The organism is Pseudomonas sp. OIL-1 (assembly GCF_010669185.1).
Taxonomy (GTDB): domain Bacteria; phylum Pseudomonadota; class Gammaproteobacteria; order Pseudomonadales; family Pseudomonadaceae; genus Halopseudomonas; species Halopseudomonas profundi.
In genome coordinates this window covers 2,523,945-2,580,008 of record NZ_CP048629.1, presented here as the reverse complement: position 1 = coordinate 2,580,008, position 56,064 = coordinate 2,523,945, and the positions used below count along the sequence as shown (strand labels likewise).

Below are 56,064 nucleotides of genomic sequence, written 5' to 3'. Positions count from 1 at the left end.
CCACAGCGCAGCGCGAGTTTGCGCAATATTTCCCGCAGGATGGATGGGTCGAACACGACGGCGAGGAGATCTGGGACAGCACGCTCGAGGTATGCCGCGAGGCGCTGAAGTCAGCACTGCTCGAGGCAAAGGATATTACCGCTATCGGCATCACCAATCAGCGCGAGACCACCCTGCTGTGGGACGCCGAAACGGGTGAACTGCTGCATAACGCCATCGTCTGGCAGGACCGCCGTACCGCGGGCTACTGCGCGAAACTGCAGGCCGCCGGACATGAGCCGACGGTAACCGAACGCACCGGACTGCTTATCGATCCGTATTTTTCTGGCACCAAGCTCAGCTGGATGCTGGACAACGTTCCTGGCGTCCGCGAGCGCGCCGAGCAAGGCAAGCTGCGCTTCGGTACAGTGGATTGCTTTCTGTTATGGCGGCTGACCGGCGGCCAGGTACATCGCACCGATGCCACCAACGCCTCACGTACGCTGTTGTTCAATATCCATACCCAGCAATGGGATCAGCACATGCTCGAACTGCTGAATATACCCGCGAGCCTGCTGCCGGAGATTATGGACAACGCCGCGGACTTTGGCGTGACCGACCCGGATGTGCTCGGCGCAGCCATTCCGGTTGCGGCGATGGCGGGCGATCAGCAGGCTGCCCTGTTCGGGCAGGTGTGCTTTGAGCCAGGCATGGTGAAGAGCACATACGGCACCGGTTGTTTCATGATCATGAATACGGGCGAGACGCCGGTCAGTTCCGACAATCGCTTGCTGACAACCGTCGCCTACCGGCTCGATGGCCAGACCACCTACGCGCTGGAAGGAAGCATCTTTGTCGCGGGCGCGGCAATCCAATGGCTACGTGACGGGCTCAAACTGATTCAGCATGCAGGCGAAACCGAAGCGCTGGCCGAGCAAACCGGCGACCAATGCGGCGTGTATCTGGTGCCGGCCTTTACCGGCCTCGGTGCGCCCTACTGGGACCCCAAGGCACGCGGCGCCATTTTCGGGCTGACCCGCGACACCGGCATTGCCGAAATCGTCACCGCCGGGCTGCAGTCAGTGTGCTTCCAGTCCCGCGACCTGCTCGATGCGATGCTCCGGGACAGCAACCAATCGATCTCCACCCTTCGGGTCGACGGCGGTATGGTGGTGAACAACTGGGTCGTGCAGGCCCTGGCCAACATACTTGGCGTGGCCGTAGACCGCCCGCAAATCACCGAGACCACGGCCCTTGGCGTGGCCTATCTGGCTGGGCTGCACACCGGGGTTTTTCATGACCTGAACGCACTTACCGAACGCTGGAGCTGCGAACGCACCTTCAAGGCCGCCATGCCTGAAGCCAAGCGTGAAGAACTCTATAAAGGATGGCTGGACGCGGTGAGTCGCGTCAGAGGACAAAACTGAGGCGACTGATGGTGTGTCTGGCGGGAGGGGGTCGCTCAGCCAATCCGCAGACCCGGCACTAGCCCACCACCGCGAAGGGCTCTATTACGGTACTTTCAGGGAACCGACAGAGGATGGAGTGTGTCAGTACTGATACATTTCGCCCCTCGGCTTTACTGAAACAGGACGGTAGATGATTGCCTTTATCGCCGCAGTGTCCTTTTTTGTCCTCGCCAGCGAGACCTACCTCAAAAATCACCGGTTCGCTTTGATACCCCATGCAGAGCTGGGAGAGTTGAGACTTGTATGCTCCATCCTGGGTGGATTTCTCGCCCCAGGAGCCGCGCTTGGCATGACCTTCTGGGGCTTCTACCGATTCAGATGGTGGCTGCCGGTCGCCGCGCTACTCTTCGGTTCCTTCCTGTGCACGCTTTTTCACAAGCGCATGACCGCCTCGCCCGTCTGCACCATGTTATGCGCTAGCGGGTCTGGCTCTGCCTGCGCCGGCTATGTTCTGACGTTGCCGCACTGAGGTTCTGCTGAGCGAGAGCGCCAGGCGCACCAGCTACAGATGAAACGCCCGTCAGCTAATGCTGTCATATCCGTTACCCCGCGGGGTTTATCCGCAACGGCAGGCCAGTTCGTCTGGCCCAGCCAAAGCCATACTGCCACGAGGATCCGTCATGAAATCCACTACGCTTCTGGCGACCGCAGTGCTGCTGGTCAGCCCAGCCATTCACGCCAATCAGTCACCCGATTCCTGTGAGAACAACATGCAGGAGCTGGAGGGTATCGAAGCGACCGATCTGAACTATCTGGGCGAAGGGGCTGAAAAACAGATACAGGATCATATCCGCCAGGCCAAAGCTGCCCAGGAGGCGGGTGACATGGACGCCTGCTTCATCCATTCCAGCAAGGCACTGCGCGAAATACGGGGCGTGGGTGAAGAAGAAGGCATGGAGCCCAACACTTCGGGAAACTCCCAAGATCAGTAAACCGGCGCACAAAAAAGCCCTGCTCGGACGAAGCAGGGCTTTTTGATTTGGTCGGAGAGACTGGATTCGAACCAGCGACCTTCTCGTCCCGAACGAGACGCGCTACCAGGCTGCGCTACACTCCGTTAGTGGCCGGCATTTTACCGCATCGCTTTGTTTTGACAAGGCCCTTGCCTACATTTTGTGGCCCTAAACAAGCCCAGGCCGCCGGCACGCGCGGGCGGAACCTTCAACCGTTCCAATCCTTTAACTGGTTTGCATTGAAGAATCGCTGGTCGGCTTCTGGCAGGTGAAATACCTGATGAGAGCGGGCAGCAAGCCAGCGCATCGGGCTACGTACGCCTTCTTCCCAGGCCGCCTGTAACTCAGCCGTAAGGGCGACGGGCACTATCGATACTAACGGCTGCCAGCGGTCACCGGTGCGGGTGATACAGGGCTCGTTCGGTTGAGCCTGCGCCAGTGCAATGAGCTCGCAAAGTAAAGCGGCATTCATTTTCGGGACGTCGCATGGCAATACCAGCAGATGCGTGCCGGAGCAGGCTTTCAGGCCGCTGAGTATGCCCGCTAGCGGGCCCGGAAAGTCGGGTTGAGGATCGCTGACCAGCACGTCAGCCCACTTTCGGTATTGCTCATGATTGCGGTTGCAACTGATGATCAGCTCAGCTGATACCTGACGCAGCAATATTGCCAGATGCTCGGCCACGGGCCGCCCTTGCCAGGCGATCAGTCCCTTGTCGCGTCCATCAACCCGGCTGCCCTGCCCGCCAGCCAATAGTAATGCGCTAAGGTGAAACCCGGTGTGGTCAACCATGTCCAACTCCAGTCATGCGGCTCTGTGTTATAACACTGGCCTGCTTTTTCAGCCAAAGGAACCCAGCCATGGCCCATAACGCCAGCGAATTTCGCCCCCTGAATATTGCCGTCCTCACCGTTAGCGATACGCGTTCAACCGACACTGATACGTCAGGCCAATTGTTGGTGGAAAGTGCGAGCGCAGCCGGCCACTTGATTGCTGATCGCCAATTGCATCCAGACGATATTTACCGCATCCGCGCCGTAGTGTCCGACTGGATTGTGCGCGATGACGTTCAGGTAATCCTGATTACCGGGGGCACCGGCTTTACCGGACGTGACAGTACGCCCGAGGCGGTAGCTCCGTTGCTCGACAAGATAGTCGATGGCTTCGGCGAACTGTTCCGTCATCTGTCATGGGAAGAGATCGGCGCCTCGACGGTGCAATCGCGGGCGCTGGCTGGCCTGGCGAATCGTACGCTGGTGGTTTGCATGCCCGGATCGACCGGCGCTTGCCGTACCGCCTGGGAACGCATTCTCAGGGAACAACTCGACAGCCGCACGCGCCCCTGCAATTTCGTTCAGCACTTAGGTGCCGGCCCGGCTTGTGAGACGCGCGCATGAGTTTGCTGCCAGTCAGGGAGGCGCTGGATAAGCTGCTGAGCGCCGCCGCCTCCGAAGCGACGACCGGAGCCGAACGGGTGCCGCTGCAGCAGGCTCTCGGTCGAGTACTGGCCAACCCGGTGCAGGCCGCCCATGACGTTCCGCCATGGGACAACAGTGCCATGGATGGCTATGCCTTCAATGGCGCTGACACGGCGTTGGCGCAATCCCACGGCCTGGCTATCAGCCAACGCATCACCGCCGGCATGGCTCCGTCACCCCTTGCGTCTGGCACCTGCGCCCGGATTTTTACCGGTGCGCCTATACCGCCCGGTGCGGACACGGTCGAAATGCAGGAGAACATCGAAGAGAAAGATGGCGTTGCGCGCTTGCTCCAGCCCGTGCAACCAGGGAGCAACGTTCGGCCACAGGGCCAGGATATCTCCAAGGGCGCCGTGTTGTTTGATGCCGGACAGGTGTTGCGACCGCAGGATCTGGGAGTGATTGCGTCGGTTGGCATTGCTACGCTTGAGGTAAGGCTCCCCTTGCGCATCGCAGTGCTCTCCACCGGTGACGAACTGGTGGAACCTGGTCAACCGCTTGGAAACGGGCAGATATTCAACAGTAACCGCTTTACCCTGATCGGAGCGCTACAGCGCCTCGGTCAAAACGTCATCGATGCGGGCATATTACCCGACGACCCCGAGCAGACCCGCGTGCGCTTGCGAGAACTGTCACAGCAGGCCGACGTTATCCTGACTTCCGGTGGTGTGTCGGTAGGTGAAGCAGACTGTCTGGGCCAGGTGCTGCGTGAAGCCGGCCGTGTCGAACTCTGGAAACTGGCGATCAAGCCCGGCAAGCCCTTCACTCTGGGTCGTTTCGGCGATACCCCGGTGCTGGGTTTGCCTGGCAACCCGGCCGCCTCGCTGGTGACCTTCCTGTTACTGGTAAAGCCCTACCTGCTGCGCCGCCTGGGATGCAGCGAAACCGAACCGCTCAGTGTCGCGTTAGCCGCAGGGTTCGAGCGCAGCAAATCAGGGGGGCGTGATGAGTATCTGCGCGCCCGACTTGAAAACGGTTGCGTTGTCCCCGCAGGTAATCAGAGCTCCGGTGTGCTCAGCAGCGCCAGTCAGGCAAGTGGTCTCTTATTGATCCCTGCGGGAATAACAGTCAACAAGGGTCAACTTCTTTCGTTTCTACCCTTCGAGGGTTTGCTGGGCTGATATCAGACATAAAAAAGCCCGCATGGATTTTCATCCGTGCGGGCTTTGGCTGATTCAGGTCTCAGGCCGTCTTGGCTGCAGCCGCCTTGACCATATTCTCAAGCTCACCGGATTCGTGCAGCTCAATAATGATGTCGCTACCACCCACCAGCTCGCCATCAACCCAAAGCTGCGGAAAAGTCGGCCAGTTCGCATATTTCGGCAATTCGCTGCGGATGTCGGGGTTCTGCAGGATATCCACGTAGGCGAACTTTTCCCCACAGCTCATGAGCGCCTGAACAGCCCGTGCCGAAAAACCGCACTGGGGAGCATTGGGTGCACCCTTCATATAAATCAGAACAGGGTTTTTGGTGATCTGTTCTTTAATGGTTTCGATAGTGTCCATGACAACTCCTCGTAGCGTGCGCAGGCATGGATGGGGCCCGCAGAAAGACGTTTAGTGTACAGCAAAAGCTGCGGGCTATGCCGCTCCCCTCAGCTCACTCGGCGTCGTCATGGCAGCAATCCGTCCGCTTTTTTGGCGCAGAGAACTGCAATTCATGGGATTCGGGCAGCCTGCCAGGAGGATCGGCAAGATTACCGCCCAACCAACATCCCTCGGCGTTACGGCCGGGGCATTTGCCATTGGACGGATTTTACCGATAAGATCGCTGCTTCTCTTTTTTCGGATATGGCTCTACTGGGCTTAACAGCTACGGTAAGGCCCACTGTTTCCGGTCGATAGCCGACCGAGGTTACCGGGTAGCTCAACATGACAGCACGGCACTTTCTTTCGTTGATGGATTGTTCACAGGCAGAGCTGATCAGCCTGATCAAGCGCGGCATAGAGCTAAAGGCGCTACATCGGCAGGGCGGGATCTACGAGCCACTGAAGAACCGCGTGCTGGGCATGATCTTCGAGAAAGCCTCGACCCGTACTCGCGTTTCGTTTGAAGCCGGTATGATCCAGCTCGGCGGTCAGGCAATTTTCCTTTCTCCGCGTGATACCCAACTGGGTCGGGGTGAGCCGATCGAAGACAGCGCGCGGGTGCTTTCGAGCATGGTAGATGCGGTCATGATCCGCACCTTCGCCCACACTGATATCGAAACCTTCGCACAGCATTCCAGCGTGCCGGTAATCAACGGGCTGACCGATGATCTGCACCCATGCCAACTATTGGCAGACATGCAGACCTATCAGGAGCACCGTGGCTCGATCCAGGGCAAGACTGTCGCCTGGATCGGCGATGGCAACAATATGTGTAACACCTTCATCCAGGCAGCAATCCAGTTTGATTTTCAGCTGCGCATCGCCTGCCCTGAAGGGTACGAGCCCGATCAGCGCTTTCTCGATCAGGCCGGTGACCGTGTGACCGTCACCCGCGATCCGAACGAAGCAGTCGCCGGTGCGCATCTGGTCAATACGGACGTGTGGGCCTCGATGGGTCAGGAAGACGAAGCCGAGGCGCGGATGAAGCGCTTCGCCCCCTATCAGGTATCACCGGCCATGCTTGACCTTGCCAACGAGCATGTCCTGTTCATGCATTGCCTGCCCGCCCACCGCGGGGAAGAAGTGACCACGGAATTGATGGATGACCCGCGCAGCGTGGTCTGGGATCAGGCTGAAAACCGGCTACACGCGCAGAAAGCGTTGGTCGAATTTCTGCTGGTCGATTAGGTTCAGTCGCCATGACCGACTCGCCCGGCATCATTCTGGAACTGAACCAGCTGGCTTGCGGGTACGCCGGCCACAAGGTCGTCGCCGATCTGGATATTCACCTGCGCGCCGGAGACATAGGCTGCCTGCTCGGGCCTTCGGGCTGCGGCAAGACCACAACACTGCGGGCCATCGCAGGGTTCGAACCGATCACCGGCGGCGAGATCAAGCTGGACGGCCAGGTGATCTCCTCTCCCGCGCACCGGGTTCCGCCGGAGCATCGAAGAATAGGGATGGTGTTCCAGGATTATGCGCTGTTTCCGCATTTGACGGTCCGGCAGAACGTCGCCTTCGGTATCGAAAAGCATCCCGAACGGGAGCGCATTGTCGACGAGTTACTCGAGCTGGTGAAACTGTCCCAGCTCGGCCGTCGCTATCCGCATGAACTGTCCGGCGGCCAGCAGCAGCGGGTCGCACTGGCCCGGGCATTGGCGCCGGATCCAAAACTCTTGTTGCTAGACGAGCCCTTCTCCAATCTGGACGGTGAGCTGCGTCGACGCCTGTCCGGTGAGGTTCGTGAGATTCTCAAGCTGCGCGGCACCAGCGCTCTGCTGGTTACCCATGATCAGAACGAAGCCTTTGCTGTTTCGGATCATGTCGGCGTACTGAAGGAAGGTTCGTTGCAACAGTGGGATACACCTTACAACCTCTACCATGAGCCGGTGACGCCCTTCGTGGCGAGCTTTATCGGCCAGGGATATTTCATACGTGGCCAGCTGCTGACGCCTGACACGGTTCAGACCGAGCTCGGCGTGATACGGGGTAACCGGGCCTACCAATTGCCTGCCGGCAGCGCTGTGGACGTGCTGCTGCGTCCGGATGACATTGTCAGCCAGGATGATGCTGGGCTGTACGGCACTATTATCGGCAAGACCTTTCTCGGCGCGACCACCCTGTATCGTTTGCGCTTACCTACCGGCAGTACGCTGGAGGCAATATTTCCCAGCCATGATGACCACTTCATGGGTGAGAAAGTAAGCATACGGGTGGCGGCCGACCACTTGGTCATTTTTGCCGCGCAGGGCAGTGTTAACGTCCACGCCCAGTTGCCGCTTGAACAGGTACTCGATGTAGGCACCTCAGACTCCGCCTGAAGTGCCTCGTCAGATCAAATCTCGTCGCCGTACAGGATTTTCGCGATGGCGCGGTGTACGCCTATTGAATGACGGTAATCGGTGTTCTGCATCATCCCCAGGGTAATGATGCCGTTTGCCGGATCGATCCAGGCCCAGGGTCCCTGCACGCCCCACCACCAGAACGTCCCTTCGGGCAGGACCGCCTCGTCGGCGTCGGTAACGACGGCCACGTTCAGGCCAAACTGATTTCCAGGATAGATCGGGCTGATGGCGTCTACCCCTTCAGGCAACTGGTTGCTGCGCATCGCCTGCACCGTTTCGGGCTTGAGCAGGCGCACTCCATCCAGTTCTCCGTCGTTAAGTAACATGCGCGCGAAACGCAGATAATCGTCCATGCTGGAAATCAAACCGCCTCCGCCATTCAGCATCCTCGGTTTGGTGGAATGCTGCGTATTCGGCAGCGGAACCAGACCACCCTCCTCTTCGGGCTGGTAGGACACTGCAAGCCGTTCTGCTTTGTCCTGCGGAACATAAAAATCGGTGTCATTCATTCCCAGCGGGACAAAGATGCGCTCCTTGAGAAACGTATCAAAACTCATCCCCGATAACACCTCTACCAACCGCGCCTGGACGTCCACCGAAACGCTGTAATGCCACTCCGTACCAGGCTGCTGACGTAGCGGGATTTTTGAGAGCTTGTCGACGGTTTCCGCCAGCGTCGACTCACGGTCAAAGATATTGGCTTGCTTGTACAGATCATCCACCTGGGATTCAGAGAAGAACCCATAGGTAAAACCGGCTGTGTGGGTCATCAGCTCATGGATGGTCACTGGATGATCAGCCGGCTCGGTAATGGGCTGGCCGTTCGGCCCCTCTTCTTTCGCCACTTTCAGGCCCTTCAGTTCCGGCAGGTATTTTTCTACCGGATCATCCAGCTGGAATTTACCCTCTTCATACAGCATGAGCATTGCCGTACCGGTAACAGGCTTGGTCAGTGAAAATATCTTGTACAACGTGTGCTCGGACAACGGCACCTTGTTCTCGACGTCCTGATAACCATGCTGCTTACGATGGATCACTTTGCCGTCCTGATATACCAGCGTGGCGATACCGGCCAGCTTGCCCTTGTCGACCTGCGCCTGGGCGGCTTGAGTCAGCATCTCGAGCCGCTCGGCGCTCACACTGTGAGAGGCGGGCTGATCCGCAAACAATGGCTGGCTGAAAAGAGCGCTGCCGAGTAGGCAACAGGCAAAACGAAGCCGTCTGGCGGCAGACTGCTGGGTCCGAAGCATGGTCACATATCCTTGGTATTGTTTGAAGATGGATACACTAATGGTATTTGTACCGCTTCGCCATCACCACAATGTGGCTTGAATGTTTCGCAATAGCCGTGGCGCAGGGGCCGCTGGCATGGCAATACTGAGCGCAAATCTGGATAATGCGCTCAGTCAAATAGCCCTATCGGAATCGATCCATATATGCAGATTACAAAGAACGCCGTTGTAGAGTTTCACTACAGTCTGTCCGACGCCAATGGCGAAATCGAAAACTCCCGCAAACACGAACCGGTGCTTTATCTTCACGGCCAGCCCGGCCTGATCGACAGCCTGGTTGAAGCCCTCGAAGGACATGAGACCGGTGACCGCTTCACTGTAGAGCTGACCGCGGAGCAGGCCTATGGACCGAAGCGGGAAAATGCGATCCAGAAGGTCCAGGTCAAACACTTGCAGGGCGCCAAGAAATGGAAGCCCGGCATGGTCGCTGTGATCCAGACAGAAGACGGTCCACGTCAGGTCACCATCCTCAAAGTTGGCCTCTCACAGGCCGAAGTCGACTCCAACCACCCGTTGGCTGGCAAGGATCTGACGTTCGACATCGAGATTCTGTCGGTCCGTGAGGCGACCGAAGAAGAACTGGCCCATGGGCATGCGCATGGCGTAGGTGGACACCAGCACTGAACTGATCAACTATCGATCGCCCGCCGGCTGCCAGGGCCGTGCAAGACGCCGTAAACCCGCCCTGGGGGCTTGGTGAAAACATTCCTGTTTTCACCACTTGCTCCACCCCGTCAACCGGCGGGCTTGATCAGGTATCGGTGTGACGATGATAGAAAGCATTTGGGCTTCCGACGTCTCGCGGCAGCTGACCACAAGCTCAGCCAGTCATCCGATTTCGACCAAGCCCATATTAAAAGCGCACTTTATGTCAAGCAAAGTTTGGCAAAAAGGTGTAAGATGGCTGCCCTTTCCTTATACAAGGCAGCCGTCCATGTCCGCGAAGACCACCACCAGCAAGCGCAAGGCAGATGCTGCCATAGCCACCAGCAGCTCTATCGATAGCCAGATAGAGAGTTTCCTGGCCTCCGGCGGCGAAATTCAGAAAATCCCGAATGGCAAGAGCGGCCAGGTATATGGTGCGCCTCGCCCAGGCAAACCTGCCAAATAACCTAGCCTGCCTCAGAAGGCCTGCGCCGCAGGTCGTATCACTATCTCGTTCACGTCTACTTCCGGTGGTTGTTCGATGGCATAGGCCATTGCCCTGGCAATGGTTTCAGCCGGAAGTGCGGTTCGATACATTTCTTCGAGCGTCGCCACCGTCGTTTGATCTGAACTGCCCTTCGGCAATTCTGTCTTGACTCCGCCCGGGGAGATCATTGTGCAGCGAATCGCCCCACCTTCCTGTCTGAGCCCTTCACTGATGGCTCTCACCGCAAATTTGGTTCCGCTATAAACAGCGCCCCCTGGGGCAACCTTGTGGGAAGCAATGGATCCGACATTGATGAAATGTCCGACTTTCTGCTTTTGGAATACCGGGAGTGCAGCCGCGATGCCGTACAGCACGCCCTTGATATTGATATCCACCATGCGCTCCCATTCCTCTACCCGCACTTTATGGATGCTTGCGATAGCCATCAGACCCGCATTGTTTATCAACACATCCACACGGCCATAACGTTCAAGGGCAAGGTCCACCAATGCCTGTACCTGCGTTGCACTGGTGACATCTGTCGCCTGGCAAACCGCTTCGCCGCCGCTGGCCTCTGTACCAGCTGCAGTAATCTCCGCAACAAGAGCCTCCAGACGCTCTATCCGCCGTGCTCCCAATACGACTTTCGCACCTCGCGCCGCCAGCAGCCTCGCTGCCGCCTCGCCTATGCCGCTACTGGCGCCGGTGATGATGATTACTTTGCCTTCGATTGTGCATGCCATGTTCAGCCTCACTTGATTGTTAATTGTCCGGAATCTCCTACGGAAACATACCGTTTAAAGCGACAAACGCGAGCAAACCGACCTTCAGGAATGATCATTCATTATCTGCATGGATAGCTGCGCCGAGCGCAAACGTCTCGCCTCCAGGCAAGGTCACGTTGCAATGACTATGCTGAAGGTGCAGTCAGCCGACCCGCAGCTGCTCCGATTCAAGCGAGGAAATTGCACATGTCTGTACCCGCACGTTTGATATTCCGCTACGCCCTGCTGATGCCTGTCCTTGGCGCCGCCACGCTTGGTTATGCGCAGCCTCCGGCGGTAGAAACAGACTCACCCGGTTATTCAGCCGAGCAGGCGCGTCTGGAAGGATCCCAACTTGAACCCGATCTACACGAGGAAGAAGCCGCCATACGCCGGCTGTACACGGAATACAGCGCATACGTCGAGCCTGTCGAAAAACTCTCACCCGACCTGAGCAGGAATATTGCGAAGGGCAAGGAGCTTCCGGCGGGCGCTGGCCGCAACGTAAACCCGCGACTACTGGCCAAGCTACCGGATTTCTCCGGTTATGAATGGCGTGAAGCCGGTCCCGACCTGGTTTTGATCAGATCGGCTGACGGAGTCGTTGCCGAGGTGGTAAGCGATGTCGTGATTGATGAAGGCGAAACCCCGGCTGGCCCATAAGCTTGCCCCGTCGTGAGCGACGGGGGCGCTTCCGTTGGACTAAGTCGTGCGGGCAGCCATTTCTACCCGGGCGTTACGCCGTATCACCCATTGATTGATACGTTCCTGGCGCTCGGAGGTGAGCGGGTAGCGCCAGGCAATGGCGAACGCCGCCATGTATAGCGATACTGGACCAAGGATGTAGAGCACGCGAAGAGCAAGTAGCTGATCTGCGGAATGGGTTGTAGCCTGGGCATCAAAACCCACCAGCGCTAACAGCCCGAGCGACAAGCCCAGTCCGATCGCCATTGCCAGCTTTTGCGCCATACCTGACATCGCGAAGAACAGACCGGTACGGTGTTCCTTGCTACGCGCAGTATCCAGATCCACGATATCGGCCAGCATTGAAAGCGGCAGGAACTGAAAGGCAGCGAAGCAGAATCCTTTCAGCGCGAACATGATCGCAAAGGGCACCAATTGTCCTACCTGCAAGAAAAACATTCCCAGAATACTGGCACTTGATACGCCCACCGCTACACAGAATGCTTTGTGTTTGCCGATTCGCTTACCCAGAAGCAGCCAGAACGGAATACCCAGAATCCCGACCCCGAAATACAGCAGGTACATCATGCCGATCTGCGCCTGGATCTGGATCACGTGCTGCATGAAGAACACGGACAACGCGTTGCGGAACGACTCCCCGGTAATGACGATGAGCAACATCAGCATCATGCGCTTGAACGGACCGTTATTCTTGAGCACCCGCAGGCCTTTCTTCCACTCGGTGCGCTGAATGGATCGCGCCGGCGCCTCCTTGACGAACAGCACGACCAGCAACACGGTAACCGGCAACATCAGCAGCAACATCCAGCCCATGCCTGCCAATATCGGTCCATAACCCATACTCAGCTGGCCGTCTGATCCGACCAGCCAGATCATAAAGCTCATCAGCACGCCGTCCGTTTCTCCAGCAGCAAACCGAGCAGCCATCGACTGCACGACTGCCGGAGCCAGTGCGGCGAGAAACAGGCCGATAAGCACATAACCTTCGCGCGATGCTGTGACACGGCTGCGTTGATGATACAGCGGAGAGAGCTCGGCGCCCCAGGCACCATAGGGCAGCGTCACCATCGTCCAGCCGAGATACATCAGGACGGTCCAGAGCAAGAGATGACCAAGGCCCGCTCCGTCCGGCGGCATGAATATCATTACTGTGCCCAGCAACATCAAGGGTGTGCCCATCAACAGCCACGGCTTGCGGCGTCCCAGACGGGTCTGCCAGCGGTCGCTCAGCGTGCCGATAAGCGGATCAGTGATTACATCCGACATTCTTGCCAGAACCAGAACCAGGGCCATCAAGCCCATGTTCAGGCCGATCTCCTGAGCGTAGAACGGTGGGAGATAGACCACTAACGGGTAGCCAATGATGGCCAGCGGCATACCGACGGAGCCGTGGATCAGGATTGTAGAACGCTTCAATACGCCAGATTGAGTCATGCATGTTCTCCGCGGAGGACCGTTATTCTAGTTATCGTCTCCAGGGTCACTGCCGACCGATCAGCAGTGGTTGACCTAGCGAAGCGATGGGCTTCTGAGGCCGATTCTATGACAGTCGATGCCCTTTACAAGCTGCGATGAACCGCAGCGCCCTGCAAGCCGGTCGTTGTTCGCTCCTGATTCGGAACAAAGGTTCGGCAACCCGGCAGGCATGCGGCTTCGCGGCGCCATCAGGCCGTACACACTGCCCACATTCAGAATTCTTATTTCTTGAGTAGGTTCGGAACGGGATGAAACGGGATTCATCTCCGCAACAACGAAACAGCCAGCAGCGTTTGACAAGCATTCTCATTAGCATTAGCATGATTTCCAAGTCCACGGGGTTGGGGGTTGTGCATGTATATCTGTCTTTGCAAGGGTGTAACTGACCGCCAGATCCGAGAAGCGATCAGCGAAGGGGCCAGCAGCATGCGGGATTTGCGCGCAACACTCGACGTCGCCAGTCAGTGCGGAAAATGTGGACGCGAATGCAAGTCCCTGCTCGCCGAGAACCTTGTAGGCAGCCAAGTGGCGTTCCAGAGCGCTCAATTCGTGGCAGCCTGAACAGAGCATCAGCCAGCAACGCCAAAACTATTGCGAATCGTTCGTAATTCCTTTTTATATCAGTCAGTTATAGTTTGACAGCACCGGGACTCCGGACCAGACTTGCTGTCTGATATACCCTGAGGAATAGAGTCATGAAAGGCGATAGCGTAGTTATCCAGCACCTCAATACTGTATTGGGAAATGAACTGGTCGCGATCAACCAGTATTTCCTGCACGCCCGAATGCTCCAGGATTGGGGCTTGGAAAAACTGGGCGAATATGAATACAAGGAATCCATCGACGAGATGAAGCACGCCGACATGCTGATAAAGCGGGTGCTGTTTCTCGAAGGTCTCCCCAACCTGCAAGACCTTGGCAAACTGCTTATCGGCGAGAATGTCCGAGAAATCCTGGAATGCGATCTGCGCCTGGAAATGGCTGGTATCCCTGACCTGAAGACAGCCATAGCCTATTGCGAAACAGTCGCTGACTACGGAAGTCGCGAATTGTTTGAAGATATTCTGGAATCAGAAGAAGAACATATCGACTGGCTGGAAACCCAGCTTGGCCTGATCGACAGGGTTGGGCTGGAAAATTATCAGCAGTCGCAAATGAGCTGATTAGCTGTAAGCGTCGCGGCTGCCCCGAACAGGGCGCAGCCGCTTCAGCATTGATCTCTCACAGGTTTCGCTATTCAGGCGCTCAGCTCCATCCTTGCCGCCCTACCCTTCTCGTCAGCCTTCCAGACCCGCCAGAATCGACCTCAACGCGTTCATTGGCTGATCCGAGCGCGTTATAGGTCGCCCTATCACCATATAGCTGCTGCCGTTCTCAAGGGCCTGACGCGGCGTAACGATACGCTTCTGGTCATCAGCGCTGCTGTCGGCTGGACGGATCCCCGGTGTGACCAGCAAGAACTCATCTCCCAACGCACCACGCAACGCCCGCGCTTCCCGCGCCGAGCACACAACGCCATCCAGACCACATTCCTGTGTTAGCCGCGCCAGACGCTGGACCTGCACCATGGGTTCGATATCGATACCAACTTCCTGCAGATCCTCCTGCTCCAGACTGGTCAACACCGTGACCGCCGTCAGCAGCGGCCTGGCACCGGACGCGCGTCGCTCGAGGGTCTCTCTGCAGGCTTCCATCATGCGCCGTCCACCACCGGCATGGACGTTGACCATCCAGACACCCAGCTCGGCCGCCGCCTGAACGGCGCAAGCGGTGGTATTGGGGATGTCGTGAAATTTCAGGTCCAGAAATACTTCGAAGCCTTTGGCTTGAAGCGCTTCGACCACGGCTGGCCCGGAACTGGTAAACAGCTCCTTGCCGACTTTCACGCGGCACAGCTTGGGCTCAAGCTGATCCGCCATAGCCAGAGCAGACGGCGCATCGGGATAATCCAGCGCAACGATTACGGATGTATTACAAGGCATGCTTGGTTCCTGTTGCAAATCGGAATGGTTCAAATGGCTTTCTGCCCCTTGAGCGGTCTGATAGTTGACCAGCCATGACAGGTAGGACACTGCCAATGGAGTTGTCGAGTGGAAAAGCCGCACGCCTGGCAACGGTACTGATGAGCGTCCGAGATCAGCGCTTCGATAACGCCCCGTAGTGCAAGCAGATTTTCCCGGCCTTTAGGCTCAACGGCGTTCTCGTGCAGATCCATCAGGTAGATCAGACCGCGCAATGAGGGCTCAGCTTGGAGATGAGCCACCATGTATCGGCTGGCTGGAGCAGTTCCTGAGTGTTTTTTTATCTCGTCGGCACGTTCCATGACGGTAGCAATCGGCGAGCTTCTAGCCTGGCCAATTACCTTGTCGAGATAGCCGGATAAATTCAGAGCGCCATTATCTGCGCAGCGCCTCGCCAACGGCAAGGCTTGAGGCACAAAATCCGGATCGGTTTCGGCCAGTTGATTCAGCCATTTAACGCACTCTCGATGGTTACCCTGCTGCTCTTCAAGCTCTGCAAGCATCAGGATCGCCCGCACATTCGCCCTGTTGGCTCCTAATGCGCTGCCCAGATGCGTAATGGCCTGCTGCCAGTCGCGCTTGCGCTGTGCTGTCAAGGCCCGCTCGCAGTGATAGTGCGCAAGTGTTGCGGCAAAGGCCGGGCGCTCAGTGACGAGCTTCTCGCCCACCTTCACCGCCTGTTCCCAGTCCCGCTCGCGTTCGTGGATTCTCACCAGATCGACGAGAGCGTCGGCGCGCATCGGAGACTGGTTACTGATCAGCTCGTCCAATAAGCGCTCTGCTCGCGGGTACATGCCGACCGTCAGATAGTCCCGCGCCAGTTCGTACTGTACCCGGTCGCCCTGCTCACGGGTCAGGTTAGGGCGTGCCAGCAAGTTTTGATGGACCTTGATCGCACGCTCAACATCGCCCCGCTGGCAAAACAGCCGGCCAATGGCAATGTGGGTTTCCACCGTTTCAGGATTGACTTCCAAAGCACGAATGAAGGTCTCGATGGCCTCATCGGGTTGTTCGTTCAGCAGATAATTGAGGCCAATGAAATAGTGTCGATCGATAGCGCTTCCGTGCGGCTCTACCAGGAACCGTACCTTGATTGCCTCGCGCCGGCCCAGATACCAACCGATAGCCAGAGCCGCCATGAACAGTCCAAGGAACAGCAGTTCCCGCATATCACCCCTTGATCGCCTGCGTGCGCAGCTTGTCTATTTCTTTACGGTGACGGTTCAGCTCATTGTTCTGCACCATGAGACGCAGCCGCAGTCGGGTCGTGACCAACCAACCGATAAAGATACCCAGCAGACTACCGACGATGAACGCCAACACGATGAAGAGCGAAAGAGGAAATTCCGGGGATTGCAGTTCAAGAAACTGCAAGGTGACTCCCTGCTGATTTTCCAGCACGAAATCAAGGGTCGCCAGGGCGACCAGCAAGGAAACGATGATAAGCGCCACGCGCTTCAGCCACTGCATTGCCGCCACTCCCTTTCTGAATATTGAGCGGAGTATAGCGCAGCGCCAAGTGCGGTTGATATGACTCAGGCGTTTTCGAGCGACTCGTTAACGCGGTCGCGTAACTCCTTGCCTGGTTTGAAATGCGGCACGAACTTGCCATCAAGCTCTACAGCATCGCCCGTTTTCGGGTTTCGCCCCAGTCGAGGGGCGCGATAGTGCAGCGAGAAACTGCCAAATCCGCGTATTTCGATTCGCTCGCCCGTCGACAGCGCCTGGGACATGTGTTCCAACATTGTCTTGATCGCAAGCTCCACATCCTTTGCCGACAACTGTCCCTGCTGTTCGACTATGCGCTCGATCAACTCCGACTTGGTCATGGTTTTTCCTTTTTTATCAAGCGGCTAGATCCGTTTTCAACGGTTTTACCATGCTTGACGCCGTTTGAACAGCCTGATAAAGGACAAAATCAGGCGGGACGGCTACTGATTTCCTGCGCACACAAAAAAGGGCGACCGAAGTCGCCCTTTTTCAGGGATTACAAAGGCTTGCTTAGTTGCCCTTGTTTTCCATCTGCTGCTTGATCAGATCACCGATGGTGGTCGGACCAGCTGCCAGCATTTCCTGCTTGCGCAGGTCCTGGATGGCTTCTTTCTCGTCTTCAACGTCCTTGGCCTTGATCGACAGGCTGATGACGCGGCTCTTGCGATCGATGCTGATGACCTTGGCTTCAACTTCGTCGCCAACGTTCAGAACGTTGCGAGCATCTTCAACGCGATCACGGCTGATTTCGGAGGCTTTCAAAGTACCTTCGATATCGTCAGCCAGGGTAATTACAGCACCCTTGGCGTCAACTTCCTTGACCGTACCGTTGATGATGCTGCCCTTCTCGTTCAGGGATACGAAGTTGGAGAACGGATCGTCTTCCAGCTGCTTGATACCCAGAGAGATACGCTCGCGCTCAGGATCAACGGACAGGATGACTGTTTCGATCTCGTCGCCCTTCTTGAAACGGCGTACGGCTTCTTCACCGACTTCGTTCCAGGAGATATCGGACAGGTGAACCAGGCCGTCGATGCCACCGTCCAGACCAATGAAGATACCGAAATCGGTGATCGACTTGATCGAACCGGAGATCTTGTCGCCCTTGTTGAACTTGCTGGAGAACTCTTCCCACGGGTTCATCTTGCACTGCTTGATGCCCAGGGAGATACGACGACGATCTTCGTCGATATCCAGAACCATGACTTCCACTTCATCGCCAACCTGAACGACTTTGGAAGGATGGATGTTCTTGTTGGTCCAATCCATTTCGGAAACGTGCACCAGGCCTTCAACGCCCTCTTCCAGCTCGGCAAAGCAGCCGTAGTCGGTAAGGTTGGTGACCTTGGCGTTTACACGCGTGCCTTCTGGATAACGGCCAGTGATGGCGACCCATGGATCTTCGCCCAGCTGCTTCAGACCCAGGGAAACGCGGTTGCGCTCGCGGTCGAATTTCAGCACCTTGACGTCGATCTCGTCGCCGACATTGACGATCTCGGAAGGATGCTTGATACGCTTCCAGGCCATATCGGTGATGTGCAGCAGGCCATCTACGCCGCCCAGATCAACGAAAGCGCCGTAATCGGTGAGGTTCTTGACGATACCTTTGACGACCTGGCCTTCCTGCAAGGTTTCCAGCAGAGCTTCACGCTCGGCACTGTTCTCGGCTTCGAGGACGGCACGACGGGAAACGACGACGTTGTTGCGCTTCTGGTCCAGCTTGATGACCTTGAATTCCAGCTCTTTGCCTTCCAGGTGCGTGGTATCGCGGACCGGACGGACATCGACCAGGGAACCCGGCAGGAACGCGCGGATGGTGTTGACGTCGACGGTAAAGCCACCTTTGACCTTGCCGTTGATAACACCCTTGACGATTTCTTCTGCGGCGAAAGCTGCTTCGAGGACTTTCCAGGATTCGGCGCGCTTGGCCTTTTCACGGGACAGCTTGGTCTCACCGAAACCGTCTTCAACGGCTTCCAGTGCTACGTGCACCTCATCACCCACGTTGATGGTCAGTTCGCCCTGATCGTTCAGGAACTGCTCACGCGGAATGACACCCTCGGATTTCAGACCGGCGTGAACGGTGACCCAATCGGAGTCGATGTCCACAACAATACCGGTGATGATGGAGCCTGGCTCCATATCGAGGGTTACTAGGCTTTCTTCAAAAAGTTCGGCAAAGCTTTCGCTCATTTGGATTCCTGTAAATGTTTATTAAGGCAGTAACCGCCTGGCCGCTCTAATGCGGGCCCTGCAGCAAACATACCCGCCACGCCACCAGCTTGCGTGGGTTGATTATTTAAACCCTTTTACCGGTGGGGCTGGTTTCCCGGTAAAAGACCTTTGAAATCAGTTGAGCAGATCGCGCCTGAGCGCTTCCGCATGCACCTTTTCCAGGACCTCATCGATTGTCATGCTGGTAGAGTCAATCAGGAGCGCATCCTCAGCAGGCCGTAAAGGCGCAACGCTGCGGTTCATGTCCCGCTCGTCTCGAGCAACAATCTCATCAAGAAGACTCGCCAGATTAGCAGTTTCACCCTTACCCAGCAACTGCTTGTGGCGCCGTTCAGCCCTTTCCTCGGGACTGGCGGTCAGAAATACCTTCAGTGGCGCGTCGGTAAATACCACGGTGCCCATATCCCGGCCGTCAGCAACCAGGCCCGGCGGCTCACGAAACACACGTTGACGCTGCAACAACGCCTCGCGAACCGAGGATAACGCAGCGACGATAGAAGCATTGGCGCCGACCGCCTCGCTTCTGATCGCCCGGGTGACCTCCTCTCCTTCGAGAAGAATGTGCTGTTCCCGGTTGTCTTCCGAGGTTACGAAGCGGACGTCAAGGTGAGCCGCCAATGCTTCCAGACTTTTCTCGTTGTCCAGCGCGATACCATGATTTTGCGCAGCAAACGCCAGCAGCCTGTACAAGGCACCGGAATCGAGAAGATTCCAGCCCAGCTTCGCCGCCAGCAAACCTGCGATAGTGCCTTTCCCCGAGCCACCGGGCCCATCGATGGTAATTACCGGTATGGCTTGTTCTGTCACACGCTTTCCTCCAACCGGACCTGAATGCCCGCCGTTTGGGCAAGCTCGATAAAGTCCGGGAATGATGTCGCTACGTTGGCGCAGTCGTTGATATGAATCTCTCCAGTCGCACGCAACGAAGCGACGCTGAACGACATCGCGATGCGATGATCACCGTGGCTATCAATGCTGCCCCCATGAATATTGCCACCCTCGATAATGATGCCGTCAGGCGTCGGCTCAGCGGACACACCCAGCGCCTGCAAGCCGTCCGCCATCACCTGAATGCGATCCGATTCCTTTACCCGCAGCTCCTCTGCACCGCGCAACACGGTACGGCCTTCAGCGCACGCCGCGGCAACAAACAGCGCGGGGAATTCGTCGATAGCCAATGGCACCTGGTCCACGGGAATCTCGATTCCCTTCAGCGGCGCATAGCGCACGCGTATATCGGCTACTGGCTCGCCACCTACCTCGCGCTCGTTCTCAACAGTCAGGTCGCCACCCATGGCGCGCAGGATATTGATCACGCCGATACGGGTCGGGTTGATGCCGACGTGCTCAAGCAGCAGGTCGGACCCTTCGGCAATACTGGCGGCCACCATGAAAAACGCAGCGGACGAGATATCTGCAGGAACGTCGATCTTGCACGCCGTCAGCTTATGTCCCGGTTCGACCGTGACCGTGGCGCCTTCGACTTTTACCGGATAGCCAAAGCCTTTCAACATACGTTCGGTGTGGTCACGGGTAGGCGCAGGCTCGGTGACCGAAGTCGACCCTGATGCATACAAGCCCGCCAACAGCAGGCAGGATTTCACCTGCGCACTTGCCATCGGCATAGTGTAGTCCATGCCCATCAGGGTGCCATCGCCGTAGATCCGCAGCGGTGGACGCCCATCGCTGGCGGTCTCGATACGAGCGCCCATTTCACGCAGCGGCTTGGCGACCCGGCCCATCGGCCGCTTGGAGAGCGACGCATCGCCAGTCAGTACCGTATCGAACCGCTGCGCGGCAAGCAGGCCGGACAGCAAGCGCATGGACGTTCCGGAATTGCCCACATACAGCGGACCGGGCGGCGCTTGTAGTCCGTTCATGCCAACACCGTTGATCGTCACCCGGCCGTGGTGCGGGCCTTCGATGACTACGCCCATGTCGCGGAACGCCTGCAAGGTCGCCAGGCTGTCCTCGCCCTCGAGGAAACCTTCGACCTCGGTTACCCCTTCGGCGAGTGATCCAAGCATGATTGAGCGATGGGAGATAGATTTGTCGCCTGGTACGCGGATGCGTCCTGTGACAGACCCACCCGGAGCGGCTATGAAGTTGGTCATTTTAGTCTGCATGGGTTCCATATATGCCCTGCGGGCCAGAATAGTACTGAAATGCTCACGCGCCGACTTAGCCCGGGTAAACACACCCAGCAGGGTATTGGCATCCCGCGCTTCGACCGCCGCGCGCAAGCGGCTTAAATCCTTGGTAAAGGCATCGAGACTACGCAACACGGCGTCCCGATTGGCCAGAAACACATCGCGCCACATCACCGGATCGCTGGCGGCAATACGGGTAAAATCCCGGAAACCGCCTGCAGCGTAGCGAAAGATGTCGAGGTTCTCACTGCGGGCGGCCAGCGTATCGACCAGCGAAAACGCCAACAGATGCGGCAAATGACTGGTCGCGGCCAGCACTTCATCGTGATCTGTAAGCCCCATGAATTCCACATCTCCACCCAGGGCACGCCACAGGCTCGCCACCCGCTCGAGTGCCTGCTCGCTGGTATTTTCCAGCGGAGTGAGAATGACCTTGTGTCGCTTGAACAGATCTGCCCGTGCAGCTTCGATACCGCTTTTTTCCGAACCGGCGATCGGATGACCCGGCACGAACAGCGACGGGATATTGCCGAACGCCTTCTCAACCGCTTCGACGACCGCGCGTTTGGTACTGCCGGCATCGGTCAATACAGCCTGACCCAGGTCCAGCGTGGCCAACGCAGCGAGCACTTCTTCCATTGCCAGCACTGGCACGGCGAGCATGATGACATCGGCCCCCTGCACCGCCTCGGCCAGATCGGCAGTGACCCGGTCCACGATCCCGAGCGGAACAGCCATACGACGCGCCATCGGATCAGGATCGCAACCGACCACTTCCCGACAGATCCCGCTGGCCCGCAAGCCCTTCGCAAAGGAGCCGCCAATGAGGCCCAGCCCTACTACCGCCAGCCGCCCGATAATAGGCGCCTCGGGTGACGGAGCGGTGACATCATTCATCGGCCAGGACCTCTGCCAGCGCATCCAGGAAACGCTGGTTTTCGGCCGGCAACCCAATGGTGACACGCAGGTGATTCGGCATGCCGTAGCCTGCAACGGGACGTACGATGACGCCCCTGCGCAACAGCCCCTGGTAAACAGGCGCTGCTTCGCGTCCAAGATCGACCGCGATGAAGTTGCCGCGCGAGGGAATCCAGTTCAGCCCCAGCTCACGGAACCCCTGCTCCAGCTGCGCCATGCCTTCGCGATTGGCGCGGCGACTTTCGTCCAGGTAGGCGTGATCAGACAGACTGGCCACTGCGGCCGCCAGCGCGAGACTGTTTACGTTGAATGGCTGGCGAACCCGGTTCAGCACATCTGCGATAGCCGGACTACTGATGCAATACCCGACGCGCAAAGCGGCCAGGCCATACGCCTTGGAGAAGGTGCGCGATACGACCACATTGGAATAGCGCGTCACGTAATCGAAGCCATTCACTGCGTGCTCGTCTTCGACGTACTCCGTATAGGCCTCGTCCAGCACCACCAACACCCGCTCAGGCACCCGGTCAAGAAAGGCTTCGAGCGCCGCGCGCTCTACCCAGGTACCCGTCGGGTTATTCGGGTTCGCCACAAATATCACGCGTGTAGCTGGCGTGATCGCGGCCGCCATGGCGTCGAGATCGTGCCCCCAATCGCGCGCAGGCACTTCCACCGCGCGCGCGCCCACCGCCTGAGTGACGATCGGATACACAGCAAAAGCGTGCTGACTGAAGATCACCTCATGCTCAGGAGCAACGAAGGCGCGGGCCAGCAACTCGAGAATGTCATTGGAGCCGTTTCCGAGTGTAATCATCGCCAGGTCAAACCCGAAGCGGCTACCAATAGCCTGCTTCAGAGCAAAACCGTTACCGTCCGGATATCGGGTCAGATCCGGTAATGCCTGCTGGATGGCCCTGATTGCCATCGGTGCCGGACCGAGCGGATTCTCGTTGCTTGCCAGTTTGATGATTTCAGCCGGATCGAGATCGAATTCCCGAGCCAGCTCTTCAATGGGCTTTCCGGGTACATAGGGGCTCAACTTCTGCACGCCCGGAAGCGCCAGGGCGAGGAAATCACAACTCATAGTTCATACCTCAAGCTTCGAGAGAGACCGGGCAATGCTGTTCGCAAACAACGCTTGCCCGCTACAGGCAGATTACAGGACGGCTTTTGGATAGGAGCCCAACACCTTCACAGCCACCGAATCGTTGTTGACCTTTTCCAGCACATCCCTGACCAGGGGATCATCCTGATGGCCAAAGAAATCGATGAAGAAGACGTAAGTCCACTTGCCGATGCGCGACGGACGCGTTTCGATCCGCGTCAGATCAATTCCATTGGCATGGAAAGGCTGCAGCAGCTCATGCAGCGCGCCAGGCTTGTTGCGCGTGGACACAATAACGGAGGTCTTGTCATCACCGGTCGAAGGCACTGACTGAGTGCCAATAATGAGGAAGCGCGTGGAGTTATCCGGACGGTCTTCAATCTTCTCGGCAATCTTGGTCAGCTCGTACAACTCACAGGCCATATCACCGGCGATAGCCGCGGAGTTCCATTCTCCACGTACCCGCTTGGCTGCCTCGGCGTTGCTGCTGACTGCCACCCGCTCGACGTTGGGGTAATGCGCATCCAGCCACTTGCGGCACTGCGCCAACGACTGGGCGTGAGAATACACGCGGGAAATCTTGTCGGTGCGGGTGTTCTCGCCGACCAGTAAATGGTGATGAATACGCAGCTCGACCTCGCCACAGATGACCATATCGTGTTCGAGAAAGCTGTCGAGCGTATGGTTGATTGCCCCTTCCGTGGAATTCTCCACCGGCACCACGCCGAATTGCACCGCGCCAGCGGCAACCTCCCGGAAGATTTCGTCGATGGCCGCCATCGGCACACTGATCACCGAATGCCCGAAATGCTTGATCGCGGCAGCCTGGGTAAAGGTGCCCTCCGGCCCCAGGTAGGCGACCTTGAGCGGCTCTTCAAGTGCCAGGCAGGCAGACATGATTTCGCGGAACAGCCGGGCCATTTCCTCGTTATCGAGGGGCCCCTTGTTCAGCTCCATGATATGTTTGAGTACCCAGGCCTCACGTTCAGGCCGGTAGTACACCGGCTTGGCACCGGCGGGCAACGACTTCTGCTTGACCTGAGCAACCGTCTGCGCGCACTGGGCGCGCTCACTGATCAGCTCGAGAATCTTCTCGTCAATCGTATCAATACGGTTTCGTAGAGCCTGGAGCTGCGCTTCATCTGACATGGACATCAACCGTGCTGTTTCTCGAATTCGGCCATATAGGCCACCAGCGCATCCACCGCCGTTTCAGGCACTGCGTTATAGATGGAAGCGCGCATACCGCCTACTGACCGGTGTCCCTTCAGGTTGAGCAGGCCGCGCTCAGCCGCGCCCGCAAGAAAAGGCTTGTCCAGTCGATCATCAGCCAGCCGGAACGGAATGTTCATCCACGACCGGTCGGCGATGTTGATCGGATTGGTATACAGCTCACTGCCATCGATAGCCGCGTAGAGCTTGCGCTGCTTGGCATCGTTGATCTTTTCCATCGCATCCAGACCACCCTTATCCTTCAGCCACTGAAAAATCAGGCCGGAGAGATACCAGGCAAAGGTTGGCGGCGTGTTGTACATCGATCCGTTCTTGGCTGCCACGCTGTAGTCGAGCATGGTGGGGCACTTGCTGTGCGCCTTGCCCAGCAGACTTTCGTGAACGATGACGACTACCAGACCGCTGGGCCCGATGTTCTTCTGTGCGCCGGCATAGATCAGACCAAATTTCGACACGTCCAGCGGACGGGACAGGATGGTCGAGGACATATCCGCGACCAATGGTTTGTCGCCTACTTCCGGAATCCAGTTGAACTCCAGCCCACCGATGGTCTCGTTGGGGGTGTAATGTACGTAGGCCGCCTCGTCTGACAGGCTCCACTCGTTCTGCCCCGGAATAGCGAAATAGTCATAGGCCTCTGCCGAGGCGGCCACATTGACGTGCCCGTACCGGGACGCTTCCTCGATGGCCTTGCGTGACCATATACCGGTATCGATATAGTCGGCGCTTCCGCCTTCTCCCAGCAGATTCAACGGTATCTGCGCAAACTGCTGGCTCGCGCCACCCTGCAGAAACAACACGCGGTAGTCACTCGGGATCAATAGCAGATCGCGTAAATCCTGCTCCGCGCGCTCGGCGATACCGACGAACTCATCACTGCGGTGGCTCATTTCCATGACTGACAGACCCTTGCCCTGCCAGTCAAGCAAATCAGCCTGGGCTTGCTGCAGTACCGCTTCGGGTAGCGCGGCCGGGCCGGCGCAGAAATTGAACAGACGCTTGCTCACATTCACTCCTGGTCATCAATCGTCGGTGCGGCATCATCGTCTGCCGGGCCGGTCGCCATGTCATCCGTCACATCCGCTGCGTCGGCATCTTCTTCGAGTTCCTCATCATCAAGCTCGCTGGGCTCTTGCACGCGCTCCAGGCCGACCAGCTTCTCGCCATTGGATAGCTTGATAAGCGTCACGCCCTGGGTATTGCGCGACAGGCTGGATACTTCGCTGACGCGGGTACGCACCAATGTGCCCTGATCGGAAATCAACATGATTTCCTCACCGTCGACTACCTGTACGGCCCCGACCAGCGGACCATTGCGTTCATTGGAGACCATGGCAATGACGCCCTGACCACCGCGATTGTACTGGGGGAAGTCCTCGATTGGAGTGCGCTTACCGAAGCCTCGCTCGGAGGCGGTAAGGATCGCAGTGCCTTCTTCAGCCACGATCATCGACACCAGGCACTGCCCTTCTGCCAGGCGCATACCGCGCACACCACGGGCCGTACGACCCATTGCCCGCACATCGGTCTCCTTGAATCGAGTCACCTTGCCGCCATCGGAGAACAGCATGATTTCACGTTCACCATTGGTCACAGCGGCGGAGATCAGCGTATCGCCTTCGTCCAGATCCAGCGCGATCAGACCCACTGTACGCTGACGACTGAACTGCTCGAGCGGCGTCTTCTTCACCGTGCCCTTGGCGGTCGCCATGAACACAAACCAGCCTTCGGTGTATTCATCGACCGGCAGCATCGTTGTGATGTACTCGCCCTCGTCCAGCGGTAACAGATTCACCAGCGGACGGCCACGCGCGGTGCGGGACGCCTCGGGAATTTCGTAGGTCTTGAGCCAGTACACCTTGCCCTTGCTCGAGAACATCATGATGGTTGTGTGACTGTTGGCTACCAGCAGGTGAGAAACATAATCCTCATCCTTCACGCCTGTGGCTGCTTTCCCACGGCCGCCCCGGCGCTGCGCCTGATAATCAGCCAGCGGCTGGCTCTTCGCGTAACCGCCATGGGAAATAGTGACAACGCGGTCTTCCTCGGTGATCAGGTCTGCGATAGTCAGATCCAGGCGTGAGGCGACAATTTCACTGCGACGGGCATCGCCGTAGTTGCTGCGAATCAGCTCGAGCTCCTCGACGATCACTTCCATCAGCCGTACCTGGCTGTTCAGAATGCGCAACAGCTCGCCGATCTGGACCAGGATTTCCTGATACTCGGTCAGCAGTTTTTCATGCTCCAGACCGGTCAGGCGATGCAGGCGCAATTCGAGAATGGCCTGAGCCTGTTCCGGAGACAGATAATATTTGCCTTCACGCAGCCCGTACTGCTCAGGCAGCTCATCGGGGCGACAGACATCTGCACCAGCACGATCGACCATCTCCAACACCGCACCGGGTTCCCAGGCAGTGGAAATCAAACGTTCCTTGGCTTCAGCTGGTGAGGGCGATGCCTTGATCAGTGCAATGACCGGGTCGATATTGGATAACGCAACCGCCTGACCTTCAAGAATATGGCCGCGTTCACGCGCCTTGCGCAATTCATATACGGTACGGCGGGTAACCACTTCCCGTCGATGCCGTACGAAGGCTTCCAGCAGCTCCTTGAGATTAAGGATCCGTGGGCGCCCATCCAGCAAACCAACGATATTGATGCCGAATACGTTCTGCATCTGGGTTTGCGAGTACAGGTTGTTCAGCACGACCTCGGCCACTTCGCCGCGACGCAGTTCGATAACTACGCGCATGCCGTCCTTGTCGGACTCATCGCGCAGCTCAGTAATGCCTTCGATCTTCTTCTCTTTAACCAGCTCGGCGATCTTCTCGATCAAACGAGCCTTGTTGACCTGGTACGGTAGCTCATGGATGAGAATCTGCTGGCGGCCACCGACCTTGTCGATGTCCTCGATCTCGCAACGAGCGCGAACGTAAATGCGGCCGCGACCGGTCTTGTAGGCTTCAACAATGCCCGCTCGCCCGTTGATGATCCCGGCCGTGGGAAAGTCAGGACCCGGAATATGTTCCATCAATTCATCAATGGACATTTCAGGGTTGGCAATCAGCGCCAAACACCCGTTGATGACCTCGGTCAGGTTGTGCGGCGGAATATTGGTCGCCATACCGACTGCGATACCGCTGGAACCGTTTACCAGCAGGTTCGGGACCTTGGTCGGGAGTACCGCTGGGATCTGCTCGGTACCGTCATAGTTTGGTACCCAGTCAACGGTTTCCTTTTCCAGGTCGGCCAGCAGCTCATGGGCCAGCTTGGTCATCCGGATTTCGGTATATCGCATGGCAGCAGCGCTGTCGCCATCTACCGAACCGAAGTTGCCCTGCCCGTCCACCAGCAGGTAACGCAGCGAGAATGGCTGAGCCATACGAACAATGGTGTCGTATACGGCGGAGTCGCCATGCGGGTGATATTTACCGATGACGTCACCCACCACACGGGCGGATTTCTTGTATGGCTTGTTCCAGTCGTTATTCAGCTCGCTCATGGCGAACAGCACGCGGCGGTGAACCGGCTTCAGGCCATCGCGCACGTCAGGCAGAGCACGACCGACGATCACGCTCATGGCGTAGTCGAGGTAGGACTGTTTCAGCTCGTCTTCGATATTGACTGGAAGGATTTCTTTGGCCAGTTCGCCCATGAAACGGCATTCCTTTTGGTGGCGGCAACCTGATGATGCCTATCGCGTAAGATCGACGCTTGCGAGGCCTCCTGAGAGGCCCCGGATTAAAGGCGGAAAGTGTACCACAGTCGAGCCCTGGAGGGAGTCGCAAGAAAGGCTGGGGGCGCTCACAAGCTTACTGTGAGCGTAAATCTGCCCGGGGATGCGAAAGCGCTCTCAATGAAGCCGCCGATGACTCATCAAATCCGCGATTCTGGCCGCGTCCGGACGTTCAATAAGACCTTTTTCCGTCACGATCACATCCACCAGATCTGCGGGTGTGACGTCAAAGGTCAGCGGGCCCGGGGACAGCGCACTGACCTTGCTGCGCTCATCGTTACCCGGCTGCTCATCCGGCGCAACGTCATCATCGATTTCCAGACCCATGTCGATGGCTGACGAAGGCGCCACGACCATAAAGCGCAACCCATGGTGCATCGCCAGTATCGCCAACGCATAGGTACCGATAGTGCTGATCACGTCACCGTTTGCTGCGATACGCTCTGCGCCTACGACCACCCAGGTCATCGGCACCGATTTCATCAGATGGCCGGCTGCCGAATCCACGCCAACCCGGGCAGCAATACCCAGCTGTGCCAGCTCCCATTCAGTCAGCCGCGCCCCTTCCAGCCCCGGCCGCGTTTCGTTTACATATATCGCATCCACCAGCCCCGCGGCATGCGCAGTCAGCACTACGCCTAACGCCGTACCGTAGCCCGCAGCGGTCAGCGCACCAGCGTTACCATGGGTCATCAGGTTTTGCTTGCCTTTCTGATGCTTGCGGATCAGTTGTGCACCCAGCTTGCCCATAGTGAGATTGGCTTCGATATCGCTGTGATGGATGGATATCGCCGCGCTGAGCAGCTCACCCGGCACATCGACATGATCCGCCAGGCGCCGCGTGCGTTCGTGCATCATGCGCAATGCCCAGCTTGGCTGCATAACCTCTGGCATGGACGCTTCGAGCATGGCGAAAGCATCGGCAAGCGCCGCCTCCCAATTGTCCGACGTGCCTATCGCTTTGGCTGCGAGCACGACGCCATAGGCTGCCGCAATGCCAATCAATGAATTTCCACGGACCGCCTGACCCCGGATAGCCCCGGCTATCGCGGCGGCGTCCATGCATTCCAAATAATCTACGTCATCCGGCAAAGACCGCTGATCCAACAGGCGAAGAGCATTGCCGCTCCACTCGATGGCATTGATACTGGCTTCCATAGCCAACTGCTGTTGTGGCTGCATATCTCGCTCCGCTACTAAAGGAGCAGTATACGCCCCTCCCGGGGCGATTAATTGTCGCTGCAAGCAATAAAAGCCAGAGGGTATACTGCCAGCCTATGATGCAAAGCGAACTGTTAATGACTTCACTGCCCGACGCGATCGACCTGCTGATCACGCCGCGCTGGATCGTGCCCGTGGTGCCCTCTGGCCTGGTGCTCGAAAACCACGCCATCGCCGTACATCAAGGCCGAATCGCCGGTATCGTCCCGGTCAGCGCGACGCTCGATCTGAAAGTCGCGGAGCGACGCGACCTGCCCGACCGCCTGCTGATACCCGGCTTGATCAATGCCCACGGCCACGCTGCGATGAGTCTGTTGCGCGGCATGGCCGACGATCTGCCGCTTATGGACTGGCTTAACGACCACATTTGGCCGGCCGAAGCCCAGTGGGTCAATGAAGCCTTCGTGCGCTGCGGCACTGAATTGGCCATAGCTGAAATGCTGCGCGGCGGGACGACCTGTTTTGTCGATATGTACTTCTATCCCGAGATCGCTGCCAGCGTGGCGCTCGAGTACGGAATCCGCGCGCAGGTGGCCTTTCCGGTCATCGACAATCCGATTCCCGGCGCGAAGAACAGCGATGAAGGTATAGCCAAGGGGCTGCGACTGCACGACGAGGTCAAACACAGCCAGTTGGTCAATATTGCCTTCGGACCCCATGCACCCTACACCGTAGGCGACGCGACGCTGACCCGGATTCGCACCCTGGCCGACGAGCTGGATCTGCCGGTGCATATGCATATCCACGAATCCGCCGTGGAGATCGAAGACTCCGTGCGCCAGACCGGCTTGCGGCCACTGCAACGGCTGCACCAATTGAACCTGCTGACGCCCAGATTGCAGGCTGTACACATGACCCAGATCAGCGATGAGGATCTCGAGCTGATCAGCGATCTCGGCGTGAGCGTAATTCACTGCCCTGAATCCAATCTCAAGCTTGCCAGCGGCTTCAGCCCGGTGCAGCGCATGCTTGATGCCGGCATAAATGTAGCGCTCGGTACTGATGGTGCCGCCAGCAATAACGATCTGGATATGCTTGGTGAGATGCGCACTGCTTCACTGCTGGCCAAAGGAGTGTCAGGCCAACCGACGGCGATGGATGCCCATACCGCCCTGCGCATGGCGACGCTGGGTGGCGCCCAGGCGCTATGCATGGGCGACGAAACCGGATCCCTGGAGCCTGGCAAAGCCGCAGACATGATTGCTGTCGACCTATCGGGTCTCGACCAGCAACCCGTTCATAACCCATTGTCGCAGCTGCTTTATAGCTGCAACGCCAGCCATGTATCCGACGTCTGGGTGGCCGGCGCGGAGAAGGTCCGCGACGGCAAGCTACTGGGTATCGACCAGACCAGACTGCTTGCCGAAGCGCAGGAATGGGCACGCAAGATTCAACGAGGGAAACAAAATGACGCTTAACGTCGATCGGGCTGAAATCGCCAAATTCGAAGCCCTGGCCAGCCGCTGGTGGGACCGCAACAGCGAGTTCAAGCCGCTGCATGAGATCAACCCGCTTCGCACCAACTGGATCGACCAGAAGGTCGGGCTGGCTGGCAAGGAGGTACTGGATGTCGGTTGCGGCGGCGGGATTCTTGCCGAGGCAATGGCGCTGCGTGGGGCCAAGGTGACCGGGATAGATATGGGCGAAGCGCCCCTGGCCGTAGCCAGCCTGCACAAGCTCGAGTCCGGTGTGGAGGTTGATTACGAGCAATGCACGGCCGAACAGATGGCCGAACAGCATCCCGGCCGCTTCGACATCGTTACCTGCCTGGAGATGCTTGAGCACGTGCCGGATCCGTCTTCAGTGATCCGCGCCTGCGCCACGCTGGTCAAGCCGGGCGGGCACGTATTCTTCTCGACCATTAATCGCAACCCGAAGTCCTTCGCCTTCGCCATTGTCGGCGCCGAATATGTACTGCGCCTGTTGCCGCGTGGCACCCACGAGTTCGCCAAGTTTATTCGACCGGCCGAACTCGGGGCCTGGTCACGGCAAGCCGGACTGGACGTGCAGGACATTACCGGGCTGGGCTACAACCCCCTTTTCAAGACCTACAAGCTGGAACGCAGCGTAGATGTCAATTACATGATCCACACCCAGCGCGGAGCCTGATACATGCTCACCAGCGTTCTGTTCGACCTCGACGGCACCCTGCTCGATACCGCAGGGGACTTCATGTCGATCATCCAGGCCATGCGCGCGGACCGCAACCTGGCACCAGCCGATCCTGATCTGGTGCGCCCGACGGTATCCAACGGTTCGGTTGGCATGCTCTGCGCTGCATTCAACATACAGCCTGACGCAACGGGCTTTGATGATCTGCGCGAGGATTTTCTCCAGCGTTATCAACGCGACCTCGCGGTGTTCACGCGCCCCTTTCCCGGCATCGAGCCGCTGCTTGACTGGCTGGATGACGAAGGCTTGCCCTGGGGCGTGGTAACCAACAAGCTGAGCCGCTTCAGTATTCCTTTACTTGAAGCTCTGGAATTGTCGGATCGCTGTCAAAGCCTGGTCTGTCCTGATCAGGTGACGCGCAGCAAGCCGCATCCCGAGCCCTTGCTCAAAGCCTGTACGCAAATGGGCGTCAAACCCGAGCAATCGGTATTTGTCGGCGATCATTTGCGTGACATCCAGGCCGGCCGCGCCGCCGGAATGCCCACCGTTGCGGCGCTTTATGGTTATCTGCCAGTGGGCGACGACCCCGAGAACTGGCAGGCCACCCACAGTATTCATACCGCAGCTGACCTACGCCCATGGCTGGAACGGCTGCGCTCGCAGGAGACCTTTCATGTTTGATTACAACGCACCAGCCGGCCTGCTGAAGGACCGCGTCATTCTGGTCACCGGTGCTGGCGATGGCATCGGCCGCGCCTGTGCGCTGAGCTGCGCTGCCCATGGCGCCTCGGTGGTGCTGGTGGGCCGTACGCTGTCCAAACTGGAAGAGGTATACGACGAAATTGAAGCTGCGGGTCACCCGCAGCCAGCGATCTGCCCGCTAAATCTGGAAACCGCGGTGGAAAAGGATTTCGATGACCTGGCTGATCAGCTGTTCGACACATTCGGCAAGCTCGACGGCCTGGTGCACAACGCCGGGCTCCTTGGCCCACGTACACCACTGGATAGCGTCAAGACGGAGGCCTGGCTTCAGCTTATGCAGGTCAACGTCAACGCACCCTTCGTGCTGACCAAGGCAATGATGCCCTTGCTGCGCGCAGCGCCGGACGCCTCTGTTGTGTTTGTATCGTCCAGCGTCGGCCGCAAGGGCCGCGCCTACTGGGGGCCCTACGCAGTCAGCAAGTTTGCCCTGGAGGGCCTGATGCAGGTGTTTGCCGACGAGCAGGACGGCACCAGCACGATCCGCGCAAACAGCATCAATCCCGGCGCTACCCGGACGTCAATGCGCGCTGCGGCTTACCCTGGCGAAGCCCCGGAAAAAAACCCGGAACCTGCAGAGATCATGCCCGTGTTTCTCTATCTGCTTGGTCCCGACAGCAAAACCATCAATGGACAGGCACTGGACGCACAATAGTTACTATTCTGGCACGCTTGCGGCAAGATCCCGCGTCTGCCGTTCCGGGCGGCAAGAAGCTGCCGTCCGGCTTGCCGGAGCTCGCCACGACAGCCCTATCTATCTGATATATAACGATATATATTATTGGCACGATTCCTGCTGAAAACATCCTGACCAACATATAAGGGATCTGTAATGTCGTCCACCCTGGGCAATACCATCGATTTCGATTCAGCGCGCCTGAAGCTCGGATTGCCGTCGGCCGTCCACCGAGTGGCTGCGCCACGCCCGCGGATCACTGACCTGCCTGCCCTGCAGCAACGACTCGCCCAGATGCTACAGACCAGTCTCGAGCTCGATCGCGTCCTGAGCATGTTCTTCGCTCAACTAGCCGAACATATGGCACTGGATGAGCTGCGTTTCACTCACGCTGCTCACAATATTCTTCTGCAAAACGGCAAAGCCGCTACCCATCGTTGCAACTACCGGATCACCCACGCCGGTGAGTATCTTGGCGACATACAATTCAGCCGCTCGAAACGGTTCGACGGCGCCGAACTGGCGCAGATCGAAAGCCTGATGGGCATCCTGCTCTACCCGCTGCGCAATGCCCTGCTGTATCACCAGGCCATGCAGCGTGCGCTCAGTGACAGCCTCACCGGCGCAGGCAATCGCTTTGCGCTCAGACATGCGATGGAACGTGAGATTCCGGCCGCAGCGGGTCATGCCCGACCGCTGGCCATGATCATCATGGACATCGACCACTTCAAGGCAATCAACGACCGCTACGGACATGCTGGCGGCGACCTGGCGTTGAAGGCTGTGGTCGAATGCATGCATGGCTGCCTGCGCTCGGTCGACAACCTGTTCCGGTTCGGCGGAGAGGAATTCCTGGTGATACTGGGCGACACCGACTGCAGCGCGGCAGCACAGGTAGCGGAGCGGATCCGGCTGGCCATTGAAGCGATGCACTTCGAGATAAAGGACGAGCGGCTGCGCATGACGATCAGCGCTGGGGTAGCGATGCTGCGGGAAAATGAAAGCGGAGAAGCATTGCTGGACCGTTGCGATCAGCAGCTATATCGAGCCAAGCAGAATGGAAGAAATTGCGTAGTCTGTTGCTGAATACCACCAGTCGGCTTGCCGGACCCGCTGGCGGTCCGGCGTTTCGACACTAACTGCGTCCGTGCGGCACCTTGGTACGGCGAATGGTCCGCGCCTGGTGCATTGACGGCTTGCGCGCCTGACGCTTCTGCTTTTCCTTCTCGCTGGTTTTCATTACCGGCAATGCAACCGGCTTGAGCCCGACCTCTTCGCTAAGCGTATCGATCTCGTTCTGTTTCATTTCGCGCCAGCGGCCAACGGGCAGCTCGGCACCGAGAAATACCGGCCCGAAGCGCACACGTTTGAGGCGGTTGACCCGCACACCCTGCGATTCCCAGAGACGACGCACTTCGCGGTTGCGCCCTTCCAGCAGGCAAACGTGGAACCAGCGGTTGATCCCTTCCCCACCGGACGAGACCACGTCAGTGAATTTGGCCGGTCCGTCGTCAAGCATGACGCCTTCCTTCAGCCGCTCGATCATATCCTCGTCGACTTCGCCCATGACCCTGACGGCATACTCGCGGTCCATCTGATAGGACGGATGCATCAACCGGTTGGCCAATTCGCCATCAGTGGTGAAGAGCAACAGGCCTGTCGTATTGATATCGAGGCGGCCGACGTTGACCCAACGGCCCTGCTTCAAGCGTGGCAGCTGTTCAAACACCGTAGGACGACCTTCCGGATCATCCCGGGTGCAGACCTCGCCTTCAGGCTTGTTATAAATCAGCACCCGGCGCGACACTTCGGTGGTCAGGTCACGGCGCAGCGGGCGACCGTCTACGCTGATCTGGTCGAGGCCATCTACCCGGCAACCCAGCGTAGCCGGCTGTCCATTGACGTTCACACGGCCAGCCTGAATCCAGCTTTCGGCTTCGCGGCGGGACGCCAGGCCCATACGGGCGAGTACTTTCTGGAGTTTTTCCCCGGAAACGGGGATAGAGGAATCGTCTGTCTTGTCTGTCATGAGGCACCTCCCGGTGTGTATCGAATAGGAAACAGAGAGCGGGAGAATAGCACCGCCAGGCCGTTACGCGCTAGCGCTCATCGGAATCAGGCGAGTCCTTATCACTACCATCAACTTTCAGGTCATTGAAGTCGGTTTTGATGTTCGATTCCATTGAATTGAGCTCGTCAAGCAAGGCGTGAAAGCCGGTTTCCCCGGCGGCACTATCCAGAGGGGCCAGCGGCTCGACTGGTAGCCATGGCATCTGTTCGTCCGAACCGGCCTCTGGCTCCTCGACATTCGATAACCCCGCTTCAACCTGATCCAGGTCGCGCAATTCTGCCAGGGCGGGCAACTCGCTCAGACTGGCCAGGTTGAAGTAATCCAGGAACTGTCGGGTTGTCGCGTACATTGCCGGCCGGCCGGGCACGTCGCGATGGCCAACGATACGCACCCATTCGCGCTCCATCAGGGTTTTCACGATCTGACTGCTCACCGCCACGCCGCGGATATCTTCAATTTCACCCCGGGTAATCGGCTGTCGATAGGCAATCAGCGACAGCGTCTCCAGTAGCGCCCGGGAATAGCGCTGCGGCCGCTCTTCCCAGAGACGACTCACCCAGGGCGAATAGGCTTCGCGTACCTGCAAGCGCCAGCCACTTGCAACTTCCTTTAACTCGATGGCCCGTCCCAGATACTGCTCCTGCAGCCGCGCCAAGGCGTTCTGCAGCTGCCGGGTGCTTGGCCGCCCGGATTCTTCGAACAATTCGCGCATGCGATCCAGCGATAACGGCTTGCCGGCAGCCAGCATCGCTGCCTCAAGAATGTGCTCAAGCGGTGGTTGTTTCATCCTCACCTCGCGCCTTGACATGAATGGGCGCAAACGGCTCGGTCTGCACCAGCTCAACCAGCTGCTCTTTTGCCAACTCCAGCACCGCCATGAAGGTTACGACTACGCCGAGCCGCCCTTCGCTCACGCTGAACAGACTAACGAAGGGCATGAACTGTCCGCTACGCAGCCGGTCAAGCACGTCGGCCATCCGTTCGCGGGTCGAGAGCAGTTCCCGGGTGACCTGATGGCTTTCGAACATGTCCGCTCGCCGCAATACGTCAGACAGCGAGAGCATCAGTTCCTGCATGGTGATTTCCGGGTGCGCTCTGGCGGACTGATAAGTTGGCGCCTCGGCACTGGCCAGTGCGATATCGCGGCCAACCCGCGGCAGGCCATCGATCTCCTCCGCCGCCTGCTTGAAGCGCTCATATTCCTGCAGCCGCCGGATCAACTCGGCCCGCGGATCATGATCGTCCTCTTCCTCGTCCTTCTGCCGCGGTAACAACAGCCGCGACTTGATCTCGGCCAGCATGGCAGCCATGACCAGGTACTCAGCAGCAAGTTCCAGCCGTACCACTTTCATCAGCTCGACATAGCCCATGTACTGCCGTGTGATCTCTGCGACAGGAATGTCGAGGATGTCGATATTCTGTTTTCGGATCAGATAGAGCAGTAAATCAAGTGGCCCCTCGAAGGCCTCGAGAAACACCTCGAGCGCCTCGGGCGGGATATACAGATCCTGGGGTAGCTCGGTCAGCGCTTTACCGTAAACCGTGGCAAATGGCAGCTCATGCTGGGTGCCGGGCGCAAGCGATGCATCAGTCATCGCCGTTTCGAGGCGTTCCCCGGAGGACGATGGCTGCTTGCGCTCGGTCTCGCTCATGTTACTGCCGGTATTGCAGGCCCATGGCCTGACGCACTTCAGTGAGCGTATCGCGCGCAGCGTCCCGGGCCCGCTCGGTGCCTTCGCTGATAATCAGGCGAACCGCGTCGGGGTTGGATTCATACTCGTTGGCACGCTGCTGCATCGGCGCAAGCTCGGCAGCGATGGCATCGATTACCGGTTGTTTGCACTCGAGGCAACCGATGCCTGCGCTGCGGCACCCCTTCTGAACCCAGTCACGCGTGGTGTCATCGCTGTAAACCTTATGAAACTGGTACAGCGGACAGATTTCGGGTTCGCCGGGATCGTTGCGTCGCACACGGGCCGGATCGGTCGGCATGCGGCGAACCTTCTCGGCGATTTCATCTGTTGTATCGCGCAGAGTGATGGTGTTGCCATAGGATTTGGACATCTTGTGTCCATCCAGCCCGGGCATTTTCGAATCCGGGGTCAGCAGCTCCTGGGGCTCGGGCAGTATGACCTTGCCGCCGCCTTCCAGATAACCGAACAGTCGCTCCTTGTCGCCAAGGGTGATGTTCTGCTGCTCCTTGAGCAGCGCACGCGCGGTTTCCAGCGCCTCGATATCGCCCTGCTCTTGATAAGCCCGGCGCAAATTCCCGTATAACCGGGCCGCCTTCTTGCCCATCTTGTGGACGGCTGCCTCGGCCTTCTCGGCAAAGCCCACTTCCTTGCCGTACAGGTGATTGAAACGCCGCGCGACCTCACGGGTAAACTCGACATGCGAAACCTGATCAGCCCCCACCGGTACCTGTCCGGCGCGGTAAATCAGAATATCGGCGCTTTGCAGCAAGGGATAACCCAGAAAACCATAGGTGGCCAGATCCAGATCGCGCAACCGTTCCTGTTGATCCTTATAGGTAGGAATGCGCTCCAGCCAACTGACGGGCGTGACCATCGAAAGCAGCAAATGCAATTCTGCATGCTCGGGCACCTGGGATTGGACAAACAGTGTCGCCGAGTTTCCGCTGACGCCTGCCGCCAGCCAGTCGATCATCATGTCCCAGATACTCTGCTCGATATCCCGCGGTGTTTCGTAATGAGTCGTCAGAGCATGCCAGTCAGCAGCAAAGAAAAAACATTCATACTCATGCTGAAGCTTGACCCAGTTCTTCAGTACACCGTGATAGTGGCCGAGGTGCAGACGGCCAGTGGGACGCATTCCAGACAACACGCGGCGCTGGGATTCAACAGAACTCAAAGGGAACTCCTGGTAGAGGATGGACTTTCATACATTCATGCAATGACGAAACAGGCAAAATTATACGCGTATTGCCACCGATTCGTGCCGCCCTGCTCATTCAAAACCACGACTGCCGCCGAAGGGTTCGGGGTCGCCGAGGCCCACCCGGCGGACTTCCACCTCACCATCAAGCAAGCCGACTACCGTGGTCGGTTCGATAGTACAGGCGCCACCATCAATGATCAGATCGACCTGTTTTCCGAGGCGATCGCGGATCATCTCCGGATCGGTTAACGGCAGGTTGTCGCCCGGCATCATCAGGGTCACGCTCATCAGTGGTTCGCCCAGCTCCTCGAGCAAGGCCAGCGTGATGCGATGATCCGGGATGCGCAGGCCGATGGTACGCCGCTTCGGATGCAGCAAGCGGCGCGGCACCTCGTTGGTGGCATTGAGGATGAAGGTATAAGGGCCCGGTGTATTGGCCTTCAACAGGCGAAACACGCCATTGTCGACCTTTGCATAAACGCCCAGCTCGGAGAGATCCCGGCAGACAAGTGTGAAATTGTGCTTGTCGTCCAGCTGGCGGAGCCGCCGGATACGCTCCAGCGCATCCTTGTCGCCAAGATGGCAACCTAACGCATAGGCAGAATCAGTGGGGTAGGCAATCACCCCGCCCTGACGAATGATTTCAGCCGCCTGGCGCACCAGCCTGACCTGCGGATTCTCGGGATGAATCTGGAAATACTGGCTCACGGTACCGTCCTGTCGATGTTCGGGAATTTCACCTGGATGCAGCAGTTGTTCAGGTTGCCTGTATAACGCTGCCCAGGATCCGGATTCAGCGGTCGCCCGGGTTGCTTTGCCTGTATTTTAGCGGCAAAACAACGGGTCAGCCCATACCGGCGTGCAATCGTCAGGCATCGCCGTCATCTTGCCGAGCGCCATCCACGGCGAATCCGGATGATGGAAGTCACTGCCACAACTGGCAAAGAAGCCGAACTCGATGCTGAGTTTGGCCAGGTAAGCGACCTGTTCCGGTGGCTGTTTGCCGTTGACAACTTCAATGCCCCGGCCGCCCGCCTCGGCAAAGTCGCGCAGCAGCCGCCGCAGGCGTGAGCGGGTGAAGCCGTATTGCCAGGGATGCGCCATGACGGCTACCCCGCCTGCGGCGCGCATGGGTTCAATCGCTTCGGCCAATTCCGGCCAGTGTTGCTTGATATCGCCCAGCTTGCCGGCCCCGAGCCACTTGCGGAAGGCTTCGGCGCGATCGCGCACATGCCCGGCACTGACCATCCAATCTGCAAAATGCGGCCGGGCCGGCGGGCTGTGCAACTCCGCACCAGCGCTGCGTTGCACCGCCAATGCGCCTTCCAGAGCGCCCGGCATATTCTTGCCAGCCAGACGCTGCGCGATTTGTTCGGCGCGGCGCCAGCGACCCTCCTGCACCTTGTCTATCGCTTCAACCAGCCCGGGTGCCTGCGGATCAAAGCCATAACCCAGAACGTGCAAGGTGTGGCCCTGCCACTGCGCAGAAAGCTCTACACCGGATACCCATTGCATACCCAGCGACTCAGCGGTTGCCTGGGCGACCTGTTGGCCGTCGAGACAGTCGTGATCAGTCAGCGCTACCAGCTCGACGCCGGACGCCGCTGCCCGGCGCATTAATTCGGCGGGCTCAAGACTGCCATCAGAGGCAGTACTGTGCATGTGCAGGTCAGCTAGCAAATTGATCTCCAGTACAGAATAATTTGGCTATTATGCGTCCCGGACGCTGACAACGCCTAATGTAATGGCATAAGTTACCCGTCTTTGAAATCAAGCAGGGACCATTCATGTTCTACGCCATTATCGCCAGCGATTTTCCAGGGACGCTTGAGGCTCGCCTCACTGCGCGGCCCGCTCACCTGGAGCGGCTGCAGCAATTGCAGGCTGGCGGTCGGCTGCTGGTGGCCGGGCCACACCCGGCGATCGATTCGAACGACCCGGGTCCAGCGGGCTTCAGCGGGAGCCTGGTTATCGCGGAGTTCGAATCATTACAGGCTGCCGAAGCCTGGGCTCAGGACGATCCCTATGTTGCCGCAGGGGTCTATCAGCAGGTGATTGTGAAACCATTCAAACCCGTATTGCCGGCCTGACAAGGAGTCTGACATGCCGAGACCTTTACCGGCTGCGCTATTGCTGTGCTGCCTGAGTTTCCCCGCTTCAATTTTCGCACAGGAGGCAGCCGAGGTCGACGAGAGCGAAATGGCGACCAGCGAGCAGGACCTGGGTGTATTGCAGGCCGAGCTGGCCCGCATTGAAGCCGAGCGTCAGCGCCTGGCCGATGAACTGGCATCCGGTGCACACCAGCAGCTGGCGCAATTGGAGCAGGAAAACCAGGCGTTGCGTGCAGAGCGAAACAATACCGACCTGCAAGCCGTCGCATTGATGGAAGAACAGCGCCAGAAATGGTTTTTGATCGGCGGGGCAACCGTCGCGGGCAGTCTTTTGCTCGGCTTCCTTGCAGGCAAGGCAGGCGGAGGCCGCAGACGCAGAGAGTGGTTGAATTGAGCGAGCACTCGATACTCATCATCGACGACGACAAGGAGCTGTGCGAATTGCTCGTCGACTGGTTGTCCGCCGAAGGCTTCCAGCTAAGCTGCGCACATGACGGGCCTGGCGGCCTTGAAATAGCGCGCAGCCAGGCCTTCGAAGCGATCATTCTGGACGTCATGCTTCCCGGCATGACCGGCCTGGAGGTGCTGCGCGCATTGCGCCAGAGCTGTAATACACCCTTGCTGATGCTCAGCGCACGTGGCGAGCCTGTCGATCGCATACTGGGGCTTGAACTGGGCGCCGATGATTATCTGCCCAAGCCGTGCGACCCACGGGAGCTGGTTGCGCGCTTGCGCGCCTTGTTGCGACGTAGCCAGACAGCTGCGCCGGAAAACTATAGCCTGCAGGTAGATGATATCCGCCTCGACACCGCCACGCTCATGGCCTGGCAGAACGATCAACCGTTACCGCTGACGCAGACAGAAGCGCTCATCCTGCGCACGCTACTCGAACGAAGTGGTCAGTTGATCGATCGCCAAACCCTTTCGCGCGAGACCCTCGGCAAACCACTCGGGCCCTATGACCGTAGCCTGGATATGCATATGAGCAATCTGCGCCGCAAGCTGGGGATGCACCCCGACGGGCGCCCCCGCATCCAGTCGATACGAGGTCGCGGTTATCTGTATAGCTGAACGCTGCAAGTGCCATATCGATTCGATGGCAAGCGAGGCTACAGTTTCTTTACACATCCTTTACCCACCTCAAGCTCTGGCTGACAGGTTTTCTCCTACACTTGTTCTACCGGCCACCAGGCCATTCATCGAATCGGGAGATATACCCATGAAAAACTTACTGTTAGCCAGCGTTACCGCCATCACCATCGGCCTGTCGGGCTCAGTGTTTGCCGGCTCGGACAAGAACGGCGAGCACCAGGATCGATACATGGAGCGATTGAGTGAAAAGCTGGAACTGACCCCGGAGCAACAGGAGCAATTTCGCGAGATCAAGAAAGAGCAGATGGAAAAGCATCGCGAAATTCACGAGGAATCCAAGGAGCGCATGGACGAAGTATTGAATGACGAACAGCGCCAGCGTTTCGAGGAGATTCACAAGGAAAACCGCGACAAGATGAAGAAAATGCACGGCGACAAAAAATCCAAAGAGTCGGAGAATAACTGAGTCAATGCGGCTGTTCTGGAAAGTCTTCGCTGTCCTCTGGCTCGCCACTTTACTGGTCGGAGGCTCGGGTTTTCTGGTCAGCCGCGCACTGCAGCAGGACTGGCTCCTGCTGCAGTTTCACCCTCAACTTCGTGACTTTGCCGAACAACTGATTGGCACCTATGAACAGGAAGGGCCCGCTGCAGCGCAGCACTGGCTTGAGACGCAGCGCCAGGAGCACCGGCTACGCGCGCAGCTGTACAACGACCAGGGGCTCAGTCTGCTCCCTGGCACCCTGCCCTCTCTGCCGCGGTTCGAAACATCCCTGCCAGGGCAACAACCACCCGCCCGTTTTCGCCACGGCCGCATCTTTCAGCTGGCCTGGAATTCGAATAGTGCAGATTACCAGCTCACTCTGAATATACCGGCGCCGGAGTTATTTCGCTGGCAGCGCACCCCGTTCGCGCTGATTGCCAACATTACTCTGGCGATGGCCATGCTGGCACTCATCAGCCTCGCCCTCAGCCGGTATCTGACCGCGCCTCTGCAGCGCCTGGGCCAGGCGGCACAGCAGTTGGCAAAGGGGCGCTTCGATGCAAGCACGCTGGAACATATTGGACAGCGCCGTGACGAGATCGGTGATCTGGCACGGCGTTTTCAGACCATGGGCGACCGCGTACAGAGCCTGCTGGACAGCCAGCGTCAACTGATGCGCGATATTTCCCATGAGCTGCGCTCGCCGCTGGCGCGCATGCGTCTTGGTCTGGCCATTGGCAGCAAACAGGAGTTGCGTCCGGATGATCCGCTGTGGCAACGGCTGGATAAGGAGTGCACGCGCCTGGACCGACTGATCGACGACATCCTCACGCTGAGTCGCCTCGATACGCAGGACTTGCCCGCCGAGCACTTTGATCTCGACCAGATGGTCCATGACGTCGTGGAAGATGCGCGCTTTGCCGCACACGGCCAACAGACGCTGGAAATCGAAGGACACACCCATGCAACGTTGCGCGGCTGGCGTGAACAGCTGTCAGCAGCGCTGGATAACTTGCTGCGCAATGCGCTGCGCTTTTCACCCGCTGATGGCGTCATCCGGGTGCGCCTGGCGGCAACCGGAGACGGCTTTCGCATCAGTGTCCAGGATCAAGGGTCAGGCGTGCCCGAGGCATGGCTGGAGCAGCTGGGCGAGCCCTTCGTACGCGTTCCTGACCAGCCCGCCGACAGCGGCCACGGCCTGGGTCTGGCCATCGCCCGAAGAGCCGTTGCCCGGCATGCCGGAACGCTATCGTTCAACAGCCAGGGCCACGGCTTCGAAGCTGTCATCCAGCTCGACAAGAGCTAGCTTTCCGGCCAGCTCTGGAAGAAATCATCGATATCGAGATGGGGAACGTTCTTCCGCATCCCGGCGGGATAACCCACATACAGGAAAGCTGCGATCAGCTCATCGTCAGCCAGACCCAGCCCCTCACGCACGATGGGATCGTATGCCAGATCGCCCGTACGCCATACCGCCCCCAACCCCATCGCGTGCGCAGCGACCAACATGTTACCCACCGCGACACCGCAGGACATGTCCTGCTCGATCATCGGCACTTTCGGGTGCTCAAAATGGCGTCCTATGGCAATGATCATCAGCGGTGCACGCAAGGGCAGTCCCTGATAGCGTGCCAGAGTATCCGGCGAAAGATCCCGGGTCTGCGCCAGGGCTGCCCGGCCAAACAATTCACCCAGTCGCTCAAGCCCTTCGCCTTCGACCACAAGGAACCGCCAGGGGCGCAGGTAGGCATGATCCGGTGCGCGCAGGGCCGCCTTGAACAGGGCATCACGTTGAGCAGCGGTAGGCACCGGCCCGGTGAGCCGCGGTACCGATACTCGCTCATGCAATGCCTTTAACGCGTCCATCAATTCGTTACCTCGGTCTGGTTGTCGGTCGGCTAACCGACTCTGATTATTGAAGCGTTGGTACAGCGCGATCAGAATTCCTTCTCTTCCAGGTGGCGCGCCCGGTACTGCCCCGGCGGCATACCGAACCAGCGCTTGAACGCACGAAAGAAATTGCTCGGATCCGCGAAACCCAGCAGATAGGCAATCTCCAGCAAGGTCAGGTTCGGTTGCACCAGATATTGCTGGGCCAGTTCACGCCGTGTTTCGTCCAGCAGCTGTTGAAAACTGTGGCCCTCCTCCTGGAGCCGACGCTGCAAGGTGCGCGTGCTCATATGCAGTACGTTGGCCACCGCCTGACGCTTCGGTTCGCCCTGCGGCAATAACCGGCATAAAGCCTGGCGCGCCAGATGGCTCACCCGCGACTCGTCAAAGCGCGCCAGGTATTCGGTGGCCAGACGATCATGTATCCGCGCCAACTCTGGATTGGCCGTGGCCAGGGGCTGCTCGATCACCTCGCGGGAAAAGCTCAGACTGTAAACGCCCGCATCGAACTCCAACGGACATGCGAACAGTTGTTGGTAAGCACTGACATCGTCCGGCTCGGGATAGGCGAAACGCGCCTTCAACGGAACAATTTCCCGTCCGGTCATCCAGCGGCAGAACGCCAGCGCGTAGGCAAGCGCTGCGTCATGGCTCTGCGGTGATACCGGCAAGCGGTCGCCGTGAATGGACACCACCAGTGCGTAACTGTCAGGTCTGACCTGCAGAGCCAGAGCTGCCGCCTCGCCGAGAATGCGCTGGTAACGCACCAGCCTGCCAAAACCTTCAGCCAGCGTCCGGCTGGACATCAAGGCATACCCGACAACGTTGAAATGCGCCGGGCGAACCACCTTCGCCATGTTCAGCCCGATGGCCGGATTACCGGAGCGCGACACCGCCAGTTGCCACAACCGGGTCATCTGGTCCTGTGCAATGCGCGCATCGGGGTCGTCCAGCAGAGCGCTATCGAGCCCCAACTCGGCAAACAGGCTGCGCCCGTCTACTCCCCCCAATGCCAACGCATCGACGATGGCATGCGCCCAGCTTGAAGATGTGGTTCGCTCAACGGTCAGCATGTCACTCCTGATCAGACGGATCGAGGTAAACACCGGGTAGCGCAGTCATGATGAAAGGCGCGCGCTTGAATACCGGGCCAAGGGCAAAGCTTTGGCCCGAATGGCCATGTGGATGGGACATCCACCCCGTTAAACTGAAAACTGATTAGCCCATGAACACAACAAGAGGCATCACCATGCAACAGCCACACCCTGACCCCGCTGCAGAACACAAACGCTTCGATTCTTTCGCCGAGTTCTACCCGTTCTACCTCAGCGAGCATAGCAACGACACCAGCCGCCGCCTGCATTACATTGGCAGTCTACTGGTCCTGGCTGTTTTGATCTATGCGTTGGTCAGCGGTAGTTGGGGCCTGCTACTGCTCTTGCCGATCGCCGGTTATGGCTTCGCCTGGGTGGGACATTTCTTTTTCGAGAAGAACAAGCCCGCCACCTTCCAGTATCCGCTCTACAGCTTCATGGGAGACTGGGTGATGCTCCGTGACGCCCTGACCGGACGCATCCGTTTCTGAGATTGTCCACAGCGCGACAGTCCGGTCAGCGCGTCTAGCCCTATGATCGGGAAAACCCAACCTGCGGAGAATCTCGAGATGGATCAACAACGCGCCTCATTTCGCGCCATGCAAGAGGGTACAGCTGAAGACTGGAATCTTATCTCCAGCCACTTCAGATCCTTCGCCCGGGAGCTACCGGACCGGATCATGACGCACCTGAAATTGCTGGATGGCGATTTTGGCGGGTTTCCGATCGACCGCCTTGAGCATTCCTTGCAAACTGCGACCCGCGCGCACCGTGACGGGCGCGATGAAGAATATGTTGTGTGCGCCTTGCTGCATGACATCGGCGACACGCTCGGCTCGTTCAATCATCCGGATATTGCTGCCGCGATACTCAAGCCATTCGTATCCGAGGAAAACCTCTGGATGGTCGAAAAACACGGCGTTTTCCAGGGGTATTACTTTTTCCACCATCTGGGGATGGACCGGCATCTGCGAGACCAGTTCAAGGATCACCCGCTCTACCAGCGCACTGCCGAATTCTGCGCACTGTACGACGCGACAGCGTTCGACCCTGATTATGAGAGCGAACCGCTGGAATTCTTCGAGCCCATGATGCGACGGGTTTTTGCTCGCCCACGCCAGTCTGTCTACAAGACCGAGCGCGTAGCATCCTGAGCCCGCCGGCAGGCTGGCGGTCAATGCGCCGGCCTCAGCCATTCCCCGAAAACGTCTAAGGCTTTCAACCGAGACAGTTGCATATTATGATCCGCTTGGGATTCTCCCCGGGCTGATCAGCCGGGACATGGCCCGCGTTCTAGCGGACGCGTCTCGAAACAACGATCAGCCACGGCCGTCGTGATGGCCAAGGAATCGCTGACGATGAATATGCATAAGCGCCTGAAACCTGTCAGACCGCCTCTGGAAGGATACTATTCCAGAGTCATGGCGTACCTGTGCGTGGCCATTACCTTTATTGCGATAGCGATTGAAGAAGGCGTCACCACACTCAACGTCTCGGTGGTTGTCTATGCGCTGCTCTTTCCCCATGTTGCGCAACTTGGGGTAGACCGGCTGCGGCGGATCGAGGGTTTGCGCAGTCGCCTTGCGCTGCTCGCTCTCGACGGCCTGCATACCGGCATATTCGTCACGCTATGCCAGTTCAACATCGTACCGAGTCTGGTATTCATCATGCTCTTGAGCCTCGCCAGCATCATCGTTGGTGGGCCTCTATACCTTATGGCGAGCTGGTTACTGGCGGTGGTTGGATTGCTGATTACGTCTGTCATTGCCTCGCCGCAGCCCGAATTGTACAGCGGAGCCCTGGTGAACTTCACCAGCCTGGCCAGCGGTGCGACCTTTACCGTCATCGTCGCTGCCTTCGTTTACCATCAGGGCCGCAAGCTGGAGCAGGCACAAAAAGTCATCAGCGCCGAGCAGGAGAAAACCAGCCTGCTGGCGAGTAACCTGTCCAAATATCTCTCGCCCCAGGTCTGGGAATCGATATTCGCTGGCAAGCAATCGGTCACGCTGGAAACCCGCCGCAAAAAGCTCACGGTGTTTTTTTCCGACATCCGTGGCTTTACCGAGCTGGCAGAGGAAATGGAGGCCGAGGCGCTGACCGACCTGTTGAATAATTACCTGAATGAAATGTCACGCATTGCGCTGCAGTACGGCGGCACCATCGATAAGTTCATCGGCGACTGCGTCATGGTGTTTTTTGGTGATCCCGCCACCCAGGGTGCCAAGCAGGATGCTGAAGCGGCAGTATCCATGGCAATCGCCATGCGTAAGCACATGAAAGTACTGCGACAACAATGGCGCAGCCAGGGCATTACCCGTCCGCTCGAAATCCGCATGGGCCTGAGCACCGGCTATTGCACTGTCGGTAACTTCGGTGCGGACAACCGCATGGACTACACCATTATCGGGCGCGAAGTGAATCTGGCGAGCCGTCTGGAAAATGCAGCCGAAGCCGGAGAAATCCTGATACCGCACGAGACCTGGGCGCTGGTCAAGGACCTGGTCATGTGCCGTGACAAGGGTCAGGTGATGGTCAAGGGGTTCTCCAAGCCAGTGCAGGTGTATCAGGTTGTTGGTTTGCGCCGTGACCTGGGCGCAGCGCCCAGCTTTGTCGAGCATGAACTGCCCGGTTTTTCCATGTACCTGGACACCACCAATATCCGCAACTATGACAAGGACGAGGTGATCAAGGCACTCGAGCATGCGGCGCAGAAGCTCAAGGACAAGGTCATCGTCTGACCTGCCAACCGAAACGCTGAGACCGCCGTCAGAAATCCTGCATAAGCTCACGCGACCTTCGGCGGCTCGTATACAATACGCGGCGATCCAGCTTTATCGATTAGGCGCAGGCCCCATATCATGCTCAAACGCTTCACCCTTCTTCTACTGGTCGCGCTGACCCCACTGAGTCATGCCGAAGAACTGCGCACCGGCCTGGTGCTGTCTGGGGGCGGCGCCCGGGGCATGGCACACATCGGTGTGCTGAAGCAGCTGGAAGAGTTGAACATACCCATCCACGCGATAGCGGGCACCAGTCTCGGCGCCGTGATCGGCGGGCTGTATGCGGCAGGCTATAGTGCCGATGAGCTGGAAAAGATCGCACTGGAGACTGACTGGCAGAACGCTCTGAGCGACACGCCTTTGCGTCAGGATATCCCCTTCCGCCGCAAACAGGACGACCGCGATTTTCTGGTCAAGCAACGTCTGAGTTTCGATCGCGGGCGGCTGAGCTTTCCCCTCGGCTTTCTTCAGGGACAGAATCTGGGTCTGATCCTCGAAACGCTATTGGTACATACCAACGATATCGACGACTTCGATCGCCTGCCCATTCCCTTCCGCGCGGTCGCGACCGATATCGCAACAGGTGAAGCGGTCATCTTCGATGAGGGCCATCTGCCGCTCGCAATCCGCGCGAGCATTGCCATTCCCGGCTTTTTCGCTCCGGTAACCGTGGATGGCAGGCTGCTGGTTGATGGTGTGCTGTCGAAGAACGTGCCGGTGGATGTCGCCCGCGAGATGGGCGTCGATCGACTCATCGTGGTGGATATCGGTACTCCGCTGCGCTCGACGGATGAGCTGGAAACCATCATTGATATCATGGATCAGACCACGACCCTGCTCACTCGCCGCAACACCGAAGAACAGCTCGCGACCTTGGGACCGCAGGATCTACTGCTACAGCCGGAGCTGGGCGATATCGGCTTCAGCAGCTTTGCAGAAGTGGCGGATGCGATCGCCGCAGGTGAACGCAGTCTGCCTGAAACCAGCGAGGTATTGGCATTTTCCGCTCCGGCTTCCGAGACCCGACCAGGCGGAAACATGGCCACGGTCCGGCCGCAACGCAGACCGGTTATCGACGAGATCAAGGTCATAAACAGCGGAATAGTGGCGGATCAGGTCGTGCGCAACATGATCCGTCAGGAGATTGGCCAGCCATTGAACCTTGAGCGCCTGGAAAAGGACATGGGCACTATCTATGGCACCGACTACTTCAGCCGGGTCAATTACGAGGTGGTACACGGCGACACCAGCAATACGCTGCTGATACGTACCAGTGGGCGCCAGACCGGGACGGACTACCTGCGTCTGGGGCTGAATCTGGAAGACGATTTCCGCGGCGGAAGCCAGTTCAATATCGGCGCGAGCTTTCGGGTAAACGGGGTGAATCCGCTAGGTGCAGAATGGCTGACCCGGCTACAAGTGGGCGAACGCCAACTGGTTTACAGCGAGTTTTACCAACCACTGGATTACGGTTCGCGCTATTTCGTCGCGCCCTTTATCGATGCCGAATCGCGCAATATCGAAGTGCTCTCCGATGGCGATCCGGTGGTCGATTACCGTCAGGTGCGTTATGGCGCAGGATTGAACATCGGCAGGCAAATTTCCACCCACGGCGAGGTGCGCTTCGGAATTTCCCGTTATGAAGGCGAAGCCAAGGTACGGGTGGGTGACCCGGAGCTGCGGTCATTCAGCTTCACCGAAGGGTTCTACACGCTGCAGCTTGATCGCGACACGCTGGATAACGTGAACTTCCCCCGCTCCGGCGATGAGGGCCGGCTTATCTGGCGCCAATCTGAGCCGAACCTGGGTGCCGATTCACGCTATCAGCAACTTGAGTTTCGCTATAACAAGGCTTTTGCGAGCGGTCCGAACAGTTTTCAACTGGGAGGCTTTCTGGGGCGCACCGACAGCAACGTCGATATCGCCCAAAGCAGTTTCCTGCTCGGCGGCCCCGGCATGTTCTCAGGCTATCGTCAAAGCGGTGTAGCCGGACAGAACTACAACCTGGCACGGCTTGTGTACTACCGTCGCCTCAATCCCACCACCTTCCTTCCAGTAAACATGCCGATCTACCTCGGCGGCAGTTTCGAGTACGGCCGGATCTATAACAAGGACGACGATGGTCTGGATACAGGCTACATAGGGGCTGGCAGCCTGTTGCTGGGGCTGGATACCTTCCTTGGACCGTTGTTCTTCGGCATCGGATCCAATCAGGAAGGCGAGAGTGCTTTGTACATGCGTCTGGGCCAGACCTTTTAGGAACCTCTGAATAACTACTGCGCTCGGCCATGCTGCGTTGAAATCCTCCTCAAGATGCTCATTTACAACACGTAAACTCCGCTCTTTCGTCGGATTTCGCCTTGCCTGACCTTCGCTCGCTACGTTCTTCAGAGAACGTAGCTTTTTTCTAGCCAGCGATTTCCAGCATCAGCGCCGCACGAATACAGTGCAGAATGCCCTCGTCCACCGGCTCGTCCAGCTGCTTGGCCAGCGTCCGCACACCCGGCAAGTCTTCTTCGGCTTCGTTGAGAAATGCGTCCTGGATACGCTGCAGCTGCATCGGTGGCAAATCAATCGCGTGATGCAGCTCTATCTGGCCGGTGCTGATTGCCTGCGCCAGCTGCATGTACACCTGTTTCACCGGCTGCCCGAGCTGCTGCGCAATCTGCTCCGCGCCCATGCCTGCCAATGCCAGCGTCTGCGCTTCCTGCGCCTTGTTGAGCGCATTCTGCGCCTCAGGTGTCTTGTCCGTATCGCCCAGCATGACCTGCAGGAAGTCCGCGCCGTAACGCTCCAGCTTGTGGGAGCCGATGCCGCTGACCAGCCCCATGTCCTGCAGCGAGGCCGGGCGCTGGCGCAGCATATCCACCAGCGTCGAGTCCGGGAAGATCACGTAGGGCGGTACACCGTGGGATTCGGCCAGACGTTTGCGCAAGGCTCGCAATTGCTCCCACAGCGGCTTGTCCGCCTCGGCGATTACCGGCTTGTCGGCATATCGGCCAGGGGACGGCGTCGCGCGGGCTACATCCTTGCGCAGCGCCAGCGTTTCCTCACCGCGTAGCAGCGGCCGGCAGGCATCGGTTAAACGCAGGCTACCGAAGCCATCCAGATCGATCTCCGCCAGCCCGCGTGCGAGCAGCTGTCGAAATACCGAGCGCCACTCCTGCTCGGCCAGATGCTTGCCAATGCCGTAGGTCGACAGATGCTGATGACCGGCGGTGCGAATCTTCTCGTTATCGCGGCCAAGCAGAATATCCACCAGGTGACCCACGCCATACCGCTGGCCGCTACGATAGATGGTCGACAGGGCCATGCGCGCGGCTTCACTGCCGTCCCAGGTAGCCACCTCCTCAACACAGTTGTCGCAGTGACCGCAGGGCTGCTCAAGCTGATCGCCGAAGTAACTCAACAGCGATTTGCGCCGGCAGCTCGTGAGTTCACAGAGTGCCAGCATTGCGTCCAGCTTGTGGCGCTCGATGCGTTTGTGACGTTCGTCGCCATCGGAATTGGCCAGAAACTGATTCAGGGTCAGCACGTCCTGCAGCCCATAGGCCATCCAGGCGTCCGCTGCCAGGCCGTCGCGCCCTGCCCGGCCGGTTTCCTGATAATAGGCCTCAATGCTTTTGGGCAGATCCATGTGCGCCACGAAGCGCACATTGGATTTGTCGATGCCCATACCAAAGGCAATGGTCGCGACCATGATCAGCCCCTCCTCGTTGAGGAAGCGCTTCTGATTGAAGGCACGCAACTCCGCTGACAGCCCGGCGTGATAAGGCAGCGCGGGCCAGCCTTGCTCGCTGAGCCAGTGCGCCGTGTCCTCGACCTTTTTGCGCGACAGGCAATAGACGATGCCGGCATTGCCGCGATGGCCAGAGAGAAAGCTCTGCAACTGCTGGCGGGGCTTATCCTTGGCGACGATGCGATAGAAGATGTTCGGTCGATCGAATCCGGAAACGAAGCAGGCGGCCTGTTCAAGCTTCAGTCTTTGCTGGATCTCCTGCCGGGTGCGCTCATCTGCGGTCGCAGTAAGCGCTATGCGCGGCACGTCGGGAAAGAGTTCAGCCAGTTGCCCGAGCTGCAGATATTCCGGCCGGAAGTCGTGGCCCCATTGCGATACGCAGTGCGCTTCATCGATGGCAAACAACGCGATATCAAGGCTTTGCAGGAAGTTGAGCGTGCGCGGCTTGAGCAGGCGCTCGGGCGCCAGATAGAGATAATCCATCTCGCCCCGCCGCAGGCTGTTGGCGATATCGCGCTGGGCCTGCTCATCGAGTGTCGAGTTCAGCGCAGCCGCTTTCAGCCCCAGTTCATTGAGCGTGGCGACCTGATCATCCATCAAGGCAATCAAAGGTGACACCACCACTGTCAGTCCGGCCCGCAACATACCCGGGACCTGGTAGCAAAGCGACTTGCCGCCACCGGTGGGCATCAGGACCAGCGCGTCCCCGCCGCGTGCTACCTGCTCGATGATATCCGCCTGCTGTCCACGAAATTCCGCGTAACCGAAAACTTCCTGCAGCCGCTCCAACGCTTGCTCGCGCATGTCTCTCCCAAGGTCTGTTGCTGCGACCTTTGTGTTTTTGACAGAACGACAAACCTTCGCGGCCCGTCGGCCCCGGATTATATCAGGCCATTGCGCGCTCTATTGCCTACAATCGGATAGAGTCCAGGGGGCTTCGAAATACGTAGCCCGCACGGCAGCTAATCCGTTGGTATTAAGCGGTAGCATGAGTACAATGCCAGCACTATTAATGATGAGGTGTCCCATGTCCTTCGCTGATCAACTCGACCGCCTGCAGCAGTTTCTGGATGCGGATGATCTTCATGACGAAGCGCTCGATTACCAGGCCGGGCATGGCTTCCTGACTGCCCTGTGTATCAGCCCCGTCGAGGTGTCCGAGGAAGAATGGATTTCCGAGCTTTTTTCCGAAGAGCCCAATTACACAGACGACGCCCAGAAACAGGATATTGAAGGTACTCTGCGCGCGCTCAAGGCTCACATCAGCCGGGAACTGGCCAGCGACGAAGATTTGGAGCCACCCTGTGAGTTATCGCTGGGTGATGAGCCGGATTATTCGGATTTGCGCAGCTGGTGCGTCGGCTTTCTTGAAGGCGTGTTCCTGCGTGAAGAAGACTGGTTCGACCAGGAAGAGGAAATCGTCAGCGAGCTGTTGTTGCCGATCATGGTCGGCTCGGGTCTGTTTGATGACCAGCCGGAATTCGCCGAGATCGCCAGCGACCAGGACATGGTTGGAGACATGATGGAGCACATTCCAGAGGTGCTTACTCAACTGTTCCTGTTGTTCCACGCACCCGAAGACAAGCCCAAACCCGCCCTGCTCGCACCGCGGCACTGATCGCCGGTTGCATCTGGTGCACGAAGCAGCGCTGTTCGCTGCTTCGCTCGCCGGACGGGCGGGCACCCTCTCGCTGCGCCAGCCCCCATTTCTACCCCAACTATCTCGACCGTTGCGCTCGTCTCTGACGATTATCCGACCGCTTCTGATGCTGCTGTTGTTCTGCGCGTCAGGCCTTGCGCATGGCTGGGATATGACGCGGATCATGCAGCAGACAAACGAGCTCTACGAGCCGGACCGCGCCGCACGCAAGCGACTGCAGGCCTGGCATGCCTTGCTTGATCAACAGAAGCTTACCGGCACCGAGGCGCAGCTGGACGCCGTTAACCGATTTTTTAATGCGCAGCTGTTTTTTGCCGATGACAGGGTAATCTGGGGCGAGGCCGATTACTGGGCGACGCCCGTCGAATCGCTGGTGAACGGCTCAGCCGACTGTGAAGATTTCACCATCAGCAAATACTTCAGCCTGCTCAAGCTTGGCGTGCCGGACGAGCAATTACGCCTCACCTACGTCAAGTCGTTGAAACTGGACCAGGCACATATGGTGCTCAGCTACTACCCGACGCCACTCAGCGAACCCTTGATCCTGGATAACCTGGTGCGGAACATCCTGCCTGCCTCCCGGCGCAGCGATCTGCTGCCGGTATACAGTTTCAACTCACAGGGTTTATGGTTGCCCGGCAAGGTGAGTGACCGCCGTGTCGGATCGTCCCGGAACCTGCCCCAGTGGCAGGATCTGGCAAGGAAAATGCGCGACGAGGGCTTCGATATGACCCTAAGGACAGCACAATGAACACATCCCTGGTCCGGCAATTGACCCTGGCGATCTGCCTGTTTCTGCTGATCGCCGTCGGCGGCAGCTTCGTCATCAGTCTCGATAATGCACGCCACCAGCTCCGTCTGCAGCTCGGCTCCCATGCGCAGGACGCAGCCACTTCGCTGGGGCTGTCACTTGGGCCGAACATCCGCGATCAAGCGATGGTGGAGCTGATGATCAGCGCCATGTTCGACAGCGGGCACTTCGCACGCATCCGTGTCTCGTCTCTTGATAGCGGTCAGATCCTTGCCGAGCGCTATCAGGCAACGACAGATACAACCGCACCCGCCTGGTTCAGTCGGCTGGCTGATATCCAGCCGCAACCGGGCAGCGCCACGGTCATGGACGGCTGGCAGCAGGCTGCACAGGTCGACGTGCTCAGCCACCCGCAGGCGGCGCTCGACAGTTTCTGGGAAAGCGCGCTGAGCATTCTTGCCTGGCTGTGCGTGTGCGCGGTGATCAGTGGTCTGTTGTGCACCCTGCTGCTCAAACGTCAACTTCAGCCTCTGCATTCGATCGCGCTGCAAGCCCAGGCGATCAGCCGCCGCGACTATCAAATCAATCCCATCATCCCCCGCGCAATCGAACTCCAGCCCGTGGCGGCCGCCATGAACCAGATGGCGGAACGGCTGAAAACGCTGTTTGCACAGGAATCAGCACGCGCAGAGGAATACCGCCAACAGGCCTATCATGATCCCCTTACCGGGCTGCCGAACCGGGTCGCCTTCGGCCAGGCGCTCGCAGCCGCGACACACGCCGAGTCGCCGGCGGGTCATGTTCTGGCGCTACGACTGCATGATCTTGAGACCATCAACCAGCAATCGGGGGCCGAACATACCGATGCCCTGCTGCAAGCATTCGCAGCACCTCTGCAGCGCTGGCAAACCAGGCAACCTGACTGGCTGTGCAGTCGGTCACGCGGCGGTGAATTCCTGATACTGGCGCCCGACACGACGCGGGAGGAATTGCAGCCCCTGGTAACTGAGCTCACAAACCTGATAACGGAACTGTTGCCCCAGCCCCCCGCCGCCGGCGAGCCAGCAGCGCTCGGCATTGCCGTATACCGCTCCGCTGATACGCCCCAAATAATCATGGGGCGGGTCGCACAGGCCCTGGCGGAATCACTGTGGTTGGCCGGACAACTCCAGCCCGGCCATGTTCTGGCGGACCCATCGACAACACAACCGGCAAGCGGCGAGCATGCCTGGCAGGCCCGCCTCGACGCGGCCATTGCGCAGAAAGCGTTACACGCCTTGTTCCAGCCTGTGTTCAGCTCCGGAACCTCAACGGCCATACTGCATTACAAGCTTCTTGTCCGCCTGGCTGAGCCCGATGGCTCCATGCTTCCCGCCGCCCGGTTTCTCCCCTGGGTAAGGCGGCTTGGCCTGGGCGAAGCCTTCGACCTCTGTGTGCTTGGGATGGCAGCCAATCAACTCGCCGCGCACCCCGGCCCCGTGGCCATCAGCATTACCCCCGAGACCCTGGCGACCCCTCAATCACGACGAAGCTTCTGCGCTGCGCTGCAGCAGCATGCTCTGGCAAAAGGACTGCTGAGCATCGAAGTTGATGCTCGCTACCATCCGGACGGAGCCGTCCTGCGCACTTTTTCCGAGGAGATTGCAAAAGCCGGGGGTGGACTCGCACTACAACACTTCGGGCATACCCCGGCACTGTTGGGCGAACTGCAGTCTACGGATCTGCAATATGTGAAAGCCGACAGCAGTTTTAGTCGCGATCTGGATGTTGAGCCGGACAAGAAGCTTTATCTGGAAATGCTGATACGCATGGCCAATCATCTGCAGCTGCCGGTCATCGCGGAGCAGGTACAAACCACCGGTGAGCTGGACGCTCTCAAAGCGCTCGGTTTCGACGGCATACAGGGAAACGTTCTGGCCGAGCCAGCCGCCTGGCCGCTGCCGACGAAGACGCCCGTCTCAGGGTAGAGGAAAGCCCGCCATGCGCCAGCAATCGCTGGCGTCGAGCAGCATGTGAATCAGCAGTCCGATTCCCACGAGTCGGGTGACGCTCCACAGCGACAACAGCAGATAGCCGGTGATAGCGGTATAGGTATGCAGAGGATGGAAGCCGATTGAACAACGGTTTGCGGCGAAAATCGGCTCAGCGAGCAGATGGTCCACATCGACCAGCATTGTCAGCAACATGATGACCCATGCCCGGCCCCACTGCTGCCGGAAGAAAATCAATGCCACAGCGAGTGGGACCAGCGCATGCAGCGCCAGGTGAGTCGCAGTCGCCATCAAGCGTTCTGACCCGCCGCCAGCCAGCGCTGGAACAATGGCAGCACCGCGTCAGCCGATTGGTAACCATTGGTCAGCAAGGCCAGCGCGCCGTCGCGTTGTGCCAGCAATGTCGGGAAACCGGCAATGCCCAGATCGCGCGTCCATGAAACGTCGGCGGCGAGCGCGGCGCGGGTCATCTCGGCATCATAAGCCTGGCTGAACGCGTTGCGGTCATAACCAGCCTGCTCGGCCAGATCCATCAGAACCGATATCTGCCCCACGTCATCAGCACGCGTATAGAAGGCCATTTGAATATGGCTGATCAGCAGCCCCAACCTGTCGACATCGAGCTCTCGCCCCACCACTAACGCCCGGCATACCGGCTCGGTGTTGTA

Annotated in this window: 56 protein-coding genes, 1 tRNA gene and 1 pseudogene (2 of these 58 running past the window's edge); 29 read left to right on the top strand and 29 right to left on the bottom strand. The window is 58.5% G+C overall.

The window, feature by feature from the left end; genetic code table 11:
- The 3 genes from glpK to G3M63_RS12045 all read left to right on the top strand — a co-directional run.
- A protein-coding gene (gene glpK, locus G3M63_RS12055) for a glycerol kinase GlpK (RefSeq protein WP_163983280.1) crosses the window boundary here: on the top strand, positions 1-1,406 show its 3' portion. It extends 82 nt beyond the left edge of the window; only the last 1,406 of its 1,488 coding nucleotides appear in the window; the start codon falls outside the window, past its left edge; the stop codon is at positions 1,404-1,406.
- 172 nt (positions 1,407-1,578) lie between these two features.
- Positions 1,579-1,917, top strand: a complete 339-nt coding sequence (locus tag G3M63_RS12050) for a hypothetical protein (protein ID WP_163983279.1) — start codon at positions 1,579-1,581, stop codon at positions 1,915-1,917.
- 151 nt (positions 1,918-2,068) lie between these two features.
- Positions 2,069-2,380 (top strand): hypothetical protein, encoded by a 312-nt coding sequence (locus G3M63_RS12045; RefSeq protein WP_163983278.1) that lies wholly within the window; start codon positions 2,069-2,071, stop codon positions 2,378-2,380.
- Positions 2,381-2,428: 48 nt separating this feature from the next.
- Here the strand turns inward: G3M63_RS12045 and G3M63_RS12040 are convergent.
- Positions 2,429-2,505 (bottom strand) — tRNA-Pro (locus G3M63_RS12040).
- Positions 2,506-2,609: 104 nt separating this feature from the next.
- Positions 2,610-3,191, bottom strand: a complete 582-nt coding sequence (mobA, locus tag G3M63_RS12035) for a molybdenum cofactor guanylyltransferase MobA (RefSeq protein WP_150300984.1) — start codon at positions 3,189-3,191, stop codon at positions 2,610-2,612.
- A gap of 68 nt (positions 3,192-3,259) precedes the next feature.
- On the opposite strand from mobA, the gene moaB reads away from it, so the two are divergent.
- Together moaB and glp are read left to right on the top strand one after the other, a co-directional pair.
- Positions 3,260-3,796 carry a molybdenum cofactor biosynthesis protein B gene (moaB, locus tag G3M63_RS12030; RefSeq protein ID WP_150300985.1) on the top strand — a complete coding sequence of 179 codons (537 nt, stop codon included), beginning with the start codon at positions 3,260-3,262 and terminating at the stop codon, positions 3,794-3,796.
- On the top strand, positions 3,793-4,998 hold the full coding sequence (gene glp / locus G3M63_RS12025; protein ID WP_163983277.1) for a gephyrin-like molybdotransferase Glp: 1,206 nt from the start codon (positions 3,793-3,795) through the stop codon (positions 4,996-4,998). The genes moaB and glp overlap by 4 nt, the downstream gene beginning before the upstream one ends.
- Before the next feature lie 61 nt (positions 4,999-5,059).
- On the opposite strand, the gene grxD is transcribed toward glp, so the two are convergent.
- Positions 5,060-5,383, bottom strand: a complete 324-nt coding sequence (gene grxD / locus G3M63_RS12020) for a Grx4 family monothiol glutaredoxin (RefSeq protein WP_150300987.1) — start codon at positions 5,381-5,383, stop codon at positions 5,060-5,062.
- 366 nt (positions 5,384-5,749) lie between these two features.
- Between grxD and argF the strand changes: the two genes are divergently transcribed.
- Positions 5,750-6,655: an ornithine carbamoyltransferase gene (gene argF / locus G3M63_RS12015; RefSeq protein ID WP_150300988.1), complete on the top strand. Its 906-nt coding sequence runs from the start codon at positions 5,750-5,752 to the stop codon at positions 6,653-6,655.
- A gap of 11 nt (positions 6,656-6,666) precedes the next feature.
- Entirely contained in the window at positions 6,667-7,788 is a 1,122-nt protein-coding gene (locus G3M63_RS12010; protein WP_163983276.1) for an ABC transporter ATP-binding protein, read from the top strand.
- A gap of 14 nt (positions 7,789-7,802) precedes the next feature.
- Here the strand turns inward: G3M63_RS12010 and G3M63_RS12005 are convergent, their stop codons facing one another.
- Positions 7,803-9,062: a serine hydrolase gene (locus G3M63_RS12005; protein WP_163983275.1), complete on the bottom strand. Its 1,260-nt coding sequence runs from the start codon at positions 9,060-9,062 to the stop codon at positions 7,803-7,805.
- 186 nt (positions 9,063-9,248) lie between these two features.
- On the opposite strand from G3M63_RS12005, the gene G3M63_RS12000 reads away from it, so the two are divergent.
- The gene (locus G3M63_RS12000; protein WP_163983274.1) at positions 9,249-9,728 is read left to right on the top strand and encodes a peptidylprolyl isomerase; all 480 of its coding nucleotides are present in this window, start codon (positions 9,249-9,251) and stop codon (positions 9,726-9,728) included.
- Positions 9,729-10,038: 310 nt separating this feature from the next.
- On the top strand, positions 10,039-10,215 hold the full coding sequence (locus G3M63_RS19405; RefSeq protein ID WP_178100974.1) for a hypothetical protein: 177 nt from the start codon (positions 10,039-10,041) through the stop codon (positions 10,213-10,215).
- A gap of 11 nt (positions 10,216-10,226) precedes the next feature.
- Here the strand turns inward: G3M63_RS19405 and G3M63_RS11995 are convergent, their stop codons facing one another.
- Positions 10,227-10,979 carry an SDR family oxidoreductase gene (locus G3M63_RS11995; RefSeq protein WP_163983273.1) on the bottom strand — a complete coding sequence of 251 codons (753 nt, stop codon included), beginning with the start codon at positions 10,977-10,979 and terminating at the stop codon, positions 10,227-10,229.
- 228 nt (positions 10,980-11,207) lie between these two features.
- Between G3M63_RS11995 and G3M63_RS11990 the strand changes: the two genes are divergently transcribed.
- A complete protein-coding gene (locus G3M63_RS11990; protein ID WP_163983272.1) occupies positions 11,208-11,663 on the top strand; it encodes a hypothetical protein in 456 nt (151 codons plus the stop codon).
- A 39-nt stretch (positions 11,664-11,702) separates the two neighbouring features.
- Here G3M63_RS11990 and G3M63_RS11985 read toward each other — a convergent pair whose 3' ends face one another.
- Positions 11,703-13,139: an MFS transporter gene (locus tag G3M63_RS11985; protein ID WP_163983271.1), complete on the bottom strand. Its 1,437-nt coding sequence runs from the start codon at positions 13,137-13,139 to the stop codon at positions 11,703-11,705.
- A gap of 396 nt (positions 13,140-13,535) precedes the next feature.
- On the opposite strand from G3M63_RS11985, the gene G3M63_RS11980 reads away from it, so the two are divergent.
- Complete coding sequence (locus G3M63_RS11980) at positions 13,536-13,742, top strand: bacterioferritin-associated ferredoxin (protein ID WP_150300994.1); 207 nt, start codon at positions 13,536-13,538, stop codon at positions 13,740-13,742.
- Positions 13,743-13,876: 134 nt separating this feature from the next.
- Entirely contained in the window at positions 13,877-14,344 is a 468-nt protein-coding gene (gene bfr / locus G3M63_RS11975) for a bacterioferritin (RefSeq protein ID WP_150300995.1), read from the top strand.
- Between the two features lie 114 nt (positions 14,345-14,458).
- Here the strand turns inward: bfr and pyrF are convergent, their stop codons facing one another.
- The 12 genes from pyrF to mtnA form a co-directional block, all read right to left on the bottom strand.
- Positions 14,459-15,163 carry an orotidine-5'-phosphate decarboxylase gene (pyrF, locus tag G3M63_RS11970; protein ID WP_150300996.1) on the bottom strand — a complete coding sequence of 235 codons (705 nt, stop codon included), beginning with the start codon at positions 15,161-15,163 and terminating at the stop codon, positions 14,459-14,461.
- 29 nt (positions 15,164-15,192) lie between these two features.
- Positions 15,193-16,371, bottom strand: a complete 1,179-nt coding sequence (gene lapB, locus G3M63_RS11965) for a lipopolysaccharide assembly protein LapB (protein ID WP_163983270.1) — start codon at positions 16,369-16,371, stop codon at positions 15,193-15,195.
- A 1-nt stretch (position 16,372) separates the two neighbouring features.
- Positions 16,373-16,672 (bottom strand): lipopolysaccharide assembly protein LapA domain-containing protein, encoded by a 300-nt coding sequence (locus G3M63_RS11960; protein ID WP_163983269.1) that lies wholly within the window; start codon positions 16,670-16,672, stop codon positions 16,373-16,375.
- Positions 16,673-16,737: 65 nt separating this feature from the next.
- Positions 16,738-17,031 (bottom strand): integration host factor subunit beta, encoded by a 294-nt coding sequence (gene ihfB, locus G3M63_RS11955; RefSeq protein WP_150300999.1) that lies wholly within the window; start codon positions 17,029-17,031, stop codon positions 16,738-16,740.
- Between the two features lie 172 nt (positions 17,032-17,203).
- Positions 17,204-18,886, bottom strand: a complete 1,683-nt coding sequence (rpsA, locus tag G3M63_RS11950; RefSeq protein ID WP_150301000.1) for a 30S ribosomal protein S1 — start codon at positions 18,884-18,886, stop codon at positions 17,204-17,206.
- A gap of 156 nt (positions 18,887-19,042) precedes the next feature.
- A complete protein-coding gene (gene cmk, locus G3M63_RS11945; RefSeq protein ID WP_163983268.1) occupies positions 19,043-19,735 on the bottom strand; it encodes a (d)CMP kinase in 693 nt (230 codons plus the stop codon).
- Positions 19,732-21,975, bottom strand: a complete 2,244-nt coding sequence (locus G3M63_RS11940; protein ID WP_163983267.1) for a bifunctional prephenate dehydrogenase/3-phosphoshikimate 1-carboxyvinyltransferase — start codon at positions 21,973-21,975, stop codon at positions 19,732-19,734. Before G3M63_RS11940 ends, cmk begins: the two co-directional genes overlap by 4 nt.
- Positions 21,968-23,080: a histidinol-phosphate transaminase gene (hisC, locus tag G3M63_RS11935; protein WP_163983266.1), complete on the bottom strand. Its 1,113-nt coding sequence runs from the start codon at positions 23,078-23,080 to the stop codon at positions 21,968-21,970. The genes G3M63_RS11940 and hisC overlap by 8 nt, the downstream gene beginning before the upstream one ends.
- Positions 23,081-23,152: 72 nt before the next feature.
- Positions 23,153-24,250, bottom strand: a complete 1,098-nt coding sequence (pheA, locus tag G3M63_RS11930) for a prephenate dehydratase (protein WP_150301004.1) — start codon at positions 24,248-24,250, stop codon at positions 23,153-23,155.
- Positions 24,251-24,255: 5 nt separating this feature from the next.
- Positions 24,256-25,341 carry a 3-phosphoserine/phosphohydroxythreonine transaminase gene (gene serC, locus G3M63_RS11925; RefSeq protein WP_150301005.1) on the bottom strand — a complete coding sequence of 362 codons (1,086 nt, stop codon included), beginning with the start codon at positions 25,339-25,341 and terminating at the stop codon, positions 24,256-24,258.
- Positions 25,342-25,343: 2 nt separating this feature from the next.
- Positions 25,344-27,989 (bottom strand): DNA gyrase subunit A, encoded by a 2,646-nt coding sequence (gene gyrA / locus G3M63_RS11920; RefSeq protein WP_163983265.1) that lies wholly within the window; start codon positions 27,987-27,989, stop codon positions 25,344-25,346.
- A 198-nt stretch (positions 27,990-28,187) separates the two neighbouring features.
- The gene (gene mtnA, locus G3M63_RS11915; RefSeq protein WP_371923452.1) at positions 28,188-29,252 is read right to left on the bottom strand and encodes an S-methyl-5-thioribose-1-phosphate isomerase; all 1,065 of its coding nucleotides are present in this window, start codon (positions 29,250-29,252) and stop codon (positions 28,188-28,190) included.
- Positions 29,253-29,368: 116 nt separating this feature from the next.
- Between mtnA and G3M63_RS11910 the strand changes: the two genes are divergently transcribed.
- The 5 genes from G3M63_RS11910 to G3M63_RS11890 all read left to right on the top strand — a co-directional run bounded on the left by G3M63_RS11910 (position 29,369) and on the right by G3M63_RS11890 (position 33,924).
- A complete protein-coding gene (locus tag G3M63_RS11910; RefSeq protein WP_163983264.1) occupies positions 29,369-30,709 on the top strand; it encodes a TRZ/ATZ family hydrolase in 1,341 nt (446 codons plus the stop codon).
- Positions 30,699-31,400, top strand: a complete 702-nt coding sequence (ubiG, locus tag G3M63_RS11905) for a bifunctional 2-polyprenyl-6-hydroxyphenol methylase/3-demethylubiquinol 3-O-methyltransferase UbiG (RefSeq protein ID WP_150301008.1) — start codon at positions 30,699-30,701, stop codon at positions 31,398-31,400. The genes G3M63_RS11910 and ubiG overlap by 11 nt, the downstream gene beginning before the upstream one ends.
- Before the next feature lie 3 nt (positions 31,401-31,403).
- The gene (locus G3M63_RS11900; RefSeq protein ID WP_163983263.1) at positions 31,404-32,084 is read left to right on the top strand and encodes an HAD family hydrolase; all 681 of its coding nucleotides are present in this window, start codon (positions 31,404-31,406) and stop codon (positions 32,082-32,084) included.
- Complete coding sequence (locus tag G3M63_RS11895; RefSeq protein WP_163983262.1) at positions 32,077-32,817, top strand: YciK family oxidoreductase; 741 nt, start codon at positions 32,077-32,079, stop codon at positions 32,815-32,817. The genes G3M63_RS11900 and G3M63_RS11895 overlap by 8 nt, the downstream gene beginning before the upstream one ends.
- Before the next feature lie 177 nt (positions 32,818-32,994).
- The gene (locus G3M63_RS11890; protein WP_163983261.1) at positions 32,995-33,924 is read left to right on the top strand and encodes a GGDEF domain-containing protein; all 930 of its coding nucleotides are present in this window, start codon (positions 32,995-32,997) and stop codon (positions 33,922-33,924) included.
- A gap of 67 nt (positions 33,925-33,991) precedes the next feature.
- On the opposite strand, the pseudogene rluB reads toward G3M63_RS11890, so the two are convergent.
- The 6 genes and pseudogenes from rluB to G3M63_RS11860 form a co-directional block, all read right to left on the bottom strand.
- Positions 33,992-34,867: pseudogene (gene rluB / locus G3M63_RS11885) on the bottom strand (23S rRNA pseudouridine(2605) synthase RluB); the annotation flags it as partial.
- 70 nt (positions 34,868-34,937) lie between these two features.
- The gene (gene scpB, locus G3M63_RS11880; RefSeq protein ID WP_163983260.1) at positions 34,938-35,696 is read right to left on the bottom strand and encodes an SMC-Scp complex subunit ScpB; all 759 of its coding nucleotides are present in this window, start codon (positions 35,694-35,696) and stop codon (positions 34,938-34,940) included.
- On the bottom strand, positions 35,677-36,504 hold the full coding sequence (locus G3M63_RS11875; RefSeq protein WP_371923584.1) for a ScpA family protein: 828 nt from the start codon (positions 36,502-36,504) through the stop codon (positions 35,677-35,679). Before G3M63_RS11875 ends, scpB begins: the two co-directional genes overlap by 20 nt.
- Positions 36,505-36,562: 58 nt before the next feature.
- Positions 36,563-37,780, bottom strand: coding sequence for a tryptophan--tRNA ligase (locus G3M63_RS11870; protein ID WP_178100972.1), 1,218 nt, complete (start codon positions 37,778-37,780; stop codon positions 36,563-36,565).
- Between the two features lie 96 nt (positions 37,781-37,876).
- Positions 37,877-38,515: an L-threonylcarbamoyladenylate synthase gene (locus tag G3M63_RS11865; RefSeq protein ID WP_150301015.1), complete on the bottom strand. Its 639-nt coding sequence runs from the start codon at positions 38,513-38,515 to the stop codon at positions 37,877-37,879.
- Positions 38,516-38,632: 117 nt separating this feature from the next.
- Positions 38,633-39,487, bottom strand: a complete 855-nt coding sequence (locus G3M63_RS11860) for a PHP domain-containing protein (RefSeq protein ID WP_150301016.1) — start codon at positions 39,485-39,487, stop codon at positions 38,633-38,635.
- 107 nt (positions 39,488-39,594) lie between these two features.
- Here G3M63_RS11860 and G3M63_RS11855 point away from each other — a divergent pair, with 107 nt between their 5' ends.
- From G3M63_RS11855 to G3M63_RS11835, 5 genes are all read left to right on the top strand, one after another.
- Positions 39,595-39,897 (top strand): YciI family protein, encoded by a 303-nt coding sequence (locus G3M63_RS11855; RefSeq protein ID WP_150301017.1) that lies wholly within the window; start codon positions 39,595-39,597, stop codon positions 39,895-39,897.
- A gap of 13 nt (positions 39,898-39,910) precedes the next feature.
- Positions 39,911-40,312, top strand: coding sequence for a hypothetical protein (locus G3M63_RS11850; RefSeq protein ID WP_163983258.1), 402 nt, complete (start codon positions 39,911-39,913; stop codon positions 40,310-40,312).
- Positions 40,300-40,989: a response regulator gene (locus tag G3M63_RS11845; protein ID WP_371923450.1), complete on the top strand. Its 690-nt coding sequence runs from the start codon at positions 40,300-40,302 to the stop codon at positions 40,987-40,989. The genes G3M63_RS11850 and G3M63_RS11845 overlap by 13 nt, the downstream gene beginning before the upstream one ends.
- A gap of 148 nt (positions 40,990-41,137) precedes the next feature.
- Positions 41,138-41,476, top strand: coding sequence for a Spy/CpxP family protein refolding chaperone (locus G3M63_RS11840; protein ID WP_150301019.1), 339 nt, complete (start codon positions 41,138-41,140; stop codon positions 41,474-41,476).
- A 4-nt stretch (positions 41,477-41,480) separates the two neighbouring features.
- Positions 41,481-42,797: a HAMP domain-containing sensor histidine kinase gene (locus G3M63_RS11835; RefSeq protein WP_163983257.1), complete on the top strand. Its 1,317-nt coding sequence runs from the start codon at positions 41,481-41,483 to the stop codon at positions 42,795-42,797.
- Here the strand turns inward: G3M63_RS11835 and G3M63_RS11830 are convergent.
- Positions 42,794-43,357 carry a nitroreductase gene (locus tag G3M63_RS11830; protein WP_163983256.1) on the bottom strand — a complete coding sequence of 188 codons (564 nt, stop codon included), beginning with the start codon at positions 43,355-43,357 and terminating at the stop codon, positions 42,794-42,796. The two genes, G3M63_RS11835 and G3M63_RS11830, sit on opposite strands and share 4 nt — an antisense overlap.
- A gap of 71 nt (positions 43,358-43,428) precedes the next feature.
- Complete coding sequence (locus G3M63_RS11825) at positions 43,429-44,454, bottom strand: AraC family transcriptional regulator (RefSeq protein ID WP_163983255.1); 1,026 nt, start codon at positions 44,452-44,454, stop codon at positions 43,429-43,431.
- A 176-nt stretch (positions 44,455-44,630) separates the two neighbouring features.
- Between G3M63_RS11825 and G3M63_RS11820 the strand changes: the two genes are divergently transcribed.
- From G3M63_RS11820 to G3M63_RS11805, 4 genes are all read left to right on the top strand, one after another.
- Positions 44,631-44,966: an Mpo1-like protein gene (locus G3M63_RS11820; RefSeq protein ID WP_163984253.1), complete on the top strand. Its 336-nt coding sequence runs from the start codon at positions 44,631-44,633 to the stop codon at positions 44,964-44,966.
- Positions 44,967-45,044: 78 nt separating this feature from the next.
- Positions 45,045-45,629, top strand: a complete 585-nt coding sequence (locus G3M63_RS11815; RefSeq protein ID WP_163983254.1) for an HD domain-containing protein — start codon at positions 45,045-45,047, stop codon at positions 45,627-45,629.
- Positions 45,630-45,833: 204 nt separating this feature from the next.
- Complete coding sequence (locus G3M63_RS11810; protein WP_163983253.1) at positions 45,834-47,213, top strand: adenylate/guanylate cyclase domain-containing protein; 1,380 nt, start codon at positions 45,834-45,836, stop codon at positions 47,211-47,213.
- A 120-nt stretch (positions 47,214-47,333) separates the two neighbouring features.
- Complete coding sequence (locus tag G3M63_RS11805; RefSeq protein WP_150301025.1) at positions 47,334-49,514, top strand: patatin-like phospholipase family protein; 2,181 nt, start codon at positions 47,334-47,336, stop codon at positions 49,512-49,514.
- A gap of 148 nt (positions 49,515-49,662) precedes the next feature.
- Here G3M63_RS11805 and recQ read toward each other — a convergent pair whose 3' ends face one another.
- The gene (gene recQ / locus G3M63_RS11800; RefSeq protein ID WP_163983252.1) at positions 49,663-51,798 is read right to left on the bottom strand and encodes a DNA helicase RecQ; all 2,136 of its coding nucleotides are present in this window, start codon (positions 51,796-51,798) and stop codon (positions 49,663-49,665) included.
- Positions 51,799-52,021: 223 nt separating this feature from the next.
- On the opposite strand from recQ, the gene G3M63_RS11795 reads away from it, so the two are divergent.
- The 3 genes from G3M63_RS11795 (at position 52,022) to G3M63_RS11785 (ending at position 55,372) form a co-directional block, all read left to right on the top strand.
- A complete protein-coding gene (locus G3M63_RS11795; protein ID WP_163983251.1) occupies positions 52,022-52,612 on the top strand; it encodes a UPF0149 family protein in 591 nt (196 codons plus the stop codon).
- 205 nt (positions 52,613-52,817) lie between these two features.
- Positions 52,818-53,405: a transglutaminase-like cysteine peptidase gene (locus G3M63_RS11790; RefSeq protein WP_256669798.1), complete on the top strand. Its 588-nt coding sequence runs from the start codon at positions 52,818-52,820 to the stop codon at positions 53,403-53,405.
- Positions 53,402-55,372 (top strand): EAL domain-containing protein, encoded by a 1,971-nt coding sequence (locus G3M63_RS11785; protein WP_163983250.1) that lies wholly within the window; start codon positions 53,402-53,404, stop codon positions 55,370-55,372. Before G3M63_RS11790 ends, G3M63_RS11785 begins: the two co-directional genes overlap by 4 nt.
- Here the strand turns inward: G3M63_RS11785 and G3M63_RS11780 are convergent.
- Positions 55,364-55,687, bottom strand: coding sequence for a DUF6122 family protein (locus G3M63_RS11780; protein ID WP_163983249.1), 324 nt, complete (start codon positions 55,685-55,687; stop codon positions 55,364-55,366). The two genes, G3M63_RS11785 and G3M63_RS11780, sit on opposite strands and share 9 nt — an antisense overlap.
- Positions 55,687-56,064, bottom strand: the 3' portion of a protein-coding gene (locus G3M63_RS11775) for a DsbA family protein (protein ID WP_163983248.1). 252 nt of this gene lie beyond the right edge of the window; the window shows 378 of its 630 coding nt (coding positions 253-630); the start codon falls outside the window, past its right edge; it ends in the stop codon at positions 55,687-55,689. Before G3M63_RS11775 ends, G3M63_RS11780 begins: the two co-directional genes overlap by 1 nt.

Bases quoted from the DNA above. Each gene is read 5' to 3' on its own strand.
- G3M63_RS12010 (WP_163983276.1), top strand. From the start codon at position 6,667: ATGACCGACTCGCCCGGCATCATTCTGGAACTGAACCAGCTGGCTTGC.
- G3M63_RS11855 (WP_150301017.1), top strand. From the start codon at position 39,595: ATGTTCTACGCCATTATCGCCAGCGATTTTCCAGGGACGCTTGAGGCT.
- hisC (WP_163983266.1), bottom strand. From the start codon at position 23,080: ATGAGTTGTGATTTCCTCGCCCTGGCGCTTCCGGGCGTGCAGAAGTTG.
- mtnA (WP_371923452.1), bottom strand. From the start codon at position 29,252: ATGCAGCCACAACAGCAGTTGGCTATGGAAGCCAGTATCAATGCCATC.
- G3M63_RS11830 (WP_163983256.1), bottom strand. From the start codon at position 43,357: ATGGACGCGTTAAAGGCATTGCATGAGCGAGTATCGGTACCGCGGCTC.
- G3M63_RS11890 (WP_163983261.1), top strand. From the start codon at position 32,995: ATGTCGTCCACCCTGGGCAATACCATCGATTTCGATTCAGCGCGCCTG.
- pyrF (WP_150300996.1), bottom strand. From the start codon at position 15,163: ATGCCTTGTAATACATCCGTAATCGTTGCGCTGGATTATCCCGATGCG.
- G3M63_RS19405 (WP_178100974.1), top strand. From the start codon at position 10,039: ATGTCCGCGAAGACCACCACCAGCAAGCGCAAGGCAGATGCTGCCATA.
- G3M63_RS11785 (WP_163983250.1), top strand. From the start codon at position 53,402: ATGAACACATCCCTGGTCCGGCAATTGACCCTGGCGATCTGCCTGTTT.
- G3M63_RS12005 (WP_163983275.1), bottom strand. From the start codon at position 9,062: ATGCTTCGGACCCAGCAGTCTGCCGCCAGACGGCTTCGTTTTGCCTGT.
- ubiG (WP_150301008.1), top strand. From the start codon at position 30,699: ATGACGCTTAACGTCGATCGGGCTGAAATCGCCAAATTCGAAGCCCTG.
- pheA (WP_150301004.1), bottom strand. From the start codon at position 24,250: ATGTCAGATGAAGCGCAGCTCCAGGCTCTACGAAACCGTATTGATACG.
- lapB (WP_163983270.1), bottom strand. From the start codon at position 16,371: ATGCGGGAACTGCTGTTCCTTGGACTGTTCATGGCGGCTCTGGCTATC.
- G3M63_RS11875 (WP_371923584.1), bottom strand. From the start codon at position 36,504: ATGACTGATGCATCGCTTGCGCCCGGCACCCAGCATGAGCTGCCATTT.
- gyrA (WP_163983265.1), bottom strand. From the start codon at position 27,989: ATGGGCGAACTGGCCAAAGAAATCCTTCCAGTCAATATCGAAGACGAG.
- G3M63_RS11805 (WP_150301025.1), top strand. From the start codon at position 47,334: ATGCTCAAACGCTTCACCCTTCTTCTACTGGTCGCGCTGACCCCACTG.
- G3M63_RS11960 (WP_163983269.1), bottom strand. From the start codon at position 16,672: ATGCAGTGGCTGAAGCGCGTGGCGCTTATCATCGTTTCCTTGCTGGTC.
- G3M63_RS11780 (WP_163983249.1), bottom strand. From the start codon at position 55,687: ATGGCGACTGCGACTCACCTGGCGCTGCATGCGCTGGTCCCACTCGCT.
- G3M63_RS11810 (WP_163983253.1), top strand. From the start codon at position 45,834: ATGAATATGCATAAGCGCCTGAAACCTGTCAGACCGCCTCTGGAAGGA.
- G3M63_RS11910 (WP_163983264.1), top strand. From the start codon at position 29,369: ATGACTTCACTGCCCGACGCGATCGACCTGCTGATCACGCCGCGCTGG.
- G3M63_RS11900 (WP_163983263.1), top strand. From the start codon at position 31,404: ATGCTCACCAGCGTTCTGTTCGACCTCGACGGCACCCTGCTCGATACC.
- G3M63_RS11940 (WP_163983267.1), bottom strand. From the start codon at position 21,975: ATGAATGATGTCACCGCTCCGTCACCCGAGGCGCCTATTATCGGGCGG.
- mobA (WP_150300984.1), bottom strand. From the start codon at position 3,191: ATGGTTGACCACACCGGGTTTCACCTTAGCGCATTACTATTGGCTGGC.
- G3M63_RS11835 (WP_163983257.1), top strand. From the start codon at position 41,481: ATGCGGCTGTTCTGGAAAGTCTTCGCTGTCCTCTGGCTCGCCACTTTA.
- G3M63_RS11850 (WP_163983258.1), top strand. From the start codon at position 39,911: ATGCCGAGACCTTTACCGGCTGCGCTATTGCTGTGCTGCCTGAGTTTC.
- recQ (WP_163983252.1), bottom strand. From the start codon at position 51,798: ATGCGCGAGCAAGCGTTGGAGCGGCTGCAGGAAGTTTTCGGTTACGCG.
- G3M63_RS11825 (WP_163983255.1), bottom strand. From the start codon at position 44,454: ATGCTGACCGTTGAGCGAACCACATCTTCAAGCTGGGCGCATGCCATC.
- G3M63_RS12050 (WP_163983279.1), top strand. From the start codon at position 1,579: ATGATTGCCTTTATCGCCGCAGTGTCCTTTTTTGTCCTCGCCAGCGAG.
- G3M63_RS11840 (WP_150301019.1), top strand. From the start codon at position 41,138: ATGAAAAACTTACTGTTAGCCAGCGTTACCGCCATCACCATCGGCCTG.
- G3M63_RS11995 (WP_163983273.1), bottom strand. From the start codon at position 10,979: ATGGCATGCACAATCGAAGGCAAAGTAATCATCATCACCGGCGCCAGT.
- G3M63_RS11795 (WP_163983251.1), top strand. From the start codon at position 52,022: ATGTCCTTCGCTGATCAACTCGACCGCCTGCAGCAGTTTCTGGATGCG.
- bfr (WP_150300995.1), top strand. From the start codon at position 13,877: ATGAAAGGCGATAGCGTAGTTATCCAGCACCTCAATACTGTATTGGGA.
- grxD (WP_150300987.1), bottom strand. From the start codon at position 5,383: ATGGACACTATCGAAACCATTAAAGAACAGATCACCAAAAACCCTGTT.
- G3M63_RS11985 (WP_163983271.1), bottom strand. From the start codon at position 13,139: ATGACTCAATCTGGCGTATTGAAGCGTTCTACAATCCTGATCCACGGC.
- moaB (WP_150300985.1), top strand. From the start codon at position 3,260: ATGGCCCATAACGCCAGCGAATTTCGCCCCCTGAATATTGCCGTCCTC.
- G3M63_RS11820 (WP_163984253.1), top strand. From the start codon at position 44,631: ATGCAACAGCCACACCCTGACCCCGCTGCAGAACACAAACGCTTCGAT.
- G3M63_RS11815 (WP_163983254.1), top strand. From the start codon at position 45,045: ATGGATCAACAACGCGCCTCATTTCGCGCCATGCAAGAGGGTACAGCT.
- argF (WP_150300988.1), top strand. From the start codon at position 5,750: ATGACAGCACGGCACTTTCTTTCGTTGATGGATTGTTCACAGGCAGAG.
- rpsA (WP_150301000.1), bottom strand. From the start codon at position 18,886: ATGAGCGAAAGCTTTGCCGAACTTTTTGAAGAAAGCCTAGTAACCCTC.
- G3M63_RS12000 (WP_163983274.1), top strand. From the start codon at position 9,249: ATGCAGATTACAAAGAACGCCGTTGTAGAGTTTCACTACAGTCTGTCC.
- G3M63_RS11895 (WP_163983262.1), top strand. From the start codon at position 32,077: ATGTTTGATTACAACGCACCAGCCGGCCTGCTGAAGGACCGCGTCATT.
- G3M63_RS11990 (WP_163983272.1), top strand. From the start codon at position 11,208: ATGTCTGTACCCGCACGTTTGATATTCCGCTACGCCCTGCTGATGCCT.
- G3M63_RS12045 (WP_163983278.1), top strand. From the start codon at position 2,069: ATGAAATCCACTACGCTTCTGGCGACCGCAGTGCTGCTGGTCAGCCCA.
- G3M63_RS11790 (WP_256669798.1), top strand. From the start codon at position 52,818: ATGCAGCAGACAAACGAGCTCTACGAGCCGGACCGCGCCGCACGCAAG.
- glp (WP_163983277.1), top strand. From the start codon at position 3,793: ATGAGTTTGCTGCCAGTCAGGGAGGCGCTGGATAAGCTGCTGAGCGCC.
- G3M63_RS11980 (WP_150300994.1), top strand. From the start codon at position 13,536: ATGTATATCTGTCTTTGCAAGGGTGTAACTGACCGCCAGATCCGAGAA.
- scpB (WP_163983260.1), bottom strand. From the start codon at position 35,696: ATGAAACAACCACCGCTTGAGCACATTCTTGAGGCAGCGATGCTGGCT.
- ihfB (WP_150300999.1), bottom strand. From the start codon at position 17,031: ATGACCAAGTCGGAGTTGATCGAGCGCATAGTCGAACAGCAGGGACAG.